The 57671-nt window shown below is 35.5% G+C and carries 49 protein-coding genes (1 of these 49 cut by a window edge); 28 read left to right on the forward strand and 21 right to left on the reverse strand.

What is annotated here, in order from left to right:
* Positions 1-45 precede the first annotated feature (45 nt).
* The 3 genes from ACQUQZ_RS22840 to ACQUQZ_RS22850 form a co-directional block, all read right to left on the reverse strand.
* A complete protein-coding gene (locus ACQUQZ_RS22840) occupies positions 46-405 on the reverse strand; it encodes a hypothetical protein (RefSeq protein WP_435357418.1) in 360 nt (119 codons plus the stop codon).
* 163 nt (positions 406-568) lie between these two features.
* Positions 569-1150 (reverse strand): hypothetical protein, encoded by a 582-nt coding sequence (locus tag ACQUQZ_RS22845; protein WP_435357420.1) that lies wholly within the window; start codon positions 1148-1150, stop codon positions 569-571.
* 134 nt (positions 1151-1284) lie between these two features.
* Positions 1285-2562: a Glu/Leu/Phe/Val family dehydrogenase gene (locus tag ACQUQZ_RS22850; RefSeq protein ID WP_435357422.1), complete on the reverse strand. Its 1278-nt coding sequence runs from the start codon at positions 2560-2562 to the stop codon at positions 1285-1287.
* 305 nt (positions 2563-2867) lie between these two features.
* On the opposite strand from ACQUQZ_RS22850, the gene ACQUQZ_RS22855 reads away from it, so the two are divergent.
* The 3 genes from ACQUQZ_RS22855 to ACQUQZ_RS22865 all read left to right on the forward strand — a co-directional run bounded on the left by ACQUQZ_RS22855 (position 2868) and on the right by ACQUQZ_RS22865 (position 6507).
* Complete coding sequence (locus ACQUQZ_RS22855) at positions 2868-3257, forward strand: TraR/DksA family transcriptional regulator (RefSeq protein ID WP_435357424.1); 390 nt, start codon at positions 2868-2870, stop codon at positions 3255-3257.
* 164 nt (positions 3258-3421) lie between these two features.
* Complete coding sequence (locus tag ACQUQZ_RS22860; protein ID WP_435357426.1) at positions 3422-5971, forward strand: M14 family zinc carboxypeptidase; 2550 nt, start codon at positions 3422-3424, stop codon at positions 5969-5971.
* 164 nt (positions 5972-6135) lie between these two features.
* Positions 6136-6507: a phage holin family protein gene (locus ACQUQZ_RS22865; RefSeq protein ID WP_435357428.1), complete on the forward strand. Its 372-nt coding sequence runs from the start codon at positions 6136-6138 to the stop codon at positions 6505-6507.
* 88 nt (positions 6508-6595) lie between these two features.
* Here the strand turns inward: ACQUQZ_RS22865 and ACQUQZ_RS22870 are convergent, their stop codons facing one another.
* The 6 genes from ACQUQZ_RS22870 to ACQUQZ_RS22895 form a co-directional block, all read right to left on the reverse strand.
* Positions 6596-8089: a mandelate racemase/muconate lactonizing enzyme family protein gene (locus ACQUQZ_RS22870; protein WP_435357429.1), complete on the reverse strand. Its 1494-nt coding sequence runs from the start codon at positions 8087-8089 to the stop codon at positions 6596-6598.
* Between the two features lie 47 nt (positions 8090-8136).
* Positions 8137-9066 carry an RraA family protein gene (locus ACQUQZ_RS22875; protein ID WP_435357430.1) on the reverse strand — a complete coding sequence of 310 codons (930 nt, stop codon included), beginning with the start codon at positions 9064-9066 and terminating at the stop codon, positions 8137-8139.
* 30 nt (positions 9067-9096) lie between these two features.
* The gene (locus tag ACQUQZ_RS22880) at positions 9097-10500 is read right to left on the reverse strand and encodes a gluconokinase (protein WP_435357432.1); all 1404 of its coding nucleotides are present in this window, start codon (positions 10498-10500) and stop codon (positions 9097-9099) included.
* A gap of 137 nt (positions 10501-10637) precedes the next feature.
* Positions 10638-11540, reverse strand: coding sequence for a phosphogluconate dehydrogenase (NAD(+)-dependent, decarboxylating) (gnd, locus tag ACQUQZ_RS22885; RefSeq protein WP_435357433.1), 903 nt, complete (start codon positions 11538-11540; stop codon positions 10638-10640).
* A 164-nt stretch (positions 11541-11704) separates the two neighbouring features.
* Positions 11705-13225: a SusD/RagB family nutrient-binding outer membrane lipoprotein gene (locus tag ACQUQZ_RS22890; protein ID WP_435357434.1), complete on the reverse strand. Its 1521-nt coding sequence runs from the start codon at positions 13223-13225 to the stop codon at positions 11705-11707.
* Between the two features lie 63 nt (positions 13226-13288).
* Positions 13289-16441 carry a SusC/RagA family TonB-linked outer membrane protein gene (locus tag ACQUQZ_RS22895; protein ID WP_435357435.1) on the reverse strand — a complete coding sequence of 1051 codons (3153 nt, stop codon included), beginning with the start codon at positions 16439-16441 and terminating at the stop codon, positions 13289-13291.
* A 317-nt stretch (positions 16442-16758) separates the two neighbouring features.
* Here ACQUQZ_RS22895 and ACQUQZ_RS22900 point away from each other — a divergent pair, with 317 nt between their 5' ends.
* From ACQUQZ_RS22900 to prfB, 4 genes are all read left to right on the forward strand, one after another.
* Entirely contained in the window at positions 16759-17637 is an 879-nt protein-coding gene (locus tag ACQUQZ_RS22900; protein WP_435357437.1) for a helix-turn-helix domain-containing protein, read from the forward strand.
* Positions 17638-17731: 94 nt separating this feature from the next.
* On the forward strand, positions 17732-19258 hold the full coding sequence (locus tag ACQUQZ_RS22905; RefSeq protein WP_435357439.1) for a gluconokinase: 1527 nt from the start codon (positions 17732-17734) through the stop codon (positions 19256-19258).
* A 113-nt stretch (positions 19259-19371) separates the two neighbouring features.
* Positions 19372-20643 carry an acyltransferase family protein gene (locus ACQUQZ_RS22910; RefSeq protein ID WP_435357440.1) on the forward strand — a complete coding sequence of 424 codons (1272 nt, stop codon included), beginning with the start codon at positions 19372-19374 and terminating at the stop codon, positions 20641-20643.
* 198 nt (positions 20644-20841) lie between these two features.
* Positions 20842-21916 (forward strand): peptide chain release factor 2 gene (gene prfB, locus ACQUQZ_RS22915; RefSeq protein WP_435357442.1). Its coding sequence is split into 2 segments (ribosomal slippage): positions 20842-20901 and positions 20903-21916, totalling 1074 coding nucleotides; the frame shifts between segments, so codons are not numbered across the junction.
* 39 nt (positions 21917-21955) lie between these two features.
* On the opposite strand, the gene ACQUQZ_RS22920 is transcribed toward prfB, so the two are convergent.
* Positions 21956-22774 (reverse strand): SdiA-regulated domain-containing protein, encoded by an 819-nt coding sequence (locus tag ACQUQZ_RS22920; protein ID WP_435357443.1) that lies wholly within the window; start codon positions 22772-22774, stop codon positions 21956-21958.
* A 185-nt stretch (positions 22775-22959) separates the two neighbouring features.
* Entirely contained in the window at positions 22960-23181 is a 222-nt protein-coding gene (locus ACQUQZ_RS22925; protein WP_015028821.1) for a DUF2795 domain-containing protein, read from the reverse strand.
* Positions 23182-23516: 335 nt separating this feature from the next.
* On the opposite strand from ACQUQZ_RS22925, the gene ACQUQZ_RS22930 reads away from it, so the two are divergent.
* The 5 genes from ACQUQZ_RS22930 (at position 23517) to ACQUQZ_RS22950 (ending at position 27894) form a co-directional block, all read left to right on the forward strand.
* Positions 23517-23849 (forward strand): L-rhamnose mutarotase, encoded by a 333-nt coding sequence (locus ACQUQZ_RS22930; protein ID WP_435357444.1) that lies wholly within the window; start codon positions 23517-23519, stop codon positions 23847-23849.
* 163 nt (positions 23850-24012) lie between these two features.
* The gene (locus tag ACQUQZ_RS22935; RefSeq protein ID WP_435357445.1) at positions 24013-24432 is read left to right on the forward strand and encodes a nucleoside-diphosphate kinase; all 420 of its coding nucleotides are present in this window, start codon (positions 24013-24015) and stop codon (positions 24430-24432) included.
* A 150-nt stretch (positions 24433-24582) separates the two neighbouring features.
* Complete coding sequence (gene murQ, locus ACQUQZ_RS22940; protein ID WP_435357447.1) at positions 24583-25404, forward strand: N-acetylmuramic acid 6-phosphate etherase; 822 nt, start codon at positions 24583-24585, stop codon at positions 25402-25404.
* 86 nt (positions 25405-25490) lie between these two features.
* Positions 25491-26480: a vWA domain-containing protein gene (locus ACQUQZ_RS22945; RefSeq protein WP_435357449.1), complete on the forward strand. Its 990-nt coding sequence runs from the start codon at positions 25491-25493 to the stop codon at positions 26478-26480.
* A gap of 91 nt (positions 26481-26571) precedes the next feature.
* Complete coding sequence (locus ACQUQZ_RS22950; RefSeq protein WP_435357451.1) at positions 26572-27894, forward strand: serine hydrolase domain-containing protein; 1323 nt, start codon at positions 26572-26574, stop codon at positions 27892-27894.
* A 67-nt stretch (positions 27895-27961) separates the two neighbouring features.
* Here ACQUQZ_RS22950 and ACQUQZ_RS22955 read toward each other — a convergent pair whose 3' ends face one another.
* Complete coding sequence (locus ACQUQZ_RS22955) at positions 27962-30517, reverse strand: phosphoenolpyruvate carboxylase (RefSeq protein ID WP_435357453.1); 2556 nt, start codon at positions 30515-30517, stop codon at positions 27962-27964.
* A 260-nt stretch (positions 30518-30777) separates the two neighbouring features.
* Between ACQUQZ_RS22955 and ACQUQZ_RS22960 the strand changes: the two genes are divergently transcribed.
* The 3 genes from ACQUQZ_RS22960 (at position 30778) to ACQUQZ_RS22970 (ending at position 33870) form a co-directional block, all read left to right on the forward strand.
* Entirely contained in the window at positions 30778-31911 is a 1134-nt protein-coding gene (locus ACQUQZ_RS22960) for a cysteine desulfurase family protein (RefSeq protein ID WP_435357454.1), read from the forward strand.
* Positions 31912-31914: 3 nt separating this feature from the next.
* Positions 31915-33048, forward strand: a complete 1134-nt coding sequence (locus ACQUQZ_RS22965; RefSeq protein WP_435357455.1) for an XdhC family protein — start codon at positions 31915-31917, stop codon at positions 33046-33048.
* 72 nt (positions 33049-33120) lie between these two features.
* A complete protein-coding gene (locus ACQUQZ_RS22970; RefSeq protein ID WP_435357456.1) occupies positions 33121-33870 on the forward strand; it encodes a hypothetical protein in 750 nt (249 codons plus the stop codon).
* Positions 33871-33873: 3 nt separating this feature from the next.
* Here the strand turns inward: ACQUQZ_RS22970 and ACQUQZ_RS22975 are convergent, their stop codons facing one another.
* Positions 33874-36606, reverse strand: coding sequence for a formylglycine-generating enzyme family protein (locus ACQUQZ_RS22975; RefSeq protein ID WP_435357457.1), 2733 nt, complete (start codon positions 36604-36606; stop codon positions 33874-33876).
* A gap of 97 nt (positions 36607-36703) precedes the next feature.
* Between ACQUQZ_RS22975 and ACQUQZ_RS22980 the strand changes: the two genes are divergently transcribed.
* Positions 36704-37903: a molybdopterin molybdotransferase MoeA gene (locus tag ACQUQZ_RS22980; protein WP_435357458.1), complete on the forward strand. Its 1200-nt coding sequence runs from the start codon at positions 36704-36706 to the stop codon at positions 37901-37903.
* 51 nt (positions 37904-37954) lie between these two features.
* On the opposite strand, the gene ACQUQZ_RS22985 is transcribed toward ACQUQZ_RS22980, so the two are convergent.
* The gene (locus ACQUQZ_RS22985) at positions 37955-39184 is read right to left on the reverse strand and encodes an exo-beta-N-acetylmuramidase NamZ family protein (RefSeq protein ID WP_435357459.1); all 1230 of its coding nucleotides are present in this window, start codon (positions 39182-39184) and stop codon (positions 37955-37957) included.
* A 189-nt stretch (positions 39185-39373) separates the two neighbouring features.
* Here ACQUQZ_RS22985 and ACQUQZ_RS22990 point away from each other — a divergent pair, with 189 nt between their 5' ends.
* The 5 genes from ACQUQZ_RS22990 (at position 39374) to aat (ending at position 42784) form a co-directional block, all read left to right on the forward strand.
* Positions 39374-39787 (forward strand): hypothetical protein, encoded by a 414-nt coding sequence (locus tag ACQUQZ_RS22990; protein ID WP_435357460.1) that lies wholly within the window; start codon positions 39374-39376, stop codon positions 39785-39787.
* Positions 39768-40526 (forward strand): geranylgeranylglyceryl/heptaprenylglyceryl phosphate synthase, encoded by a 759-nt coding sequence (locus ACQUQZ_RS22995; protein ID WP_435357461.1) that lies wholly within the window; start codon positions 39768-39770, stop codon positions 40524-40526. Before ACQUQZ_RS22990 ends, ACQUQZ_RS22995 begins: the two co-directional genes overlap by 20 nt.
* Positions 40527-41018: a 2-amino-4-hydroxy-6-hydroxymethyldihydropteridine diphosphokinase gene (gene folK / locus ACQUQZ_RS23000; protein WP_435357462.1), complete on the forward strand. Its 492-nt coding sequence runs from the start codon at positions 40527-40529 to the stop codon at positions 41016-41018.
* Positions 41019-41109: 91 nt separating this feature from the next.
* Complete coding sequence (locus ACQUQZ_RS23005; protein WP_435357463.1) at positions 41110-42093, forward strand: toxin-antitoxin system YwqK family antitoxin; 984 nt, start codon at positions 41110-41112, stop codon at positions 42091-42093.
* A gap of 76 nt (positions 42094-42169) precedes the next feature.
* Positions 42170-42784: a leucyl/phenylalanyl-tRNA--protein transferase gene (aat, locus tag ACQUQZ_RS23010; protein ID WP_435357464.1), complete on the forward strand. Its 615-nt coding sequence runs from the start codon at positions 42170-42172 to the stop codon at positions 42782-42784.
* A 6-nt stretch (positions 42785-42790) separates the two neighbouring features.
* Here aat and ACQUQZ_RS23015 read toward each other — a convergent pair whose 3' ends face one another.
* From ACQUQZ_RS23015 to lhgO, 6 genes are all read right to left on the reverse strand, one after another.
* Positions 42791-44164, reverse strand: a complete 1374-nt coding sequence (locus tag ACQUQZ_RS23015) for a protein-disulfide reductase DsbD family protein (RefSeq protein WP_435357465.1) — start codon at positions 44162-44164, stop codon at positions 42791-42793.
* Between the two features lie 96 nt (positions 44165-44260).
* Positions 44261-44704: a peptidylprolyl isomerase gene (locus ACQUQZ_RS23020; RefSeq protein WP_435357466.1), complete on the reverse strand. Its 444-nt coding sequence runs from the start codon at positions 44702-44704 to the stop codon at positions 44261-44263.
* Between the two features lie 108 nt (positions 44705-44812).
* A complete protein-coding gene (locus ACQUQZ_RS23025; protein WP_435357467.1) occupies positions 44813-44971 on the reverse strand; it encodes a hypothetical protein in 159 nt (52 codons plus the stop codon).
* A complete protein-coding gene (locus tag ACQUQZ_RS23030) occupies positions 44968-45471 on the reverse strand; it encodes a hypothetical protein (RefSeq protein ID WP_435357468.1) in 504 nt (167 codons plus the stop codon). The genes ACQUQZ_RS23025 and ACQUQZ_RS23030 overlap by 4 nt, the downstream gene beginning before the upstream one ends.
* A 51-nt stretch (positions 45472-45522) precedes the next feature.
* Complete coding sequence (gene moaA, locus ACQUQZ_RS23035) at positions 45523-46509, reverse strand: GTP 3',8-cyclase MoaA (RefSeq protein ID WP_435357469.1); 987 nt, start codon at positions 46507-46509, stop codon at positions 45523-45525.
* 130 nt (positions 46510-46639) lie between these two features.
* Complete coding sequence (gene lhgO / locus ACQUQZ_RS23040) at positions 46640-47836, reverse strand: L-2-hydroxyglutarate oxidase (RefSeq protein WP_435357681.1); 1197 nt, start codon at positions 47834-47836, stop codon at positions 46640-46642.
* Between the two features lie 242 nt (positions 47837-48078).
* Between lhgO and ACQUQZ_RS23045 the strand changes: the two genes are divergently transcribed.
* From ACQUQZ_RS23045 to ACQUQZ_RS23070, 6 genes are all read left to right on the forward strand, one after another.
* Positions 48079-48312, forward strand: coding sequence for a hypothetical protein (locus ACQUQZ_RS23045; protein WP_435357470.1), 234 nt, complete (start codon positions 48079-48081; stop codon positions 48310-48312).
* Between the two features lie 129 nt (positions 48313-48441).
* Positions 48442-49503, forward strand: coding sequence for an NAD-dependent epimerase/dehydratase family protein (locus ACQUQZ_RS23050; protein ID WP_435357471.1), 1062 nt, complete (start codon positions 48442-48444; stop codon positions 49501-49503).
* Positions 49504-49696: 193 nt separating this feature from the next.
* On the forward strand, positions 49697-50431 hold the full coding sequence (locus ACQUQZ_RS23055; protein WP_435357472.1) for a glycosyltransferase family 2 protein: 735 nt from the start codon (positions 49697-49699) through the stop codon (positions 50429-50431).
* A gap of 25 nt (positions 50432-50456) precedes the next feature.
* Positions 50457-52103 (forward strand): hypothetical protein, encoded by a 1647-nt coding sequence (locus ACQUQZ_RS23060; protein ID WP_435357473.1) that lies wholly within the window; start codon positions 50457-50459, stop codon positions 52101-52103.
* Positions 52103-54016, forward strand: coding sequence for a hypothetical protein (locus ACQUQZ_RS23065; RefSeq protein ID WP_435357474.1), 1914 nt, complete (start codon positions 52103-52105; stop codon positions 54014-54016). The genes ACQUQZ_RS23060 and ACQUQZ_RS23065 overlap by 1 nt, the downstream gene beginning before the upstream one ends.
* 9 nt (positions 54017-54025) lie before the next feature.
* Complete coding sequence (locus ACQUQZ_RS23070; protein ID WP_435357475.1) at positions 54026-56374, forward strand: beta-galactosidase; 2349 nt, start codon at positions 54026-54028, stop codon at positions 56372-56374.
* Here ACQUQZ_RS23070 and ACQUQZ_RS23075 read toward each other — a convergent pair.
* Positions 56371-56811 (reverse strand): small multi-drug export protein, encoded by a 441-nt coding sequence (locus tag ACQUQZ_RS23075; RefSeq protein WP_435357476.1) that lies wholly within the window; start codon positions 56809-56811, stop codon positions 56371-56373. The genes ACQUQZ_RS23070 and ACQUQZ_RS23075 overlap by 4 nt on opposite strands.
* 168 nt (positions 56812-56979) lie before the next feature.
* On the opposite strand from ACQUQZ_RS23075, the gene ACQUQZ_RS23080 reads away from it, so the two are divergent.
* Positions 56980-57671, forward strand: partial view of a DUF481 domain-containing protein gene (locus tag ACQUQZ_RS23080; RefSeq protein ID WP_435357477.1) — the 5' portion only. The gene runs 169 nt beyond the window's last position; only the first 692 of its 861 coding nucleotides appear in the window; it begins with the start codon at positions 56980-56982; the stop codon falls past the right edge of the window.

The raw sequence follows: 57671 nt of genomic DNA on the forward strand, positions 1-57671 counted from the left end.
ATAAAAAGGAAAGAAAAAGTTATATTCTTTCGAGAAGAAAGAGATTTATGGGGCATTGGGAGCGATAAAATGCTCGTAAAGATTTTCGAAGTATGAAAGACGGAAAAGCGGTTTTGTATAAACTTTTTCCGAAGATTCGATGATTAGATAAATAACTTGCGGAGTAGGTAGAATGAAGGGGTTATCTCCGAAGTCGAACGCATGGCTGGGTACAACCACCTCCAACGACAACTCGCTAACAAAGCTTTGGTTGGTTGGCTGTTGTTTTTTAGTTGATTTCTCTTGCTTTGATTTGGTAGGCTCATGGTGTTTTTGTGGTAGCTGCTTGCCGAAAACGCTCGTCAGCATCACCATCGTGAACATCAAAAGTCCAAAAGCACGTGATATGTAAGAGATTCTTTTCATTTTAGGATCGCAAAGCTACAAGAATTTCTTTGAATAAGTCAAATCTTATGCCAAAAAACTTCGAGTCCACGGTCAGTAGTCCACAGTCAACAGTTTTTAACTAACTAAAATGACCATAAACTTACTTATTCTTACTATGGACTATGGACTAGTGGCCGTGGACTTACTTTCCTTTCAATTTCTTTACATCAATAGACTTTACCACCTCTGATTTTCTCATTACAATACTCCAAATAGCAAAACCAGAATCATCGCTAAAGCATAATTTCCCCACACCTTTATTGGCAGGAATGGGCGAAGTATATACAAATAGAGAATCTCCAATTTTCTGAATATTATCACTCATCGAAAGTTTTTTTGAAGCATTGTCGGCATAAGCTTCCAAAACTTCTTTCTCTTTTACATACAAAGTATTGTTACTTCCAATATCTGGTTGACCTAAAAGGCGTATCTTTAACCCATAAGTCTTTGATAATGAATCAATCAAAGTCATATCTTTCAACCGACATATTTCTTCGCCGCGGGCTTTTGAGATACCTTTCATTTGTTTTTCAAAATCTTTTGTCAAAGCCTGAGAGATTTCGCTGCCTAATGTTTCTACTTGATAGGTTATTTGTGTAGGAGAAACACGCTTGATTTTGTAACCCTCCATTTCGTCTTTTATTTGGGAAGTATCCAAACGCTCCATATTTGAGCAAGACATATTAAAAAAGAATAGCAGAATTATTATTGAAATATTTTTCATCTGAATTTTAAATTTTGCACAAAGCTACGTAGAGACTGAGTTTAAAAATTCAAAAGATAGAAAAAATATCTTTTATTTCACTGTATTTAAAACCTGTAAGGTCTTCTTTTCAGACCTTACAGGTTTTAAATATATCAACCATAGCCACCTCTAAACTTATAGGTGCTTGCTACTTTATCAATCGCTACAATGTAAGCTGCCAAACGTAATGAAACACCATGTTTTTGCGAAGTTTCAAATACGTGGTCGAAAGCATCTTTCATCATGCGGTCTGAACGGCGATTGATTCTGTCAAGCGTCCATTTGTAACCAATACGATTTTGTACCCATTCAAAGTATGAAACTGTTACACCACCCGCATTTGCCAAAATATCAGGCACAACCATGATTCCTTTGCTATTGATAATGTCGTCTGCACTTGCCGAAGTCGGGCCATTTGCACCCTCAACTATTAATTTTGCTTGAATATTTCCAGCATTTTCATGTGTGATTACATCTTCTTTTGCTGCTGGCACTAAAACATCTACATTAAGTGCCAATAATTCTTCATTTGTAATCAAATCTGCTTCTTTGTAGCCATCCAATGTGCCATTATTGGCATTTCGGTAAGCCATTGCTTTTTCAATATCAATACCTCGTGCATTATAGTATGCTCCTGAAATATCGCTCAATCCGCAAATTGTTACACCTTTTTCTTGTAAGAGTTTAGCTGCAAATGAGCCTACATTTCCAAAACCTTGTACCGCCGCCGTAGCTCGATAGGGGTTTAGTCGAAGTTTTTCCATGCCAGCCAAAGCTGAAACCATTACTCCCCTACCCGTTGCTTCTGTACGCCCCAATGAGCCTCCCAAAACCAATGGTTTACCGGTTACAACTGCATTGACGGTCATTCCTTTAGCTTTTGAGTATTCGTCCATCAACCACGCCATTTCACGTGGACCAGTACCCATGTCGGGAGCAGGAATGTCTTTATCAGGACCAAAAATATCTAACATAGAAATGGTATAAGCACGCATCAAACGTTCCATTTCACCAGCCGACATTTCTCTTGGGTTACAGGCGATTCCGCCTTTTGCTCCACCATAAGGAATATCGACTACGGCACATTTCCATGTCATCCAAGCAGCTAAGGCACGAACTTCATCAATATTTACAGCAGGGTCGAAGCGAATACCGCCTTTACTTGGCCCTAAAATTGTAGAATGGATAACTCGATAGCCTTCAAAAACTTTTATTTGGCCATTATCCATGGTCACAGGTAAGCCAACAGTTACTTGACGGGCAGGAACTTTCAAGATATAATACATTTCTTCACTAATTCCCAGAATCTTTACTGCTGCATCAAACCTTTGCATCATTGACTCCAAAGGATTCTCTTTATCCTTGATTGGAGCAGGTTCTATATATGTCATAAACAGAATAATATTTTGTTCGTGAATGTTGTTTCACAGTGCAAACTTAGAAAAAAGAAATTAATTCTTAAAATCGTTAAATTTTGCGTAGAAATTTTAGTATTTAATTTGGTTGATATACCCAATGCTGTGTTTGGTTTTCTGAACTTAACCAAATAATTTACTGAATTTATGAAATTACCTTTAAATAAATTTTTTTTCAACATTATCAAGATTTTGTATTACGGTATTGTTTCAGCCTATCAAAATAGTATATTTGTGGGATTTTTCAAAAATGCCCAAAAACACTATTACTGCTTATACTTATGGCCGCAGTTGAAGAAAAGACCCGATATTCAGAAACAGAATTAAGGGAATTTGAGGAGATTATTACTCAAAAATTAGATGCAACTCGTAATGAGTTGAATTTTATTAGAGAAACCCTAAGTCGCAAAAACGATAATGGGACTGATTTTACTGCTAACAGCACGAAATTAATGGAAGATGGTGCTGATGTGAGTGAAAAAGAGCAGTTAAGCCAGTCGGCAGGACGTTTACAGAAATTTGCACAACAATTGGAAGCAGCCTTGATTCGTATCAAAAATGGTACTTATGGCGTTTGTCGTGATACTGGGAAACTCATTCCGAAAGAGCGTTTGAGAGCAGTACCGCATACACAGCAAACAATTGAAGCAAAGCTGAAGGCATCGAATTAAGTCTTAGGAAAAGAACCACTATAAAATTCCTCCTTGAAAAGCCTGTGAGAGCGGTCTTTTGCCAAGGTAGTTGGAATTTTTGTCTATAAAAAAAGCCTCATTGTCGGAGGCTTTTTTGTTTTACAGGTTTTTCTACATTTATTTGTTAAAAAAAACTTCTCGACATGAAAAAAACCTCTATTTTTTACTTATTTCTCCTACAAATTGTTGCCAGTCAGGCTTTTAGCCAAGTGGCCGACAGCTATTATTTACCTCAAAATATTACTTACGATGCCAAGATTCCAACGCCACAGAAATTTCTGGGCTATCAGGTTGGCGAGCAACACGTAACTCCTTATGAGACAATTACTTACATGAAAGAATTGGCTCGACTTTCAGACCGTTTTAAAGTTGAAACTTATGCAAAAACTTATGAAAATCGTGAATTACTGCTTGTAACTGTCACTTCTCCACAAAATCATGCTCGAATAGACCAAATAAAAGCTGAACACCAAAAACTCGTAAATCCTTCACAATCAGGTAGCTTGGATTTACAAAAAATGCCAATTGTTGTTTGGATGGGTTATTCTGTTCATGGAAACGAAGCCAGTGGTACAAACTCAAATTTGATGTCGGCCTACTATTTAGCTGCGGCACAAGGGGCTGGTATTGATTCACTTTTGAATGAAACAATTATTTTAATTGACCCTGTTATCAATGCCGATGGAGGCAATCGTTTTGCTACTTGGGTAAATATAAATCGTAGTAATAATTTGGTAAGCGATATTAATAGTCGAGAATTTAGTGAAACTTGGCCAGGGGGTCGCTCAAATCATTATTGGTTTGATATGAACCGTGACTGGCTTTACCAACAAATGCCCGAAAGTAAAGGTCGTTTGACGAAGTTTTATGACTGGAGACCCAATATTTTGACCGACCACCATGAAATGGGCAGTAATTCAAGCTTTTTCTTTCAACCAGGTATTCCGCAACGTACCCATCCACTTACACCTAAAAGAAATATTGATTTGACAATCAAATTTGGCAAGTATCAAGCGGCTGGACTTGATAAAATTGGTTCGGCCTATTATACACAAGAAAACTACGACGATTTTTATTATGGAAAAGGCTCAACGCTACCAGATGTAAATGGTTCAATAGGCATTTTGTTTGAACAAGCCTCTTCTCGTGGACATTTACAAGAAACGAATAATGGTCTTTTAAGCTTTCCGTTCACTGTGAAAAACCAATTTACAGCTACTTTATCAACGTTGCGTGCGGGTCGTGAAATGCGTGTAGAATTGCTCGAACACATGAGAAGTTTTTATAAAGAAACATCGACCGATGCGGTAAAAGGATATGTTTTTGGTGGCGGAAATGATGCCGTGAAAACTTGGGAAATGGTGAATATGTTGAAAAGAAACCAAATTGATGTTTATCATTTGTCAAAAGATGAAACGCAAGATGGCACTTCATTTAGCAAAGAATCTTCTTTTGTTGTGCCTATGAATCAACCACAACATCGCCTTATCAAGTCAATGTTTGAGAAGCGTACTAAATTTGAAGATAGTTTGTTTTATGATATTTCAGCTTGGTCACTCCAATATTGTATGAATGTGCCAACAATTGAAGCAAAAACGGCTATTTCTTTGGGCGAAAAAGTAGAGAAAAATGATTTCCCAAAAGGAAAAGTTTATGGTAAAAGCCCATATGCTTATTTCTTTGAATGGAATAGTTATTATGCTCCTCGTGCTGCTTATGAATTGTTGAAAAAAGGCTATACTTTGAAAGCTGCTTTTGAGCCATTTACAGCCATTGTGGAAGGTAAAGAAAAAACTTTCGATTATGGTACGATTCAGATTTTTAGCAATGGTAGCACCGCTGACCCATCGGCTTTGTTGCAAACACTTGCTGAAAGAGATGGTATAGATTTTTATGCAACACAAACAGGGCTAACACCAAACGGTATTGATTTAGGTAGTGAAAAGTTCAGAAAAATACGTTTACCAAAAGTATTAATGTTGGGCGGAGCAGGTGTACAATCAACCGATGCGGGCGAAATTTGGCATTTGCTTGATACAAGAATCAATATTCCTTTGACCATTGCCGACATTGAAACTGCGAATCGTACAAGTTTAGAAAAATACACCCACATTGTAATGGCTGGAGGAAATTATAATAATCTTTCGGACGAAAAAATCAAACGTTTTGTGCAAGGTGGTGGCGTTTTAGTGGCCATGACAGATGCAGTTGAGTGGGTTTCAGCTAAAAAAATAGCCAATATTACCATCAAAGAAAAACCAAATAATGATGGCAATGGAGAAAAACGACCTTATAATTTACAAGAAAGATATACTGGAGCATTGGAAACGGCAGGAACAATTTTTGAAGCAAAAATCGACCCTTCGCACCCACTTTGCTTTGGTTATAAGCAAGACAAATTAGCTTTATTTAAGGACAACAATATCTTCATGGAAGATACCAAGAATCCTTATAATACGCCAATGGTGTTTACTGCAAATCCATTGTTAGCAGGTTATGTCCATCCAAAAAATGAAAAATTGATTAAAAATTCACCTGCGGCTATTACTTTAAATGTAGGGGCTGGCAGAGTGATTGCATTATCAGAAAATCCAAATTTTAGAGCATTTTGGTATGGTACAAACAAACTTTTCTTAAATACCCTTTTCTTTGGAAATTTGATTGGTGGTGGTAGATTTGGTGGGGAAGAGTAGTATTGGTAGATTAGTTATTGTGAAATTGGTTACTGGTTTATTATCTCAACCTTGCCCAAATATCCAGTAACTAATCACCGCTACGGCGGACCGTTAATTTCCCAATAACCAATTTTGTCGCTTGCCAAGTTTTTTCTACCTTGCGTTAAGTATAAAAGTATTGTATGAATCTAAAAGACGATATGTCTGATTTCTTAAAAATAGGTGAGTTGCGAGAGAATATCGTCAAACTCATAGAAGCAAAATTTGAACTGGCTAAACTGGGTGTTCAAGACAAAATCGAAAGCATTGCAGTGAAAGCTGTTCATGCCCTCGTTACTTTTATTTTAGGTATTGTTGTGCTAATATTTTTGAGTATTCTAATTGCCGTTGGACTCAATATTTTACTCAAAAGCTTGTGGGCTGGATTTTTAATTATATTTGCCGTTTATCTGATTATACTCGCTGTTTTTATTTTTGCCAAAGATGCAGTTATTTCAAGTATTAAGAAAAAAGTAGAAGAAATAGTGGATGAACACATCAATGAAGGCCAATAGCTTAAAACACTAATAGTCAACAAATTAATAGCCTCAAACTACACTTAAAATGTAATTTGAGGCTATTTTTATAAGCAGAAGTTATCAACTAACTCCACTCTCTATCCCACGAATCAATTTTATTCCATTCTTCGGTTGGAGCAAAATAAAGTTCGCCTGATTTAAGGTGTGCTTTTACAACTGCTTCATTTAATTCAACACCTAAACCTGGCTTGTCTGGTACTTTTACAAAACCTTTATCAAAAATTGGTTTTTCGCCTGTAACCAAATCTTCCCACCAAGGCACATCCATGCCATGATGCTCTAATGCTACAAAGTTTTCTGTTGCTGCGGCACAATGTACATTTGCCATAAATGAAACGGGTGTTCCTGCAAAGTGCATCGCCATTGCGATTCCGTGTTCTTCGGCATAATCACCAATTTTTTTGGTTTCTAACAAACCACCCGAACTTGCCAAATCTGGGTGAATCATATCCACCGCACGAGCATTAATCAACTTAATAAACTCTTCTTTTAGATAAATGTCTTCACCTGTAAGTGTTGGTGTATCAATGGCATCTGAAATCTGTTTCCATTGGTCGGTAAATTGCCACGGAATTAAGTCTTCAAGCCAAGCCATTTGGTATTTTTCTACGGCTCGTCCTATTCTAATGGCTGTATTGACATCAAAATGCCCAAAATGATCGGCAGCTAAAGGTACATCATAACCAATCACATCACGCACTTTGCCTACATAATCTGCCATAATTGCTAAGCCTTTGTCGGTAACTTGTACACGAGTAAAAGGGTGTTTGGTCATTCCATAACTTTGAGCATTTCCTTTTTTCAAATCTGAATTTCCCCACTGGCGTTTCACATCCCAAGCATTTGCTCCAATTAATGCTCCAGGAATATCTGCCAAAACTTGAATTCCTAAGTCCATTTTCAAGAAAGTAAGACCTGTATCTAATCTTTCTTTCATTTTCTTAGCAAATTCAACTGGGTCTTTTACTTCTGGCGTATCACCATAAATACGAATATGATCACGGAATTTCCCACCCAACATTTGATAAGCAGGCACACCATAAGCCTTTCCTGCCAAATCCCAAAGAGCCATTTCTACGCCACAAACGCCCCCTGCTGCACGTCCTTGTCCGCCAAATTGCTTGATTGATTTAAATATTTTTTCTACATCACATGGATTTTTACCTAAAAGTCGGCTTTTCAGAAACAAACCATATTTAGCACTCGCTCCGTCACGAACTTCTCCATAGCCAGAAATACCTTGATTAGTGTCAATTCTTAAAATCGGGCAAGTCATTGGAGCTCCAGTAACAACGGCCACTCTTACATCAGTAATTTTCAAATCAGATGGTTTTCCTGCCCGTTTTACTTTTTGGGTGATGAATTCCATCTCTTGTTCTGGTTTTCCATCAAATAAAAGCCCCAAACTTAAACCACCTAATGAAGCCTTTTTGATAAAATCTCTTCGGTTATCGGTTTGCTTTTCTTCTATATTTAGTTGATTATCAAGACTTTCTACTGCTTTAGGACCAGTAGGAACTTCTCCTTTGAATTTGAATCGGTCGAGGTTTAGTTTCATAGTTTTGAAATATTTTAGAGAGTATTTACTTTATTTATGAAGCTTTTTTACCAATTTCGTTCTTTCATATAGGCATCTAATTCTGCTTTCGACATTGGTACTTTACTTGGATTATCTTTTATCCATTGCAAAAAATCTTTTTTGATTTCTTCCGTCCATGCTTGGTCAATCTGACCTGGTGTATATTTTCCTTCACGCAAGCGTTGGTGTCCAAAGCCATCTTTTAGAGCTACAAATTCTGATGTAATGATTACTTTTTCGGCCAAATATGCAGGAATAAAAATAACACCCTCTTTTTTCCCTAAAACCAAATCTCCTGGCATCACGGTCGCTCTACCAATGCGAATGGGGGCATTGATGCTCGTCAGCATCACATCTTTTATGTAAGAAGGGTCATATCCACGTACAAAACCTACAAAACCATCAATTTCTTCTAAACCTTCTAAATCACGCACGCCCGCATCGAAAACCACGCCTGTTTTTGATTTGGCATAAATTGAATTTCCCAAATTGTCGCCGATGAGTGTTCCATCAATGATTTTTCCGTAGCCGTCAGCTACATAAACATCTCCATTTTGGAGCAAGTCGATTGGCCAAGAATTGGGAGAACCCAAACGCCCTTCGGCTTTACCTTTTTCACGAATGGGCTTGTCAATATCTGGTCGAGTGGGCATATATTGTGCCGTAACGACACGTCCAGCTAATGGTTTTTCAGGATGAATAATTTGCCAACCCGCCTCAAATTGATTGTTATAGCCCTCATTTCTTAAAACTCCCCATGCTTCTTCGAGTGAAATATTGGCTAATCTTTTTACTAAATCATCAGAAACTCGTGGTCGCCCGTCGGGAAAACGTTCGCCTTTCCATTGTGAAGTGAAAAGTAGAATTTGCTCTTTTGGCCACTGAATTTGTTGAGAAAAAGCATTTTCAGACAAACATAAAAACCCAAATGCAGTAGTTAGAAGGAATTTTTTCATAGTTTATTGAGGAGGTTTAAAGATTTTAGGCTAAAACTCATCTTTTAATTTTTCGTACACACGCTCAAATTTTGCATGCAAAACCGTGTAGGTTTGTCCGTTTTTCTGATTTGGAAAAAACGCTTTCTCATTATTTTCAATGGTGTGTTTCGGTTCGATATTTAAGGCTTTCATTGCAATCAGTACCGCTCCCCAAGCCGAACCTTCGACATTATCTAAAACAACTACTTTTTTTTGGAAAATATCGGCAACTAATTGCAACCAAAAATCACTTTTGGCAAAACCTCCGCTCGCACAGATTTCATCCACAGGAAATTTTTCCATCAACACCTTTCCAACAGAATAGAGATTCAAAATCAAGCCTTCCATCACCGCACGAGTAAGGTGTGCTTGTGTGTGATTAATGCTGAGTCCGAAAAAAACACCTTTGGCATCGGCATTCCAAACTGGGGCTCTTTCTCCTAAAATATAAGGCAAAAACAATAGATTTTCAGCTCCAGCTGGAGTTTTTTCAGCATTTTCAATTAATTCTTCTGTCGAAGTAAGTGTTTGTAATATTTGTTCTTTTAACCATTGAATTACAACTGCTCCATTGTTTGTGGCACCACCAATTACATGCTGATTATCAGAAAGCAGATAGTTGAATGTTCGCATCTGTGGGTCAGTATAATACTCATCGACACAAATCCTAACCGCCCCGCTCGTTCCCATAGTGAATGCCAACTTACTTTTGCCCATTGCACCTGTGCCTAAATTGGCTAATGGGCCATCGGCCGCACCTATAAAATAGTTGAGCGAATTGATTGTTCTCGAAAATGTTGTCGGAACAATTTTTGGCAATTTTTCTTCCGTTATTCCAACTAATGTTAAGGCTTTTTTGTCCCAGCACAAACCTTTAATATTCATCATGCCTGTTGCCGAGGCAAGCGAGGTATCTATTTCATAATGTCCAAAGAGTTTGTACCAAACATATTCTTTTATACCGATAAACTTATGGGTTTTTTCAAAGATTTCTGGTTGGTTTGTCTTCAACCAAAGTATTTTACACAAAAAAGAAAATGGATGAATGGGTGTGCCTGTATTTTGGTAAATCTCTTGCCCTAGTTCACTTTTTTTAAGTGTATTTCCTATTTCGATTGCTCGATTATCTGCCCAAACGATGAGATTTGTTAAAGGGTTTCCATCAATATCAACCGCCATAATGCTGTGCATTGCTGATGAAAAACTAAGTGTTTCAAGCAAAGAGCGTTTATCTAAAAATGCCAAACATTCTGTTACAGCAGTATAAATTTCATCGGGATTTTGTTCGCTCCAATTGGGTTTTGGGTGAAACATCTCATAAGCTACACTTTTTTGAGCCAAAACCTTACCTGAAATATCAAAAACTACACCTTTGGTGCTTGTTGTGCCAATATCAATGCCTGTGAAATACAAGTTTCTAAAATTTAGTAAATGAGTGATTTAGCGAATGTGTGATTTCTTTGTTAGTGAATGAGTGATTTGTGAATATGTAATTAATTGCTCTTTGAAAAATCACTCATTCACTAAATCGCAAATCTCTCAATAAATAATCACTCATTTTTTTCTACTGCATGTCCTCCAAATTCGTTTCTCAAAGCAGCTACTACTTTTCCTGAAAAAGTATCGGTTTGTTGTGAGCGATAACGCATCATCAATGAAAGTGCGATAACTGGCGTTGCAACACCCATATCAAGAGCTGTTTCGAGCGTCCATTTTCCTTCACCCGAAGAGTGCATGATTCCTTTGATGGCATCCAGTTTTGCATCTTTTTTGAAAGCATTTTCTGTTAATTCCATCAACCATCCTCTCACTACTGAGCCGTGATTGAAAAGTTTGGCAACAGCTTCAAAATCAAGGTCATAATTTGACTTTTCAAAAACCTCAAATCCTTCGGCAATGGCTTGCATCATGCCATATTCGATGCCATTATGTACCATTTTTACGAAATGTCCACTACCCGCTTCGCCTGTATATAAATAACCATTTTCAAGCGAAATATCTTTGAAAACTTTTTCCACATACTCAAATGTTGATTTGTCGCCACCAATCATGGTGCAAGCACCATTCAAAGCTCCGCTCGTTCCACCACTTGTGCCACAGTCTAAAAATGCGATTTGCTTAGTCTTTAGGTAATTATATCGTCTAACTGAATCTTTAAAATTGGAATTTCCGCCATCAATGATAATATCGTTTGGCTTGAGTGAATCAACTAATTCTTCTATTACTTCATCTACAATTTCGCCAGAAGGTACCATTAGCCAAATTACTTTTCTACCTTTTAGCTTACTACAAAGACTTTCTAAAGAATATGCTCCCAAGATTCCACCCTCTTCGCCTATTTTATCAACTGATTGCGTACTGACATCGTATGCTACAACTTCATAATGATTATTTCTTAAATTTAGAGCTAAATTATAGCCCATTTTACCAAGTCCTACGATTCCAATTTGCATAGTTCAATTTATTTTATGTATTCTCGATTTAAATCGTAAAAATACAAAACCCCGTCAACAATTTTATATGATTAAAGTGATTTTCAAGATTTACTTGATTATGTACTAATTTATCTTAAAATCTCATTTTAATTATGCTACTATTGACGGGATTTTCAAATTTTTTATTTATCCCACCAAACTTTGGTATCTAAATCATCAGCACCCATTCTTGCGATGGCTTCTTTTACATTCGTACTATTGATTGATATTTCTGAATTTGGATATGTCAATCTTTTAATAAAATCACCTTTAATTGATTTTCCAGGAAAAGGATTCGGTGTTAACTTCGGAAAACCACTTCTTCTAAAATTAGCAAATGTTTCAGGGCCATTTAAGAAAGATGCTACCCAATATTGTGTATTAATCTGCTCCAAAGCTGAAGCACTAACAAAAGGATTTGCCACAAGATAAGCATCAATTGCAGCAGCAGGCACGGCACTGTTTGCATCATAAGAAGCGAGTTGTTCCATGTGAGCTCTTACTCCATTATTGTAATATGTTTCAACCGAACCTGTTGTCCAACCTCTTTGAGCTGCTTCGGCTAAAAGCAGTTGTGTTTGAGCATAAGTGACAATAAACATCGGGCTTTGGGTTTTTACCATGCGTGTTCTATCAACTTGTGTAAAATCATAGAAACTTTTTAAGTTTGCTGCTTTTACTGGCCCACTGATAGAGTTGTTATCATATCCAAAAGGCATCCCTATTTGAATAGAAGGGTCAGTAGAAGCTCTTGCTGCTGTTTGTTCAGGTCCAGAGCTTGCTCCAACATAACGCACGGCAATAGATTTTAGGCGAGGATCATTCGTTGTCTTCAAATAATCAACAAAAGGTGCAGACATATAAAAATTAGCCGCTTCAGTTGAGTTCAACATTTGTCCAAGTCCATTGGTATAATTAGCATCGTGTCTAATAACAGCGTTATCAGCATTTGAGACTATCAAGCCACCAGCTATTGCTTTTGTTACTACTTGTTGAGCTTGGGCAGCATCAACCTTGCTTAATCGCATACCAGCTCTTAATAACAAAGAGTTGCCAAATTTTTTCCATTTTGCGACATCCCCTCCATACAATACATCGGCCGTTTCAATCGTTTTGGTTGCATCCAATGCAGCAGTTGCTTCTGTAAGTTCTTTAATAATTCCTGCATAAACTGTTTGTTGTGTATCATATTTAGGCAGGATTATTTGCGAGATATATCCTACTCCCGCTTCTGTATAAGGTATATCGCCATAAGTATCAGTCAATACCATGAAAGCGTGTGCTTGCCAAATACGAGCCATATTGTATAAATTGCTTCGAGCTGGAGTTGCTTTTGTTGCATTAATCACATCAGCAGTATTACGAACAACCGAACGATAAAATCTTTGCCAAACCTGTGAAGTACCATCACGGTTATCTTGGTTAAAATTAGCTCCTGTTAAAACACCCGAATTGGGTGAAACCATTTGCTGTACAACACCAATTTCATATTGAACTGTCCCACTCGGAAATGAGGCGTTAATAAGGGCATTATTTAAAGTAAAAACTGGGTTAATTGCCGTGGCTGCGGTTTTATTAACATTAAGTTCGTCGAAGCCTTTGTCGCAACTTGTCAATCCCAAAACTGGGAGTGCAAGCAACATTATTTTAAATATATTTTTCATATAAAATCTTTTAAAAATTTATCGTTATACCTTTTTAATACCTCTCTCTCCAGAGAAAAGGTTTTAGAATTTAACATTCAAATTGAAACCCATGCTACGAGTCGTTGGAAGGCCTGTTGACTCCATTCCTACGAGGTTATCAGATGTATAACCAAATGATTCTGGATCAATATTTGGAACCCATTTTTTCAAGAGCAAAACATTGTTGGCCACAAAACTCAACTTCATAGATTTCACTGGGAAGTTTCTTGGTAAAAATTTAGTTATATCATATCCAGCAGTAATTTGACGTAGTTTCCAGAAACCACCATTATAAATAACTGGTTCAACCAAAGCCAAAGATCTTACCACCGACCAATAATCTTGCACTGGAGCTTTTACTGTGTTTGTCTCACCTTTATCATTTACCCCAACACCTAAAACACCACCTTCTCTTCCGACCAAAGTTTCTTTGCTAAGACCATGACGAAAAGCATTGAAGTTTGTTCCTGAAAGCATCATATTACCCAATTTGAAGTCAACTAAGAATGAAAGGTTGATACCTTTATAATTGAAAGCATTATTGATACCACCTACCCATTTTGGTAATGCACTACCAAAAGGAATCAAATCTGCTGTGCGAAGCGGAATACCATTGCCTCCAAAAACCATTTGACCTTGAGCATCTCTTTTGTAGCCAAAACCATAGATTTGACCCATTTCCTTGCCAACAACTTGTCGCAATTCGCCATTAAAAACGTGCGTTCCTACGGTAATTCTTTCACCAGGGGTATCAGTCAATAAACTTAAAACTTTGGTGATATTGTACGAACCATTGAAAGTCAAATCCCATTGTAAATCTTTATTTTTGATTGGAACGAGATTTAACAAAAATTCAATCCCATTATTTTGTCCCTTTCCACTATTAATCAAAGTCGTTTGAAAACCCGAAGCATCAGATACTTGAGCTGCCACGATTTGGTCAGTTGTTATTTTTTGATAAACTGCCATATCCAAACCTACCCTGTTATTAAATAACTTGAGTTCTAAACCAACTTCTTTTTCTGAAGTTCGCATTGGGCGAAGGTTGGCATTCGGTAATGTTGACCCCGAAGAGCCACCAACTGGCTGTAAGGCTCCTGCTGGATTAGCAAATAAGTTTCCATTAATTCCATAAAATAAATTATTAGAATAAGGAGAAACGTCTGTATCACTACCCACTTCAGCATAAGCAACTCTCACTTTTCCAAAGCTCAACCAACTTGGTGCAGACTTGAATGCTTGTGAGAAAACAAAACTTCCCGAAACCGAAGGATAAAGAATACTTCTATTAGCTGGCGAAAGTGTTGAAAACCAGTCATTTCTAAGTGTAGTATTCAGGTACAAAAAGTTTTTATATGAAAATTCTCCCGAACCATAAACCGAGTTTACTGCTCTTTCTGATAAACCATATTGTGGATCTTTTACTCTACCATTTTGGACTGTGTAAAGGCCTCTCACCACAAAGTCTGTCACTTGAACACTGTTCAAATCTGAACGACGATACATTTGGTTACCGCCCACATTCAAATCAACACCGAAATCACCAAATTTTTTGCTTGCAGCCACCAAAATGTCAGCATTGGTTTCTCTAAATCTACGTGACTCTTGGGTATATACGCCATTGACAAAACCCGCTGGTGCTGCAGCCAAAGATGCTTGTCCAGTTGGGAAGTTATTGTAATCTTGGTCACGTGACCAGTAATCTTGTCCTACCCTTCCTTGTACATATAGCCAAGATAAAATATTGTATTTCACAGCAATATTTCCAAAAATTCTATCACGTCTAATATTTTGAAATTGCTCAGACAATGTAAAATAAGGATTGGTACGATTCTGAAATCTTGAATAAATATACTCATTGCCAGCAGCATTGAATTTCTTCGCTTCTAATAGATCGAAAGGCATTGAGTTTGCCATATTAGATATTGCTGTAGGAATTGAGTTATCTTGATTGGCTATATTTGGTGGATTTCTATTATACTCATTTGAATAATTAACATTTCCTGAAAAACTCAATTTTTTTGATAAGTCATAAGCAAAACCCATGTTAATGGTTTTTCTATTAAAGGTATTATTGGGTACTACACCTTTATTATCCATGTTGGCAAATGATAAATTAAAGCCTCCTTTTTCACTATTTGAAGACAATGAAATAGTATTCGTAAAGTTCGAGCCATTTCTATAAAACTTTCTAATTCTATTATAAACAGGCACATACGGCACAGAAACGCCATCAAAAAGCACCTGTGTCATGCCAGGTTGAAATTTTTCACCAAACGACCACTGTCCCGAAGTTGGGTTAGGTGCTGTTGGACGAACACCGTTTTCTCCTTGACCATATTCATATTGATAATCGGTAAAATCTAAAGGTGTTTCGTTGGTATAATTTGAATTGAAACTCACACCAATTCCTCTTCCATCTCCTCTTGATTTGGTTGTAATCATAATCACACCATCTTTTGCACGTGAGCCATAAAGAGCAGCAGCCGTTGCTCCTTTTAAAACTGTCATACTCTCAATATCATCAGGGTTAATACTCGAAAGCCCATCACCTCCATCTGAAGTATTTCCTCCACCTCTTACACCAATTGAGTTATCTGAAGCAGCATTTCCTGGGTTTGTACCGAAATTTGTATTATCAATTGGCACTCCATTAATTACAATTAAAGGGGTATTTTGCCCCGAAAATGATGACTGACCACGAATACGAATTTTTGAACTACCCGCTGGGCCTGTTCCCATAGCTGAGATATTCACACCAGCGATTTTTCCTTGTAAGGCATTCACAAAGTTTGGTGAACGATTGACCGTAATTTGTTCGGCATTTACTGTCGTAGTTGCATAACCCAATTTTTTGGATTCTTTCTTGATACCTAAGGCAGTAACCACCACTTCTTCCAAACTTTGGGCATCTTCATCAAGCGAAACATTGATAATAGATTGATTACCCACTTTAATCTCTTGATTCTTAAATCCAATAAAACTAAAGACCAATGTTGCATCAGAAGAGGCATTTACGATAAAAGTACCATCAGCATTGGTATTTGTACCAGTATTAGTACCCTTCACCTGCACTGATACTCCAGGAAGTACGGCACCATCTTTGGCTGCTGACACTTTTCCTGAAATTTTCTGAGCGTAAGTTGCTACTGAAAATAACAGCAATAGCATAAAAAGTAGAATTTGTTTTTTCATGAGTAGATAGATTAGTTTTATTTCTGGGTAGCAAATTTCTTAAACAAATGTTGCGAAAACTTCCAAATGCTTACAGTGGTGAATTTTATAATGATTGCATGAAAAAATTGTAATATTTTTACAAAGCTTTTGGCCGTTAGCATTTTGCTATTAGCTTGTCAATAAATTTTTATCATTCTAAAATAGAAAAAGCTAAAAACCAAATCGCTAATAAATACTTGAAAAGAACATTTAGTTATTAGCTAAAATCAGTTTAATGTTTTTTTACATTCTAAATAAAAGCTAAACGCTAATAGCCTAATCGCTAACAGCTAACAATGACCATTTTTTCTTTACATAAAGGCAAATCGCCTGAAATACAGGCCTTCCCTCATTTGATTGAATTTTTTCGCAAAAAAATTCAACAAGTGCAACCAAACTCTATGCCTTTGAAAGAATGTCATGGTTTAAAAATCATGTTTGTCTTAGAAGGCAAATTTGAGTGGAGTGTCGATAATCAAGCGGTTACACTTTACCCTAACGATGCGATTTTGATTTTTCCAAAGCAAGTTTTTGGTGGTTTGAAAGAAATGTGGGATGTAGGAGTTGTTGCTTCTATTACTATTAGTCCTCGCTTTTTTTCAGAAGATGGGGAATTAATTTTAGGTGAATGGAGTAGTATTTTAGAAGCCGAGCAGCGATTGATTGGCAAACTTTTTTCTTTGAGTAAAAAACCATTACTCCAAAATTTTAAGCAATTGGGAGAGGTTTTACAAAAGATTGAAAATGAGTTATTGACAAATGAATTAGGTTTCAAAACTCGAATCAATCATTTACTTGATGAATTAATAATTATAACAGCTCGACAGTTAACTAAGCAAGACAACCAACGACGAGATTTTCCTCAGACTTTTCAGAAACTCGACCAGATTTTACGTGCCAACCTTGCTCATCCTTGGACAGTTGAAGAAATGGCAGTCATTATGGGACTTGGTACAACGGCTTTCACTGAAAAAGTAAAATCCTATTCGGGGTTTTCACCACTCAACTATTTGATAAATTTAAGGATTTCGGAAGCCATTCGCCTCCTAAAATCATCCAACCTCAGTCTAACTGATATTGCTTTAGACACGGGTTTCTATTCCTCACAACACTTTTCAACAACATTTAAAAAATTAACAGGTTATACACCTGGGCATTTTAGAAAAACACCTTAAAAATAATTATGAATACGTGAGTGATAGGATGAGTGAATAATAAAAATAATCCACTCTCTCACTCATTCTATCATTCACTTACTCATTGAGACTTATGGAAACTATCATTACAATCGACATCGAAACAACTGCGGTAAGAGTTATTGCTTTCGATCTAAAAGGTCGGCAAGTTGCTGCACGAAAAGGAACATATCCAACCTTTCATGCCAAGCCAGACATTAGTGAACAAGACCCTGAACAGGTTTTCATTACAGTACTCTTTGTCTTAAAAGGCTTGCTCAATGACCCTGTTTTTATGAAAAAAAATAAGGTTTTGTCTATTGCTTTTAGTTCATCCATGCACAGCGTTTTACCAATTGATAAAAATGGTGTGCCATTAGGGAATGCCATAATATGGGCCGATAATCGGGCAAGTAAAGAAGCTACTGAGTTGAAAAAATCTGCTTTAGGCATTGAAATTTATCAAGCTACTGGTACACCAATTCACCCGATGTCGCCTTTGGCAAAAATTACTTGGATTAAGAATCATGACCCCGAACGATTTGCTAAAACCAGCAAATTTATTGCGTTGAAAGAGTATATTTTGCATCAATTTACGGGTGATTATTTAATTGATTATAGCTCGGCTTCGGCAACAGGACTATTTAATATCCATGAATTGAGATGGGAACAAAAATCTTTGAATTTTGCAGGAATTACGAGTGATCATCTTTCAGAACCAACTTCAATCTTTAATTCTGACTTAAGACTGCGACCTGCTTTAGCAAAATCATTGCGACTTTCTGACAAAACTAAAATAATTATCGGTAGCAGTGATGGCTGTTTGGCAACACTCGGCTCAGGCGTTGTTGGAGAAGGGCAAGCAACCATTTCTATCACTTCAAGTGGTGCTGTGCGGGTAGCAGGGAATGAAGTTTTACAAGATGAAAAACAACGTTTTTTTAATTATATCCTTGACAAAGGTCGCTACATTTCTGGGGGTCCCACCAATAATGGCGGGGTTGCTTTTGAGTGGTTTGCTCGTCAATTTGGCAATTTCAATAATGGACTTGACTTTGAAGATAGTATCTATGATTTATTTAAAGATGCAGCACAGGTATCGGCAGGTGCTGATGGCTTACTTTTTCTGCCTTATTTATTGGGAGAAAGAGCTCCTCTTTGGAATGCCAATGCTCGTGGCGTTTATTTTGGTATAAATATTACGCACGAACAACAACATTTTGTGCGAGCAACCATCGAAGGAATATTATATGAGATATATAGCATCGGTAAACTACTTCAAAATTACCGAAAAATCGATAATTTATATGTCAATGGTACTTTTGCAACACTTCCGCTTTGGTCACAAATCATTTCGGATATGTTTGGAAAACAGGTAAATGTCAATGACAACCATGATAGCTCTAATGTTGGAGCTGCGATGCTGGCTTTGACAGAAATGGGCATTTTCAGCTCATTGGACGAAGCAGCCAAAACAATACAATCTTCAATAACCTATCAACCCAATCAAGCAAACCATCAAAAATATCAAAAATTCTATGCTATTTTTGAGACATTGAGTCATAAACTTGCCGATGAATTTGATTTGATTGCTGAATTACAACAAAACCAAGTAGATTGATTCTTTTGCTTTTTACGATTAGTCCTTAGCTTTTAGAAAAAAAATATTTACTTTGTTGCTAATTACCTTCTAATAAACTTTTTTAAAGGCTAATCGCTAAATGCTAACCTACTATGAAAGAACGCCTTACCTCTCTTGATGTTTTTAGAGGCATGACAATCATGTTCATGACCATCGTAAATAACCCAGGAGATTGGGGAAATATATACGCCCCACTCGAACATGCCGAATGGCACGGTTGCACGCCTACCGACTTAGTTTTCCCTTTCTTTCTATTTATTGTTGGTATTTCGACTGTACTTTCGATGCCAGTAAAAAGGTTTGACCAATCTATTTTAGAAAAAATATTGACTCGTGCTTTACGAATTTTCTTGTTAGGTTTATCACTTAATTTCTTTTCAAAAATACATATCGGCTCGCTTGAAGGTATTCCATTGATGCTCATTCGTTTGGTATTTACAGCTATCATAACTGTCTTATTATTAGGAGAATACGAGCGTAAAAAGCAATTATATGCAGCCATTGGATTATTTATTTTGATGATGGTTTTATGCTTTGGTGGATTTGAAGAATTCAGTTCAGTACGAATTCCTGGGGTTTTGCAAAGAATTGCGGTTGTGTATCTAATCGTTTCGATTATTTATGCCACAACTAATACTACTGTACAAATCATTATTGGTTTAGTTTGCTTATTGGGGTATTGGGCATTGATGACGCTCGTTCCCGTACCGAATGTTGGAGCGGCCAATTTTGAAAAAGGCACTAATCTTGCCGCTTGGCTTGATAACTATTTATTACCTGGACATCTTTGGGTAACATCCAAAACTTGGGATCCAGAAGGTATTCTTAGCACACTTCCTGCTATCGGAACGGGTTTGGCAGGTGTTTTTACAGGAAAACTATTAACCAATAAATCTCCGAAAAACAAAAAAGCGATTTATTTACTCTCAGCAGGTGTATTGGGAGTAATGATTGGTTTACTCTGGAACGATGTTTTTCCAATCAATAAAGCACTCTGGACGAGTTCTTATGTGTTTTATGCAGAAGGTCTTGCACTTTTGGTACTTGGAGTACTTTATTTTATTGTTGATGTACTTGGTTTTGATGTTTGGACAAGACCTTTTGTGATTTTTGGTGTAAATCCAATGTTGGTTTTTTTCTTTTCGGGAATTATACCACGTGCTTTGAATATGATAAAAATTGCCCAACCCGAAAACCTTGAAAATCCAGAAGCAGGCTTGATTTCTTGGCTTTATACGCATTGGATTGTCCCATTTTTTAGCGAACCTAAAAATGCTTCTTTGGCAGGAGCATTGGCGTATCTATTGATTTGGTTTGTAATTTTAGTTTGGTTTGATAAAAAGAAAATGATCTTTAAGGTTTGATTTTCTTCATTTGAAAGAACAATGCCATTTATTAAAAATGACGAAACATTAGCTTTCTGATTAACTTGATATTGGATGTTGAACGATAATTTTAATTGTACTTAAGTTCTCCATTCTTTATTTCATTTCAACTACTCTTGCTGTTTTCTAAGAAAATATGCCTAATTTTGCACTTTAATCATTCATTTCACAAATAATATGACTACCGAACAATTGAAGGAGTTAAAGGCCAGATTAGCGGCTTTGAGGGGGTATCTTTGACTACGATAGCAAAAAAGAACAACTCGAAGATTTAGAAAATCAAACTGCACAACCAGAGTTTTGGACTGATGCCGTAAAAGCCGAAACGGTAATGAAGCAAGTTCGTGCCTTGAAAGGTTGGACTGTTGGTTACGAAAATGCCGCCGCCGTCATAGGTGACCTCGAAACACTTTATGAATTTTATGAAGCGGGCGATGTTAGCGAAGAGGAAGTGGATGAAGAAGGCAAAAAAGTAGAACTTGTATTGGAAGATTTGGAGTTGAAGCGAATGCTTTCTAACGAAGAAGACCAATTTAGTGCAATACTCGAAATAAATGCTGGTGCTGGTGGTACAGAAAGCCAAGACTGGACAAGTATGCTGATGCGGATGTACTTGATGTGGGCAAATAAAAAAGGTTATAAAGTTTCAGAACTTGACTTCCAAGATGGTGATACTGCTGGCGTAAAATCAGTTTCTTTGCAAATCGAAGGGCCTATGGCTTATGGTTTCTTGAAATCTGAAAATGGTGTACATCGCTTGGTGAGAGTCTCGCCTTTTGACTCAAATGCACGCCGCCATACTTCATTTGCATCGGTGTTTGTAACACCTTTAGTCGATGAAACGATTACTATTGAAATCAATCCTGCCGATATTGAAATACAAACATCTCGTTCGGGCGGTGCTGGCGGACAAAATGTCAATAAAGTAGAAACAAAAGTACAATTGACGCACAAACCTACGGGCATTGTGATTGTTTGTCAAGTTGACCGTAGCCAGCTTGGCAACCGTGAGCGTGCTATGCAAATGTTGCGTTCAAAACTCTATCAATTGGAAGTTGACAAACGCAATGCCGCAAGAGCAGAAACCGAAGCAGGAAAAATGAAAATTGAATGGGGTTCACAAATCAGAAGTTATGTATTAGACGACCGACGTGTAAAAGATCACCGAACAAATATTCAAACATCAAATACAGAAGCTGTTTTGAATGGTGAAATTGATGATTTCATCAAAGGTTATTTGATGGAAAATTAAAAGTAGTCAACATTAATTCTTTATATTAAGGAGATGGTTTTATTTGGATGCAAATTTCAAAATATACCCATCTCCTTTTGCTCCTTCTGATGAAATATACAAATCGCCTTCTGGTGTAAAACAAATTCCTTCTGGTTGACGAAATAGCTTTTCATCTAATTCAACTAAAGCCAGTTTCTCTCCTGCTGGCGACAAAATCAATAGTTTTTTTCCTTGTGAAGAAATAATATACAGTTCGTCTGTGAGTGGATGTACTGCAATTCCTGAAGGAGCAAACGTTTTTTTGCCATCGCTACCTTTTATCATGTCCTCTGAAATTGAAATATACTTTACAAGGGTTTCTTTTGCTAAATCGTAAGCATAAATTACTTTTTTGTCGTTTTTATCTTTTATTCGCTCTTTCGTTACCAATAAGAGGCTTTTAGTCGAAGGATTATAACTCAACCCTTCATATTCAACCACATCAGGATGCGAACAATCTATTTTTCTTTCTTCTTCTGTTCCAATTTTAAAGCCTTTAATTTTACCATTGCTTTTCATTATAAAAATCTCATCATCTACTACTTCAATACCTTCATAATCACCTTTTTTCCCAATTTCTATTTTTTCTACAATTTCTCCCTGCTGTAAATCATAAATAAAAACATTCCCTTTTTCGTCATTTACACAAGCCAATTGATTGTTTTTATAAAATGATAACCCAGAAATTTCTTTCATGTTTTCAGGAAGAATCATACTTTTTGTGGGATTTTGTAAATCATACGCAACTATATAGTTGCTTTTTTTCTTTTTGGGAAAACAAGCAACTACGACTATTGTAATAACTATGATTACAAAAACAATTGAGAGAATATTCATAAAAATGTAATTTTGGAGTATAAAAACAACAAAGCAACAATTAGAAAAATCTAACTGTTGCTTTGTATCGTAATGAAAAGTATAAAGTAGTAGGATAAAATTGTTTTATAAATAAATAAGTATAAATATCTGATTATCAGCCATATCCACTCATTCTATTATTCACTTTTCTATCATTACCTTACTTAATATTCATCTTCATTAAAGAAAAAGTCATCCTTGGTCGGATAATCAGGCCAAATCTCTTCGATGCTCTCATACGGCTGTCCGTCGTCTTCAAGTTCTTGTAGGTTTTCGATTACTTCAATGGGAGCCCCCGAACGAATCGAAAAATCTATCAACTCATCTTTTGTAGCGGGCCACGGAGCGTCTTCCAAATACGACGCAAGTTCAAGTGTCCAATACATAGTCTTTAATACTTATTTAGTGTTACAAAAAATTTAGGCTGCAAAAGTATAACAATTTTTAATTTGTTAAATGAAATAACGAAAAAATCTATTTAATTTCAAACGTTTTTTAAGGAAATTATTGTAAAACAAGTGAAAATAAATTATTTTATTTCTTAAAAAGCCTGATAATCAACTAATTATGAAGGGAAAATTCTTAGAATTTAGCAACCAATAATTAGTCAAAAATATCAGAAATTTTGCCTTTTTATTATTTTTCAAGATAAATTTTTCATTTCTCCATAGCTAAGCCGTGCAACACACCGCACTTTGCTATAAGCTAAAACCTTTTCCAAATGAAACGATATACATTTGCCCTCGACCTTGTTGATGACCCAAAAATGATTGCTGAATATGAAAAATATCACGAGAAAATAAGCGACGAAATAGCTAAAAGTATCACGGATTCGGGTATTACTCAGATGGAAATTTTCCGAATCGGCAATCGTTTATTTATGATTATGGAAACAGAAGACGATTTTTCATTTGAAAAAAAGGCAGAAATGGATACCAATAATCCAAAAGTTCAGGAATGGGAAAACCTTATGTGGAAATATCAGCAAGCTCTACCAATGGCAAAAGAGGGCGAAAAATGGTTATTGATGAAACAAATTTTTAAACTGGTGTAGAAAAAACTGCCCTCGTTCATTATAAATACTTTCGAAAAAATAGTCATTCGCACCTTTATATTCGTCATTTAATCAGTCATTGGTTTCAAGACAAAACACTAAAAACGTCTTATTTTTCATAGAAATTCAGTAGTTTTGCAAAAAAAATAAAAACAAACGCAAAATGGCAACCAATAGAACATTTACGATGATTAAGCCACACGCTGTGGCAGATAACCATATCGGCGGTATTACGGCAATGATTGAAGCAGCTGGTTTCAGAATCGTAGCAATGAAAAAAACACAATTATCGGCAGCTCAAGCTGGCAAATTCTACGAAGTGCATATAGAAAGAGGCTTTTATGGCGAATTATGCGAAATGATGTCATCAGGACCAATCGTACCGATGATTTTAGAAAAAGAAAATGCTGTGGCTGATTTCCGTACTTTGATTGGAGCAACCAATCCAGCGAATGCAGAAGATGGAACAATTCGTAAAAAATATGCAAAATCAATGGGCGAAAACGCCATTCATGGTTCAGATTCTGATGAAAATGCCGCTATCGAAGGATCATTTTTCTTTGGTACAACGGAGCAATATTGATTTAATCTTAATCATTGTATAATGAAGAATAACGAGTTACGAATGGCGATTAAGGATTGATAAAGTATTAATAATCAAGCACTTATTACTATTAAATTATAATTTCTGAGAAATCATTCGTAATTCGTAATTCGTAATTCGTAAATTACTATGTCTCTTGGCTTAGAAAAATTAGCAACAGAGTCTGCTTCTCACTACGATAATCTCGAAAAAATGTCTGTAAGAGATTTGCTCGAAGGTATCAATAATGAAGATAAAACTGTACCTTATGCTGTAGAAAAGTGCATACCTCAAATCGAGGCTTTGGTTAATCAAATCGTACTACGCATGAAAAACGGTGGACGAATTTTCTATATTGGTGCGGGAACAAGTGGTCGCTTGGGTGTTGTCGATGCTTCTGAATGTCCACCAACTTTTGGTGTACCGTTTGGAATGGTTGTAGGCATCATGGCTGGTGGCGACAAAGCCATCAGAAAAGCTGTTGAAAATGCCGAAGATGATATTCAACAAGCATGGAAGGATTTAGAAGAATATGACATCAACCAGAATGATACACTTATTGGCATCGCCGCTTCAGGTCGCACACCTTATGTAATCGGTGGTTTGCGAACAGCTCGTGAAAATGGCATTCTGACAGGTTGTGTCGTATGCAATGCAGGAAGTGCTGTTGCAGCAGAAGCCGAATTCCCAGTAGAAGCTGTTGTAGGGCCCGAATTTATTACAGGAAGTACTCGCATGAAATCAGGAACTGCTCAAAAGTTGGTTTTGAACATGATTTCAACAAGCGTAATGATTCAATTAGGTCGAGTAAAAGGCAATAAAATGGTCGATATGCAACTTACTAATCTCAAATTAGTAGAAAGAGGCATAAGAATGGTGATGAATGAACTCAATATTTCACACGAAAAAGCAAGCGAACTTTTACATAAATACGGTAGCGTGAGAAACGCAGTTACTAATTATGAGTTATGAATTATGAGCGGTCCGCCGCCGCGGCTATGAGTTTTTTGTAAAAAATATCTCATATCTCATATCTCATATCTCATATCTCAAAAAAGATGTGGGACTGGTTTTCAATAGAATGGCTTAGTTGGCAAACCTTACGGTCATTCGTTTGGGCAGAAAGACTATACCTTTATGGTATCGCTGGCGTTCCTCTTTTATTTGTACTTCGTTGGCTTTTTTATAATCGTGGTCAACAAAAATTAGGGCTTTCGCTCTCCAAACCTCAACTCAAAACAAGCTGGATAAGCTATTTACGCTTTATTCCTCCCCTTTTATTTTCTCTCGGTATTGTATTTGTATGCCTTTCTCTTGCTCGTCCTCAGCGAGTACGTGAAAGCAAAGAGCAATTTTCAGAAGGAATTGATATTATGCTTGCAATGGACATTTCTGAGTCAATGTTGGCAACGGATTTGAGTCCTAATCGCTTAGATGCAGCCAAAAATGTTGCCCGTGAATTTGTTAAAGGTCGCCTTCAAGACCGCATCGGATTAGTAGTTTTTGCAGGAGAATCATTCTCCATCTGTCCCCTAACAACCGATTATGAAATGTTGAATCAATACCTCAATGAAATCAATAGTAATCTTATAAAAACTACTGGTACTGCCATTGGAAGTGCATTAGCAACCTGTATTAACCGCTTGCGTGAAGTGCCAAGCAAGAGTAAAGTTGCCATTTTATTGAGTGATGGAGATAATACCGCAGGTACGCTCGATCCACTTACAGCAACAGATTTAGCAAAATCTTTCGGAATCAAAGTTTATACAATTGCAGTTGGAAGTAATAGTCAAAGTGAAAAAATTGATGAAAATACCTTACGAGAAATAGCAAAAGAAGGCAATGGCCAGTTTTTTCGAGCCACTGATAATCAAACACTCAAAAACATTTTTGAACAAATCAATCGTTTAGAAAAGGTAAAAATCAAAGATAATGTTTACCGTGATGTAGAGGATTTTTACTATATTTATCTCAACTGGGCTGTGGTATTTTTATTGGCGGCGTTCTTTTTCAAAAACACCTTTATTGGTAATATTTTAGAGGATTAATATATTATTTTCTCATGAATTGCTTACAAATAAAGTAATTATTAGTTTTAAAAAACTGATTTTCTTCTATTAATCAATAACCGTTTGTTTCATGTCAAATAAGAAAAAAATCATTTACAGTTTATTATTGATTGCCGTTTTAGGTATCGTTTATGCTGGAAACTATGCTATTCAATATGCCTACATTGGTTCTTCGTATGATGCCAAAACAGTTTGTTCTTGTATGTTTGTTTCTGGTCGAGAGCTTGATAATATCAAGTCAGAAGACTTATATGCCGTGCCTTTTGCCAATATTATTGTTGATAAAGAAAAACAAACTGTAACAGCCAATATTTATGGTTTGGCCGAAACAAAAGCCATTTATCGCAAAGGTTTAGGCTGTACACTTGTTAATGAGCTTTCAGAAGAAGAAATTCGCCAACAACCAAGTGTTCCTTCCGCCGATACTTTGACTGAAAAACTATCATTGACCACTTCTAATGAAATTGATAAAGTAGCTTTAGATAAAATTATAAATGCTGCTTTTGAAGAAAAAGACCCTCAGCATATTGTTCGTTCGAGAGCAATTGTAGTCTTGCACGACGGTAAGCTAATTGCCGAGAAATATGCTCAGAATATTACGCCACAAACTCCATTATTAGGCTGGTCGATGACCAAAAGTGTAACAAATGCCATGATTGGCTTATTAGTAAAGGATGGTAAAATCGACATCAAAAAGTCTGCCCCAATAGATGAATGGAAAAACGATGAACGTAAAAAAATCACGGTTGACCATTTACTCCGCATGAGTAGCGGACTTGATTTTGTTGAAGATTATGCTTCGCCAAGCGATGCAACCCAAATGTTATTTAGAAAAAAAGGTACTGGAGCTTTTGCTTTGCTGAGTAAAGCTGCCACCGAACCCGATAAAGTTTGGTATTATTCGAGTGGTACAACCAATATTTTGCAGGAAATCATAAGACGACAGTTTACAAATCATGTTGATTATTTGGCGTTTCCTCATTTAAGGTTATTCCATAAAATAGGTATGAAAAGTGCAGTGCTTGAACCTGATGCTTCTGGCACTTATGTTGGTTCGTCGTTTATGTATGCTACTGGGCGTGATTGGGCAAAATTTGGGCAACTTTACCTCCAAGATGGTGTTTGGAATGGCGAAAGGTTATTACCCGAAGGTTGGGTAAAATATTCTTCAACCGAAACACCACATTCTGATGGACAGTATGCCGCTCAATTTTGGATTGACCACAAAGACAAAGATTTCCCGCAAGATGCTTTTATGTGCGTTGGATTTGAAAGTCAGGTTGTTGCGGTTGTTCCTTCTAAAAAATTAGTGATTGTGCGTCTTGGCTGCACACCTAAAGACGACTTTAATCATCATCAATTGGTGAAAGATATTGTGGCGATAACAAAATAGTTTTCTAAAAACAGAAAAGTGTGGCACATTTTTAAAATGTGCCACACTTGTATCTTGTATAAAAACCTTACGCCGAATTTCGACTGGCATTGATGTTTCCAAATAACGAACGAGTAACCATTTTTTCGTAAGCTAATCTTAGTTTTTCGTCTTCAGTTTCTTCAATTTTTTGCAAAGCATATTGCTGAATCGTAAGCAAAGGCAAAACGATGTGTTCACGATAATTGATTGACAATTTACCTAACTCTTCTGATTCCATTAACTCTTTTTGCCCAGAAACAAGAAGCATATTTTTTACAGTCAAAAGATACTCTTGATATAAGATTTTCCAAAAATCTCCATATTCAGGGTCATTTTTCATGTAATATGTCAACGGAAAATATGTTTTAGTCAAAGCCATCATACTATTTTCCATCAAAGTTTTGAAATATAATGAGCTTCCATAAAGCGATTTCAAATCTTCAATTCTTCCCTCTTCAATTACTTTTTGAAGGGCAGTACCAAAACCAAAATAACCTGGCACATTTTGCTTCAACTGACTCCAAGAACCCACAAATGGAATAGCTCTTAAATCTGATAACATCAATTTCTTACCCGAACTTCTTTTGCTTGGGCGACTACCGATGTTGGTCAAACCATAGTATTTCAAAGGGCTTTTGTTTTCAAGATAAGACACAAAAAGCGGGTGTTCTTTCAGCTCAAAATATTTTCTTACACCTTCTTCTGCCAATTCATCAATCAAGTTTCGCTCTTTTTTATCAATGATTGACCTATCATCATGGAAAACATCATTGATAATTCCTGCCGAAATCAATTGTTCAAAATTGAACATCGCTTGTGAGCGAGAACCATACATTGATGTAATCGTTTGTCCTTGAATCGTAATCTGAATCTCATTATTGGCAATCGTTGGGCCTTGTGACGCATAAAATTGATGCGTTTTTCCGCCTCCACGAGCTGGCGGGCCTCCGCGTCCATCGAAGAACATGACTTCTACTTGGTTTTTCTTTGAAATACGTGACAATTTCTCCTTCGCTTGATAAATTTCCCAGTTGGCTTTTACATAACCGCCATCTTTTGTTCCATCAGAGAAACCAAGCATGATCGTTTGTTGATTTTTGCGAAGAGACAAATGCCTTTTATAAAAAGGTAATTGGTAAAGAGCCGACATCGTAGCTTGTGCCGAATCAAGTCCCTCGATAGTTTCAAACAAAGGCATCACATCCACATTCACTTCTGAATCTTTATAACCGCAGAATCTGAATAAAGCCAAAACTTCTAAAACAGAAAATATTGAAGTAGAATTACTGATAATATAGCGATGACAAGCTTTTTCACCATTCATTGCTTGAATCTCTTGAATGGCTTTAACAGTTTTGAAAGTATCCTTTGTTAAAGCATCTTCAAAATCATCCTCATTGACTTGTAGTTCATGTTCAGTCAAGAAATGGAGTTTTTCAGCATTGCTCCAATCTGCATAGTTTTTAGTAGAAATACTATATTTTTGATTGATTTGCTCCATCACATTTTCGTGGATACTGCTATCTTGACGAATATCTAAGCTGGCAAAATGCAAACCAAACAATCTTACTTGCTGAATAAATTTATCTAAAACATCTAAAAAGACGCCATTATGTTTTGTAATAAGCAGTTGTCTTACTTCATCCAGAGAAGCAAGAAGTTCATCAAGTGTCAAATCATTTTTCAACCCGTTCATATTAGCATGAATGCGATTACTGATTTTCGTCAATAATGGCATAATGCCTTTAAAAGTCAAACGACGACAAACTTCTTTGAAATCATTATAATAACATTTCAAAATGCTACTCCTAAGTTCAATCGAAACTTTTTTAGAGATTTCGGCTGTCACAAATGGATTTCCGTCACGGTCGCCACCTGGCCAAAAACCTAATTCTAAAACTGGGTCAAAACCTTTTTCCTCATCCTGAAAATAACTATTCAATTTTTCATGGATTTCGCCAATTACTTGATAATAAACATGTCGAAGATAAAATATGATACTTTGAGCTTCTTCAAGAGGCGTCGGTTTTTGATCATTAATAAAAGGAGTCTTGCCTAATTGTTGCAACAAGGAGTCAATACCATTGATGTCATTTTTAGGAATCAATTCTTCCAAGTCTTGAATGATTCGAAGTACGCTATTTGGATAAAACTGCGTAGGGTGTGCTGTAAAAACAATACGAACCTTGAAGTTTTTAAGTTTTTCTTTTACTTCGGCCAGTTTATTTTGTTGTTGAGCCAAATCAAGTGTACTTTGCAAAGTTCCTTTACCATTGAGAGGTGTTAGTTTTTCAAAAGCAGAATCTTCGATGCTATCAAACAAAACCACCTGACGCTCAATATAGGTAATAAAACGAAACAATAAATCTATTCTTTCTTTTTCTTCCTTGATAGAAGTATATTGATTGAAAAAAATATCAATAATTTCTTTCGGTTCTTTTCCTTGCTCAAAGCCTGATTCCGACAAGTCATGCAAAAAAGGCATCAACTGACCAATCTTGGTCATTTTATCATAAGGAAGCCTTGAAAATAAGGTGTTAAATACAAGGTATTTGTTATGAACCTCTTGTGTAAAAAGCGAATCAATTGAATTTTTTGACATTTTTTTGCAAGTATTATGGTTTTGAGTAAGCAAAATACGCAAAAACATACTGTATTTTGTTTATTTTACCGAATAAAGTTTGGATTTTCTTGGAAAAATTAAAATTTTTCAAAACAAAAAACAAAATTGTAGTCTTTTTGTAATTATTCAAACCATAATATTCACACAGACGTTTACTTTATAGGCTATTGGCAAAATTTAAATGTTAATTTTGTGCTTAGAAATACCTACAAAAATATCATTATTTGTTTTTAAAATTAATGAAATACCCCATCTACATGGACTATAATGCTACCACACCCCTCGATAAAAAGGTGTTGGAAGTAATGTTGCCCTATTTGACAGAACACTTTGGTAATGCTGCCAGTCGTTCTCATGCCTATGGTTGGAAAGCAGCAGAGGCCATTGAAACGGCACGTCAGCAAGTGGCGAATTTATTGGGGGCTAATGAAAAAGAAATTATTTTTACCAGTGGAGCTACCGAGTCTGTCAATTTAGCAATTAAAGGTACTTTTGAAGCTCTTCGACATAAAGGAAGTCATATAATCACCGTCAAAACCGAGCATAAAGCTGTTTTAGACACTTGCCAGCATTTAGAAAAATTGGGTGCGAGCATCACTTATTTAGATGTTGATACCGAAGGCAATCTTTCTTTAGAAAACTTAGAAAAAGCCATTCGCAAAGAAACAATTATGATTTCTGTCATGGCAGCGAATAATGAAAATGGTGTTATTTACCCTTTCCAAGAAATTGCAAAAATTGCTCATCAAAACCATATTTTATTTCATACAGATGCTACACAGGCTATTGGCAAAATACCAATCAATGTACTTGAAGATGATATTGATTTGTTAAGCCTTTCTGGACATAAAATATATGGACCCAAAGGCGTTGGGGCTTTATTTGTACGAAAAAAAATTAATATCATTGCCCAACAAGATGGCGGAAAACATGAGCGAGGAATGAGGTCTGGCACACTCAATGTAGCAGGAATTGTGGGTTTAGGCGAAGCTGCTGAAATTTGTCAAAACACAATGGATAATGAAGGCATCCGTTTAGAAAACTTGCGTAATAAATTGGAAAAAAATATTTTGGCAAATGTAACAAATACAGCCATTAATGGCGGTTTGGCAAAGCGTTTACCCAATACCAGTAATATTAGTTTTGGAAAAATTGATGGTGAACAACTACTTCTTAGTCTTAACGAAATAGCTGTTTCTAATGGTTCGGCTTGTAATTCTGCGTCAACTGAACCAAGTTACGTGCTGAAAGCGATGGGCTTGGCTGATGAGTTGGCTTATAGTTCGATAAGGTTTAGTTTAGGAAGAATGACACAAGAAGAAGATATAGATATAGCTATCAATCATATATCGGAAGTATTAAAAAAGTTTTAAAAAATGCCTTTTTACAGAATATACATGAAAGAAATTAAGCAAATAACCGAAGCCTATCAAAAAATAGATTTTAGTCAAACTCGTGCTGCTTTAGCCACCGTTGTTCGAGTAGAAGGTTCTTCCTATCGTCGTACTGGAGCAAGGATGTTAGTCTTAGAATCAGGCGAATGGATTGGTGGTATCAGCGGAGGTTGTTTGGAAGGAGATGCCTTGAAAAAAGCACGGTTAGCCATGTCACAGAATAAAGCAACGCTTATTACTTATGATACTACCGAAGATGACCCTTATCAAATAGGTGTTGGACTGGGCTGCAATGGCATTATTGATGTTTTGATTACGCCACTTGACCCTCAAAACCCCAACAATGCTGTTCGTCTGCTTCAAAATTGTATTGACCAACGAACGCCAAATTTGGTCGTTACCGTAACAAATTTAAGTAAAAAACAAGCAAATATTAGCTTAGGTGATGTTTTTCGTTTTGATAATGAAACTCATTTTAATCAAACTTTTCCTTTGAATGAAATACGAGATAACATATTAATCGAAGTTCAAGATGCACTAAAAAATACCAAATCTGTTTCTAAAGAGTATATTTTAGAAGATGGTGCAAAGCTAATTTTGTTTTTAGAAGTAATTCCACCTGCGATTCAATTGTTGGTTTTTGGTAGTAATTATGATGTTTATCCAATGGTTCGTGCGGCAAAAGAATTGGGCTGGCGAGTCATTTGTATTTGTAACCCCATCAAAATGCACCCTACGCTTTTTGAACTTGCGGATGAAGTTGTACCCAAAGATTTTATTCCATCAATTGATACCTTCACAGCAGCTATTTCAATGTGCCACGACTACGAAAGTGACTATCGAAATTTGCAAATGTTATTAAAAACCACCATTTCTTACATTGGTCTTTTAGGGCCTAAAAAACGTACCAATAAAATGTATGTACGAATGAATGAAGAAGGTATTTTGTTGACGGATGAACAAGAAAAGCGAATTTATAGCCCTGTTGGCTTAGATATCGGAGCTGCTACACCTGAAGAGATAGCTTTATCGGTTTGTGCCGAAATCAGAGCAACTTTTTCAGGAAGAGATGGAAATCGTTTAAAGCTACGCCAAAGACCAATCTATGAAAATTAATAAATCTTTTTTTTCTACTAAAGAAGAGTTTATTTTTGCAGATACCGCCTTTCCAACTATAAATTAATAAAAATGACCACTAATTTTGTTACTTTTTATCTGATTATTGTTTTAATTACAGGGCCTTTTTTTCAATTTCTTCCAATGCCTCCCGAAAGCCTTTTGTGGGATGAAATTCTTTTGGCTAAAATTTTAAATCAAGCACCAACCATTTTTCTGCTTGGCTATTTACTTTTTCAAGTAAAAAAAGTAAAGCAATATGGTATTTTTATGTTGTTAATGGCTTTTTTAACATCATGTATCATATCTGAAATATACTATTATTTCGTAAGTCCAGAAACGCTTCTATATTTCAGTGTTGGTCATAATCTTTTGACTTATCTTATTTTAATTCTTCTACTTTTGAAGGTTATATCATTCAAAGAAACTAAGGATGCTGTCATTTTACCCGCTACAATAGTTAGCATATTCATAGCTTTGGGTTTTAGTTTTTCTGCTTTTTCTATTTACCAAGAGTATTTTTTTTCTCAACCAATCATTTTTTTGATGTTAATATCATTTATCATCAGTGCTACTTTGATTGTTTTTCTTAGTTTCTTTACCGAAAAACCCTTCCAAAGAAATTGGTATGAAATAGTCATTGGTCTCTTTTTACTTGTCTTAGTAGATATTTATACTTACTCATGTTTTTTTGTCTTTAACGCCCCCCCTACTTTGCTTTATACAATTGGTAAAATACTATTTTCAGCAGGAATTTTATTGTTGGTTGACGGCATTTTAAGAAAAAAAATTAAGGAAAATAGTTTATTGCACGCTCTATAAAATTCAATCTTTTACGCAACGAAAACCGACTGTTGCATTTCGTTCAAAACCTTCCGAAACTCGTAATAAATGTTGGCGATGTGTAAGTTTTTGTGGGCCACCTTGCACATACCACCAACTTGAGGCTGGTTTAAAATAGGAGCCGCCTTTCAATATGATATACTTATATGAACCATTTTGATAAACATCATTAGTCAATTGCCAAACACTACCCACTAAATCATTGATTTTCAAGGCACTTGCCCCATTTGGGTACTTCCCAACCATTTTGATTTTTCCATCACCTATATTTGTTTGAGTCGAATCAAACTCTTTACCCCAAGGATAATCTCTTACGTCTGGATATTGGGCAGCATATTGCCATTCTTGTTCATTGGGTAAACGTTTGCCATGCCACGCACAATAATTTTGAGCATCTTCATAACTTACATACACAACGGGAAAATTTGCCAACGTATCTAGCATTTTTGGGGTTTGCCAATGCTTCAAAAAATTTAAGTTATCAGTTGGTTTGTATGTAGATTGACGCAAAAAGGTTTGAAAATTAGTATTTGTGACTAAGTTTTGGTCTATAAAAAAGCTTTTCATGTTTTTTTCAACACCATTTTGCCCATCAGGATAAAACACAAAGTCATCGCCACGAGTGACGTTAAACTTAAATTTTCCTGCAGGAATTTGTACCATATTTTTGGTGTTTGAAATGCCTTTTTTACTCCTTTTTATCTTACTTATCAATCGGGGAGTACCTGTTTTTATTTCAAAAACTTTTTCATCTATTAACCGTTGATTATCAAATAATTGTACCACAAATTTCCCTTCATACTGCTCAAAATAATCCATTATTTTTATCGTGAAATTTTGTTTGTTTTTGAAAGATTTATACTCTTTTCCATAGCTTGGCGAACCAGCCCAAACCCTGATTTCACTACCTTCTTTTGCTTCGATTTTTAGCGAATCTTCATAAAGATTCAAGTTGATATTTAGCAAATTTGGAAATTTTCTAATACAATCTACTTCACCTTCATTATTGGTACCAAGCCAAGATTGGTTGAAAGCATTCGTTTCAACTTCCATATAAAATTGACCATCATTTTGCTTGACAGGGTTCAATTCTTTATGATGCCAAAGGTCAACATAATGATAGTCTTTCGTAGAATCTACCGCAAACAATGCTCCTTTAAAACCTTCTGGGATTAAACTAAAAACCGTATAAATAGCCTCTTTTCCTGTCTCAAATCTCCATTCATTGACATAAATTTTATCTTTCAAAGTTGTAATGAGCGGCACATAGTTTTTTGAATGAAAATATGCCGAATTTTCTCGCAAAATTCTCGAAGTTTTACCCAAATAACGATATTGTTCATCGAGCCATTCGAGAGGCTTACCATTTCTAAAAATGTTTAATTCGGTACCATAACCATTAAAAAATGCCGTTGCAAACTCTCTTTTAATTGGTTCGAGATATAATTCAGCCACCCTGAAAATGGAGAAGTCGGGGCGAATAAATTTATTCAAATTTAACATCGGTGGATAATACAAAGCATTATGTACACGCCCCGAAATAATACCAGACATATTTTTTGGCACCGCCATTCCTTCCGAATACATGATTACGCCCTTTCGAACACTATCAGCAGCAGCTTGCAAATCTCGACTTGATTCTCCCTTTGTATCAAGCACCACACCATCGGCCGAAATCGCTTTTACCAACTCTGCCATACCATCGAGATGCCCTTTTTCTCCTTCTTTTGCTGAAGTTTTATAGCTTGTGCTTTCGTCCCAAGGATTGTAGCAAATAAAAAACTTGGTATCTTGTTTACGAGAATATTCAGCTAATTCTTTCAGTTTAGGTAATCCTCCTGGTAAATCTTTGAATAAATCCCATTGATTTCGTTGGTCAAGTCCGAGTGTTGGCCATGTTGGCCAAATACCTACCACATCGTTTCCACCGTAAAGCTTTTCACCATTTTTTAAAAAGTTTTTGTATGCCTCATACCCTTCTTTGGCTGTATAAAACCATTTATCCCAAGCCATGATCAAGTGCATTACATAAGTATCTTGAATCCATTTCAGATCTTTACGTTGATAAAGCGACTCATCGAATTTTTCAATATCATACAAATAATTTTCTTGGAAAACTTTTCGTACACCATCTTGCCAAGCTCCTTCATAAAAATCGGCATAAAACTCATAAACAACAGTTCCTTGGGGGGCAATGATTGTCTCAAAACGCTTGCGAGTGGCTTTTTCCCAACTTTTTCGGCGAGTAATGGCACAGACTTTTTTGCCATTTTCGAGTTCAATTCCTGCATAACCCAACTCCCAGGCATTATCTGGAACAATTACATTTACGGGTGCTTTATTCGGTATAAAAATATGCGTGCGAGAAAGCCAATGGTCGCCCAAGCCTGTCATATAAACGTGTTTTTCGGAAATACCAAAAGGAACAACATTTCTTAGATTTAAAGTGTCTTTTGAGATATTTTTGAAGATAATTTTAGCCTTGAAGGCATTTCTGAAATAACCTTCTTCAGTATATATAATTTCAAATTTTGACGCCCAACTCTTATCTAAAGTGGATGTGGCTTGTTTATTAATTTCGAAGGACAGCAGAGGCAAATGGTAGGTAGGCTTATTTCCCGAAATACTTGTTATAGTATAATTTTCCTGCTGCAATTTGAGTTGTTGTGCTTGCAAAGCCAAAGTAAAGAAGCACAGAAGTAAGATTTTTTTCATTGTTTGAAGATTAGTACACGAATGAAGCGAATTTTGAGAATTTTTACCAAATAATTCATGAAAAATCTGGTAATTTGTCATTCAGAATAAATATTTTATGATAACAGTCGAAGAAGCCGAGCGATTAATTTTAGAAAATAAAATTGATATTTCCACCGAAAAAGTGCCTATTGAACTTGCTTTAGGCCGAATATTAGCCGAAGATTTTTGTGCTGATCGAGAGTTCCCACCCTTCAATCGAGTAATGATGGATGGCATTGCGATTCAATTTGCTCAGTTAAAAGAAGGAAAAACCACTTTTGAAATTGAAGCAACTGCCGCCGCAGGAAGCCCACAAAAAATACTTCAAAATAATCAGAACTGTATAGAAGTAATGACGGGAGCCATGCTGCCGATCAATACAGACATGGTTATTCGTTATGAAGATTTGTCAATTTCTGGAAAAACTGTACAAATAGCAGCTAACATTTCAGGGTTTTCGGAAAGACAAAATATTCATCCACAGGGTTCAGACCGAAAAACAGGTGATATAATTGTACCCAAAGGTCGAAAAATTTCACCTGCTGAAATTGGTGTTGCGGCTACAATTGGAAAAAGCCAAATTTTGGTTCAAAGAAAACTCCGTGCGGTGGTTATCTCAACAGGCGAAGAAATTGTGCGTATTACTGAAAATCCTCTACCCCATCAAATACGAACCTCGAATGGTTTTGCTTTACAGGCTTCACTCAAAAACTGGGGTCTTGAAACAGAAAATGTGCTTTTACCCGATGATCAAGAAGTTATCGAGTCAAAAATTGCAGAATTTACCCAAACTTTCGATGTATTGATTTTAAGTGGTGGAGTTTCAGCTGGCAAGTTTGACTTTGTACCACAAGCTCTTGAAAATCAAGGGGTTAAAAAGCTTTTTCATAAGGTTTCGCAACGCCCAGGCAAGCCCTTTTGGTTTGGAAGAGCTCGTAATGGAACACTTGTTTTTGCCTTACCTGGCAATCCTGTATCTACTTTTATGTGCTTGAATCGCTATTTTAAAAAATGGTTGGATACTTCGCAAGGAATTGAAAGTCAGCAGTTAATGGCCGAATTGACTGAAGATTTTAAGTTCAAACCTGAGCTTACATTCTTCTTGCAAGTCAAACTCACATACTCTTCTACGGGAAAAATATTGGCAACGCCAGTAGAAGGCCACGGCTCTGGTGATTTAGCCAATTTAGTAGAAGCTGATGCTTTTCTCGAATTACCTTTAGAGAGAAATTTATTTATGAAAGGAGAGGCTTTTAAGGCTTTTATATACCGTTAGCTAAGATATTTGTGCCACACCTTCGAGGTGTGGCACAAATGCTCTGAGAAATTAAGGATAAATCAAATACTTCTTTCTTAAAGTCTTAAAGTTAGTCAAACCTGGCTCCCAACTTTTACGAATTTCTACTTCTGAAATACCGTCAATGATTTGTTGTTTGAACTTTTCCGTTCCTGCCAGTTTATTAATATCTCCCATTTGTTTACTTTGGGTTTTGTCAAAGAATTTATCTTTTAAAGGATACGCTTTGTAAAGTTCCATCATCCATGAAAGATTGATTTGTCGGCTTTTTCTGAGAATGTTCGTATCATATTTTCTCAAATCAAGTCCAAAACAATCCTCATTTTGGTGGAGAGGTGTTTCGCTCATGCCTTGAATACTTACTGGTTTAAAACTAAAATCATATTTACCTTTTAATGCTGGAGCTCCCAAAACTGTAAACGGAATGTATGTTCCACGGCCTTGACTCAAAATTGTACCTTCAAACAAACAAGTGCTTGGATAAAGTAAAATAGATTGTTGAGAATTAAGATTGGGCGATGGAAAAACTGGCAAGTCATACGACATATCGTGGTTATAATTGGCAATCTTAATCACACGAATCTTACATTGTAGATTATTCGGTAGCCAACCTTCGCCGTTTATCATTTGAGCAAATTCACCAATTGTTAGGCCATGAGCAATCGGAATCGGGAACATGCCAATGCCAGAATATAGTTCTTTTTGCAAAATTGGGCCATCTACCAAATAGCCATTAGGGTTTGGTCTATCTAAAATGATTAATTCCTTGTTAAATTCCGCACAAGATTCCATTACATGAGCCAGTGTGTTGATATAGGTATAAAACCTCGCACCCACATCTTGAATATCGAAAATCATAATATCAACATCTGCTAAATGCTCTTGGGTAGGTCTTTTAAATTTCCCATATAATGAAATAATCGGAATGCCTGTTTTTTGGTCAACTTCATTATTCACTTTTGCTCCAGCACTGGCATTGCCACGAAAGCCATGCTCAGGTCCAAAAACTTTTACGATATTTACACCTAAACTCAACAAACTATCAACGCTTGTTTTTTTTCCAATTATTGATGTTTGATTAACCAACATTCCAACCCTTTTTCCTTTCAAAAGAGGCAAATACGCTGATATTTGGTCGGCTCCTGTAATAGTAATTTTATTCGTAGAAACAGTATGTTTATTTGCAACATGTTTTTGATTACAGGCAAATAACATGATAATACTTATTGAAATAAACAAGGTCAAAAGAGGATTTTTCATAATTTTAAAATTCGTTCTAGATAAAGTGATTGTGTATTTTATTAAAATCTAATTAAAGAAAATAGTAAGCCAAAATTACTATATCTATGTAATATTATGTTATTTTAATGGAATAAACTCATAATTTGGTCATGCGACTTTCATTCTTTACCTTTTTTCAATACTTTTGAGTAAAATTCTGTGATAAAAGTGAAAACAATAAAAGAACGAACCACGAGAATACCTGTTGTGCCGCCAAAAGGCAGTCGTGATGAACGCAAAGAGCTTTTGCAAGAATCAGTTAATAAGTATTTGGAAGCTATTGAAACGCAAATTGGTGACTTAAAAAAAGTTGGTAAAAATACACTTGTCATTGGTGGAGTCATTGTGGCTGCTTATGCTTTGACCGAACTTTTATTGCCTGCTGCGAATAAACAATCGAGCAAAACATTGTCCAATAATGCTTTGCCAGTTGTTGTTGAGGACGAAAATGACGAAGAAGATTCGATGATTTGGTCGGCCTTAAAAGGTGCTGCAATGTCGCTTTTGCTGACTATTGCGAAAGATAAATTATTAGGACTAATGGAAAACATGAACACCAATAATGCCGAATCTAATTCTTGATAAAATACACACCAATACACAATTACAAAGAAAATCTTTAGCTGTTTTACTTGATCCTGATAAAGTAGAGATTGAAAGTTTTGATGACTTCCTATTTACTTGTGTCGAAAATCAAGTTGATTTTTTCTTTGTTGGTGGAAGTCTCATTTCAAAAAATATCATTGGTGAAATAGTTGAAAAAATTCATTCTAAAACCAATATTCCCGCCATTATTTTTCCTGGGAATAGCCTCCATATTGAGTCATCGGCTGATGCGATTTTATTACTTTCACTTATTTCTGGAAGAAATCCTGATTTTTTGATCGGTCAACATGTAGTTGCTGCACCTCTACTTAAACAAAGTAACTTAGAAATATTACCAACTGGTTATATGATAGTTGATAGTGGCCGACCAACTACCGTTTCATATATTAGTAATACAACACCTATCCCACATGATAAAGCTGATGTAGCTGTCTGTACAGCGATGGCTGGCGAAATGTTGGGTTTAAAACTCATTTATTTGGATGGTGGAAGTGGGGCAATGCATCCCGTCTCACCAAAAATGATTCGTAGTGTTCGAGAAAATGTAAGCATTCCTGTGATTGTGGGTGGTGGAATTAATTCTATTGAAAAAGCCCAAGCTGCTCTCGAAGCAGGTGCAGATGTGATTGTCATTGGAAATGCTTTCGAGAAAAATCCTTCTTTGCTTCCTACTATTTCGGAAGTTGTTCATTCTTTCAACTTAACAATTGTTTAAGTGAAACGCAAAAAAGTCTATCTCGGCTTGGGTTCTAACATGGGGAATCGAGAAGAAAACTTACAAATCGCTCAAGGCTTTATTGAAGAAAAATTTGACACAATCACCTCATTATCAAACATTTATGAAACAGCCGCTTGGGGACTTACAGAACAAAATGCTTTTTTAAATCAAGTCATTTGTATCGAAACAACCTTTCCTCCAACTGAAGTTTTGCAGATTGTTTTAGAAATAGAAAAGTCGATGGGGCGAATACGTGAGCAAAAATGGGGAGCAAGAATCATAGACATTGATATTTTATATTATTCCAACAAGATCATTACACTACCACATTTAAGTATTCCTCACCCATTTATCCAAGAACGTCGTTTTGTTTTAGTTCCTCTTTGCGAAATTGCAGGGGAGTTTATTCACCCAAAACTCCAACAAACAAATCTTGAACTATTAGAAAAATGTCAAGATTCAGGAGAAATCAAGGTGTTTCATGAATAGTTTTTGTCCAATTTTTAGGTAAAAAATCCAATTTTTTTTGAAATTTGTCGTTTTAAAGAAAGTGTAAAAATTGCTATCATTTATTACAAAGATGAAACTTCATAAAAAAACATATATTTATTCGTTAATCTGTTTTTATACATTGTTGCTTGTTTTTGAAACAACAGCACAAGTACCGCAGGCAAAGAGAAAAGGCGATAAAGATTATAAAAAGGAAACAATTCAAGAGAAGTTAGACAAGCTACCCGTAGGTGTGACCACGCCAAAAGCATCAGCTTCTTTGCCAGGAGGTAACAATATTTCGAGCCTTGATGATGCCAAAAAATTTGCCACTGAAACCCTTCCAGATTTAGGTTTAAAAATTTCAAAAACCTTCAAAGATGTAAAAAAAGAGCTAAAATCTCTTAAAAAAGAGTTTAATGGAAGAGACTACGAAGGTTTGAAGGTTCAAAAGCAATTGATTCGGCAAGGAAGTGGTAATAGTTTGACTTTCTTTGAGTTTTATACCTTAAAAGAATTTACGCAACCAAACCCTTATAATCGACACCTTTTTTGGTTCGACCATAAAGCCAACCGCATAGTAGAAGGTACGGGTAGAGACCGAGAAACCAATGATTTGATGCACGGCCCTTATAAAAAATATCTTGGGGATTTAGTTGTTGAAGAAGGTTGGTATTATCTTGGTACAAAGGATGGCCGTTGGGAAACCTATGATAAAAATTATAATTTGCTGAATAAAGAATATTATAATAGAGGATTTTATGAAGATTCTGAAATAAGCTATTATGATGAAAAACAATCAAAAATTAAGGAAGTAAAGCCCAAACTTTATGGAAAAGTTACGGGGGAATATTTTCTCTTCAACGAAAGTGGAACACTTGCCGAGCAAGGTTTTATGGACGATAGTGTAAAAGTAAACAAGTGGATTGAATATTATCCAACAGGTAATCGTCGTAAAAAAGAAATACAATTTGGAAAAGATTGCTATGATACTTCATTTGAATCGTACGTTTTATATGAATACGATGAAAGAGGAAAAATAACTTTTGAATCGCCTAAAATCAGAAAGAATTAAAATTGTAAGAAAATCTTGTTTTACTTTTTTTTTCTGTTTTTTTCATTAATTTTGTTTTGCTACTTCGACAATATTAATGACAACACTCAGTCCTGACGATTTAATTTACGGTTATATAAATGGCATCTTTCCGATGGCTGATTCGGATGGAACACTATATTGGTACTCACCCGACCCACGTGCGGTTATCCCAATAGAGACCTATAAACCACCAAAGTCGCTTCGCCCAATATTGAATAAACAGCTTTTCGAAGTACGAATTAACCATAATTTTGAAGGTGTGATGCGTGGTTGTGCTGTTGCTCGGCATGATTCAGAAGACACGTGGATTTCCGAAGAAATCATTGATGCTTACACTGGTTTAAGCAAAATGGGATTTGCTCATAGTGTAGAAGCATACTTAAATGATAAACTTGTTGGTGGTCTGTATGGTGTTTCGATAGGTGCTGCTTTTTTTGGCGAATCTATGTTTTATACAGAACCTAATGCCTCGAAAGTTGCATTTCACCATCTCATACAAATACTAAAACATCAGGGATTCCAACTGCTTGATACACAATTCATCAATGATAATGTAAGGCGTTTCGGTGCAATTGAAATCCCAAAGTTTCAATATTTAAATCTTCTCAAAAAAGCTACCACCAAAAAAGCTCGTTTTACTGAATTAGAAGTTGAACACCTATTTAATTAAGGGCTATTACTTATAATTTTTCAAGCCTTCGTCTAAAAACTTAATAAAATCTTCTTTTGAAGAGTAGCCAATTGGTTGTTTTACAATAGATTTTCCCGTAGCATCTTCAATAATATAATAAGGCTGAGCATTGTTATTATACTTAGTAATTTCAATATCCATATTTTTATCTCCAACTGTCGTTTTCAATTCATCATCATATTTGGATGTATATTGCTTTTCTTTAGGCAGATCTTTTTTGTCATCGACATACAAAGAAGCTATCACAAAATCATTTTTTAATTTTTCTAAAACATCTGGTTTTGACCAAACATTTTCTTCCATCTTACGGCAATTGGCACAAGCATAACCTGTAAAATCAATAAAAAGTGGTTTTCCTACTTCTTTTGAGTAAGCCAAAGCATCATCATAATCATAAAAACCTTGAAGGTCATGTGGTAAAGCTCTTAGTTTTGACCCATCGGCAACCACAGCACTTAAAGTCTTAGGAGGTAAAATTCCTGACAGCAAGCTCAATTCTTTTCCTTGAACAATTCCTGGAATCATGTAGGCAGCAAGAGCAAAAAATACTGCTGAAAACCCGATTCGTTGAAAATTATATTTTTTCACTTTCGTGTCTTTTGGTAAACGAATAATTCCAAGAATATAAAGGCCGATTGCTGCAAAAATGATTATCCAAATACCCAAGAAAAGGTTGCGAGAAATATAATTAAAGTGATAAGTCAGGTCAATATTACTCAAAAATTTGAGGGCCAAAGCAAATTCTAAAATTCCAAAAACTGCTTTCATTTCATTCATCCAACCACCTGATTTGGGCAAACTTTTTAACCATTGCGGAAACAAAGCAAGCGAAGTAAAAACAATGCCAAAAGGTAATCCAAATGCCAACATACCCCAAAGTGGCCGCCAAACTTCGCCTTTTGCTGCTATAATTAGCAAAGAGCCAACAAAAGGGGCAGTACAAGAAAATGAAACAACAACAAGCGTAAGTGCCATAAAGAAAATACCAACAAGTCCTCCTCGCTCCGACATTCTATCAATATTATTAACCACATTATGTGGCAACACTATCTCGAAAGCTCCCAAAAGTGAAATACCAAAGATGATAAAAATGACAAAAAATATCAGATTAGGAATCCAGTGAGTACTAATAAAATTAAGAAATGGAGCCCCAAAAACGGTGGCAACCAAGCCAATCAAGCCAAAAACTAACATGATTGATAATCCATAAAAAGTTGCCTTACTTGTGCCTTGCGATTGTTTCGTAAAAAAGCTTACCGTCATAGGCATAATCGGATAGATACAAGGCATAAAAATAGAAGCAAAACCCGCCAAAAAAGCGGTTAAAAGAAAACCGAGAAGAGAGGTACTTTCTTGCATAAAACTGTGTTTCTGGTTAAGTGTACTTTTAATGAACAAAAAACTGCTTGAAAATATTTCATTTCAAGCAGTTTTTTACAAAAGTTTTGCCAAATATTAAGCTACTTCTTCAATTACGTTTATTTTATGGATTTTATCTCCTTGACGAATCTCATCAACTACATCTAGTCCTTCAACTACTTTACCAAAGCAAGTATGATTACGGTCTAAATGTTGTGTATTGGAACGATTATGGCAAATGAAAAACTGTGAACCACCAGTATTGCGTCCACGATGAGCCATTGAAAGAACGCCCTTATCATGGTATTGATTATTTCCCGTCAATTCACATGGAATAGTATAGCCTGGGCCTCCAGCACCCGTACCAGTTGGGTCACCACCTTGAATCATGAAATTAGGAATCACACGATGAAAAATCAAACCATCGTAAAAACCTTTTTTAGCTAATGTAATAAAATTGTTGACTGCAATAGGAGCATCTTGCTCATAAAATTCGATAAGCATTGTGCCCTTATCGGTAATCATTTCTGCCTTTAACATATTGTTTTATTTGAAATTTGGTAATATTATTATTTTGTTTAAAATTTCTTTTTTGCAAGAGAAACCTTCCTGATCTTTCATTAAATAAGTTGAAAATATTGTATTTCACTAAGCAAAAACCAATTCTTTTTGCTTAGAAACATTTAATTTTTTACTTTCTTTTTTTTCATTTTTAATTATTTCGGAAAGTTGCGATTTTTCAGTTTCGTTTAGCCCCTGACCTGTTACAGTAAATACGACACCTTTGGGTTCTTTTACAATTTTCATATCTCAAAATTTTTAAAATAGCGATTTACTAAAATAGTTGCTTCTCTTGTATCAATATACATCAATTGAGAATTGATAGATTTTGCTCCTAACGATTTCATATAATGTTGAACGAGTTCTGTTTTGGCATGGAATGAAATATAGCCTTCGTATCCTTTCTCAAAAGCAACTTTACAAGCAAAAGCGAACAAATTACCAGCTACACCTTCATAAACTTTATTTGTACCGATGTTATAAGGTGCATTTTCTACCAATGAAATATAAATATTATCTTTTTGGTCAATTAAACTAATCAAACCTTGTACAATATTTGGATTTCCTTCAATTACTAATTTATGTACTTTCCCTTTTGAAGATTCTTTTTCCCAATCAAAATGCCACCCTTTTTTGGTTGTTTTAATATCTTGTAAATTAGCTGCGAGTACTTCTGTATCAAAAATATCCCCCGTTATGGCATTTATGATTGAGTTTGTTAGCTTATCTATTTCGATGTTTAACATAACCAAATTTAGTCATTTTTTAATAAATTTTAACTCTCTTCACTTATTAATTTATCCTCCAATCGTCGTCATTGACTCCGTTACTAAACTTGTTCGGCGACTTTCTGCTTCAAAACCATCCTTTGCTCGGTTTTGTAAAGCCTTATAAATCAAGTCTTTAATCTCTTCATTAGAAAGTTTCTGACGCATGAAATCTCGAACGTTGAAAACGCCATCGTCGTATAAGCAAGTTTTGAAAACGCCCGTAGGGGTAACTCTAATACGATTACAAGTACCACAAAAAGTTCTACTAAAAGCAGCAATAACGCCTATCGAACCTTTAAAGTTCGGAATTTGGTAATTGTAAGAAGTAGAATTTGCTTCATCTTGCAATTTATATAGGTCGGGATAAACAGAGCGTATCAAATCTATGATTCGGTGATAGCTCCAAAACTCTAATTGTTCGGGACGTAAACCTGCACCATTAAAAGGCATTTCTTCAATAAATCTGACCGAAACATTTTGATTGCGAGCCAACTCAACCATCGACAAAATATCCTCGTCATTTTTTCCAGTCACTACTACCGTATTAATTTTTACTGGAATATCATGTGCCAACAAAGCTTCTAAAGTTTCCCAAACTTTCGGAAATTCATCACGACGAGTAATTTCAAAAAAACGTTGGCGGTCGAGTGAATCCAAACTTAAATTAACTGAACTTACCCCAATTTTCTTTAACTCTGGTACTAAGGGGGCAGTTAATACACCATTAGTAGTAATGTTTATTTTATTTATTCCTTCGATTTCTGATAATTTCCATAAAAAAGGAATAATATCTCTTCTTACAAATGGCTCTCCACCAGTAATCCTGACTTTAGAAATACCCATTTCTGCCAAAATACTGACCAAACGAATCATTTCTTCGTAGCTCAATAAATGTGGCTTGGGTAAATACTGAATTCCTTCTTCGGGCATACAGTAAAAACAACGCAAATTACAGCGATCGGTTACTGCCAATCGTAAATAATTAATGGGTCTGCCGTGATTATCTATAAGCATTGTGAGAATTCTTTTTTAAGGTAACAAAGAAAGCGAAAAATAAGTTAATGAATAATGTAAAATGAATCATTGATAATGCTAAAAAACTGATTATCAACACTTTTCTTAAATTACAATTTTAAAAAAATCATTAAAAACGTTTCAAAACCAATTCACTGACAGTTTGCCCAATCGAAAGTGATGAAGTGGCTGCTGGTGACGGTGCGTTACAAACATTAATCGCTTGTTGGTTTTCAAAAATAGCAAAATCATCTAAAAGCCCGCCCTCACGGTCGCAGGCCTGAGCTCTTACGCCTGCTGCACCAGCCACAAGGTCATCTGACTGAATTTCAGGAATTAACTCTTGTAAGGCTTTTGTAAAAGCTGCTTTTGAAAATGACCGATACATTTCACCTAAACCTGTTTGCCAATATTTGGCAGCCACTTTTCTAAATCCTGGCCAAGCAAGTGTTTCAAATAATTCACCAAAATGAATGTCTAGTTTTTTGTATCCCTCTCTTCTAAACGCTAAAACTGCATTTGGCCCAGCTTCTATCCCACCATGAATCATACGAGTAAAATGCACACCCAAGAATGGGAAATTTGGGTCTGGAACTGGATAAATCAAGTTTTTAACAAGATATTGTTTTTCTGGCTTTATTTCAAAATATTCGCCTCTGAATGGTGTAATTCTAAGGTTATTTGCCCTTGTATCTGTCATTTGACCCACTTTATCAGAATAGAGTCCAGCACAGTTGACCACTAATTTTGTTTCGTAAGTATGCTTAGAAGTTTGAATGATGGAAATATCATTTTTTGAACTAATACCTACTACTCTTTCCCCAAAAGCAATTTCACCACCTAATTTTTGTGTATTGGCTAAATATTTTTTGCAAACATCAGTATAGTCAATGATTCCAGTTTGTGGTACAAAAAAGCCTTTCAAACCTTTTACGTGTGGTTCGTATTCTTTGATTTGTTCGGCATTCAACATTTTGAAGCCATCTAAACCATTTTGTTTGCCTCGCTCGAAAAGCCCATCCAAAATTGGAATTTGCTCAGGTTGTGTTGCCACCACAATTTTTCCACAGAGGTCATACTTGATTTCTTCTTTTTTGCAAAAATCAAGCAACATATCATAGCCTTTGATACAATTGGTGGCTTTCAAACTACCTGGCTTATAATAAAGACCAGAGTGAATAACACCACTGTTATGGCCAGTTTGATGTTTAGCAACTACATCTTCCTTTTCAATAATAAGTAATTTCAAATTTGGGTTTTGTTCCTTAATGCGTAAGGCCGTTGCCAAGCCAACAATTCCACCACCAATGACAGTTACATCGTAAATCATATTTTCATTTTTTTGCTATTGGCTGATAGCGGTTAGCTTTTAGCGGCGTTCCGTTTAGCCAAAATGGTTTTTATACTAAACACAATTTTCAGAAAAAGTTAACATTTTTAATAAAAAGCTAATTGCTAATTGCTAATTGCCATCTGCTAGAAGCCATATTCATTTAAAAAGTACAATTTTTCTTGGCATTTTGAATTACCAAACTTAAATTTGTGCAAATTTAACGACAACATTCGGACATGAAAAAGTTTAGTGTTTTATTATTTGCAGTAGCAGCGGTTTCGTTGGCTTCGTGCGACTACCAAAAAAATAATGTTATTGAGCAAAAAGACGTTCGCAAAGGCGATGAGTGGGTTTATGGTGTAAGCCCAGATTCAGCTGCACGTCAATTAAAAAATAAATATACGGCAAATCCTGACCTAGAAAATCGCACGAATGCTATTCGTGAAAAACTATCAGGAAAAGGAGCTTAATTGCAAAAGTTCAAAGTAGGCAGCTTACAGTTCACCATGGCAGTCAAATGTCTCGTTTACTGTAATTTGCCTATTTTTTATTTTTAATAAGCTTTTATAAAACAAAACCATAAATTGTAAATCTATCACATGAATATAGCATTAGTAACAGGATCTGCGGGTTTGATTGGAAGTGAATCAGTGGCTTTTTTTGCCGAAAAATTCGATTTAGTTATAGGCATCGACAATAATCTTCGTTCTTATTTTTTTGGTGCAGAAGCTTCTACTGATTGGAATCGTAAAGGTTTAGAAGAAAAATTTAGTAATTATAAGCACTATAAAGCAGATATTCGTTCGGAAGTTGAAATCGGGAAAATCTTCGCTGAATACGGTACAGATATTAAAATGGTAGTGCATACTGCCGCTCAACCAAGCCATGACTGGGCTGCACGTGAGCCATTCACTGATTTTACAGTAAATGCAAACGGCACACTCGTAATGCTCGAAATGACTCGTCAGTATTGCCCTGAAGCTGTTTTTATTTTTACTTCTACCAATAAAGTTTACGGCGATACGCCAAACTATTTACCTTTAGTAGAATTAGAAACTCGTTGGGAGATTGACCCAAATCATGCGTACTACGAGCATGGGATTGATGAATTGATGTCGATTGACCACTCAAAACACTCTGTTTTTGGAGCATCAAAAGTAGCTGCCGATGTAATGGTACAAGAATACGGCAGATATTTTGGCATGAAAACAGCCGTTTTCCGTGGTGGATGTTTAACTGGCCCTAATCATTCGGGAGCTCAATTACATGGTTTCTTGGCATACTTAATGAAATGTGCGATTACTGGCAACCACTATACAATTTTTGGTTACAAAGGAAAACAAGTACGTGACAATATCCATAGCTGGGATTTAGTAAATATGTTCTGGCATTTTTATCAAAATCCTCGCCCAGGTGAGGTTTATAATGCTGGTGGTGGACGTTTTTCTAACTGCTCTATGCAAGAAGGAATTGCGATTTGTGAAGAAATTACTGGAAATAAGATGAGTTTCAGCTACGCCGAAGATAACCGTAGTGGCGACCATATTTGGTATATTTCTGACCTTTCTAAATTTAAAGGCCATTATCCTGATTGGACTTGGAAATATGATTTAAAGACAACACTTACTCAAATGTATGATAATATCAGCAAAAGAGTTTAAGTAAATACCTAAGTTTAAAGCTAAATTTTACCCCTTTAATGGCTCAAAAAGTTGCCGTTGAAGGGGTAAAGTATTTATAAATATAGCCTAATTTCCAATAAAACCTCACATTACACATAGCTACTCAGAGATTTTATGTATTTTTGTGTTTTTATTATCATCTTGGTTTATTAATTTTTGAAAATATCAATCAATGAAATTAAGTGTTGTTATTCCTGCCTATAATGAGGAAGAAAGTATTTCTGAAACCCTTAGAAGTTTATATAGTACTTTAAAAAAATACGATATTCCACACGAAATATGGGTAACAAACGATAACTCAAAAGACAACACTTTGGGTGTTTTACAAGAATTACAAAAAGAAATCCCAAGCTTAGTTTTTGAAACAAATAAGGGGCCAAATGGCTTTGGATATGCTGTTCGTTATGGTTTAGAGCGTTTTTCTGGCGATTGCGTAGCTGTATTTATGGCAGATATGTCTGATGACCCCGAAGATTTGGTAAAATATTACAAAACAATGCTTGCTGAAAACGTGGATGCTGTTTTTGGAAGTCGTTGGGTAAAAGGTGGAAAAGTTATTGATTATCCTGCTGTAAAAAAATTCATTAATAGAGTCGCCAACTTTATAATCAAGTTAGTCATTGGAATCAAATATGATGATACCACCAATGCTTTCAAACTTTACAAACGTGAAACGATGGAAGGTTTAAAACCATTTCTTTCACCTCATTTCAACTTGACGGTTGAACTTCCTCTTAAAACTATTGTCCGTGGCTATTCTTATACCGTTGTACCAAATAGCTGGACAAATCGAAAGTATGGCGAGTCAAAACTAAAAATCAAAGAAATGGGTAGTCGTTATTTCTTTATCCTAATGTATTGTTTTGTTGAAAAATCCTTCTCACGAGGAGATTATATGAAGAAATAAAGCAAATCTATTATCAAAAAATACTATGATTTACAAATCCAAAACTTGGTTCCTGATTGCTTTATTTTCATTACCGCTTGTTATATTCTTTGTCTTTTTCTTTCGATTCGCTTTAAATATTCCCTTTGAAGATGATTTGGGTATTGTTCATACTTTAGCTGTTGACTTACCTAAAGCTCTAACATTTCGAGAAAAGTTTTCTACTTTTATTATGGCTCATAATGAGCATCCTATTACCGTTTTTAGGTTTTTTTTATGGGCGTATCATGCTATTTTTCAAGATTATAATTTCAAAATCATTGCCTTGATTGGAAATCTCATCTTATTATCGAGTATTTTTTATTTCTTTCGCCAGCTACGCATTGTCAAACTTTCTTGGATTTGGCTTATACCCATTCCATATATCATATTTTCACTTTATATTCATGAAAATGCTCTTTGGGCATTGTGTGCCTTTCAGCATAATGCCATTATGGGTTTATACTTTTGGGGCTTGTATGGCTGTATTCTACACAAAAACTCCTCGCCTCGATTCTTCGGCGGTATATTTTTAATCATCTGCACAAGTGTTTGCAGCGGAAATGGGCTTTTGGGCTTCATTATCGTGATCGCTATTTTATTATTTGAAAAAAGATGGAAAGATGGACTTATTGTAAGTGCAACATTTATCTTGGTCAAATTAATATTGCTCAATAATCATTATTATCAAGAGCCAAGTCCACTACCACAAATCATCAAAGGATTCTTTCTTTTATGTGGCTCAATTATCAAAGTTTCGTCTAAAGATTTGATGATTATGTTATTGGGTATGAGTATAACAATTTGCATAATCATTGCAGGTTTACGCATATTATTTGGAAAGTTGAATGAAAAAGAACGCACTTACTATTTACTTACATTAGGCATAAGTCTTTTCTGCTTAGGTACTTTTGTAGGCATTGCGGTTTATAGAGATGTGGTATCCTCTGCTTTTTCAGACCGTTATCGTATTTATACACAAATGTTATGGATAAGTATTTATCTTTTCAGCATACCTCTTATTATTAAATTCAATTTTCAAAGAATTGTATATCCTGCCATTCTTAGCTTATCAATTGGGTATTTTTGTTATTCATATTATGTTGAATACCCAAATTTTGTTTACTCTTACCAACAACGTTGGCTGATTCCTGTCAATTATCGTTTTGGTGGTACAAATTTGAGTGGTTGCTATTATCGAGTTTATTTTGATGAAACACTAAAAACTTTAGAAAAAGAGCAATCTTACCAAATCCCTAAGCCAAATTTCGACCCTAGTCAAATTGAAAAAACTAAGCAAATTTTCAATTTAAAGGCTGAAAAACTAAACGATGAAATAGTTCATTTATATGCCGATGAAGGTTCTATTGAAGGAAATCCTGATGATAATTCTTTGTTTATCACTTTAGAAAATGGCAAAGGCACACAACTATTTCTACCTGTTTTTCATAAAAGAAATACTATTGGTGGTTTTTTACAAACAAAAAAACTATTAAAAGAAGGTTTTGAAATGACCATTACTAAGGGCTGTCTGCCTGATGATTTTTATAAAGTAATGCTTGTCAAACAAAATAATCGAAAAGCTCAATTGTATGCTACAAATCTTGTGCTTGACTCACAAAAGTTCACGATTATAGAAACGGCTAAATTTTAATGAAAAAAATACTGTGTTGGCAAATCAATAGCTTTTGGCTTAAACTTGCCTATCTTTTATTTCTGATAGTTTTATTATTTCCTTTTTATCGAATTTCCGAACCACCAAGTCCTGGAATTGATAATTCTTGGCGTATTGCTTTAGAAATGGCCTACCAAAAAGGCTTGGTTTTTGGAAAAGATATTATCTATACTTATGGTCCACTTGGCCGACTTACGCAGCGAATTGCCATTGAAACAAGTAATTTTGAACTGTTTCTATTTGATATTTTTTGTTTTACAAATGTTGGCTTTTTGCTCCACCATTTTTTCCCAAAACCGCTTAAATTTTATCATTTACTTATACATTTTGGCCTTTTTCTACTTATTTCTTCCATTTATGGAGAATGGTTGAGTTTTATATTATTCTTTATCAGTATTTTCTCTGGGCTTTTGTTTCTTAAAAAACAAAATCAATGGCTTCTTTTCCATGCGATTATCATGGGAGTTATTAATTTTTATATCAAAGCCAATTATGGTGTGATTGCCTTGGGATTCGTTTTTATGCTTTTGTTTTATGCTTTTTTCTCTAAACGCTTATCACGTCTCAATCTTTCATTATATCTTTTAGGAAGCATATTTCTGTTGGTTTCTTTAGCATTTTTATTAAAAACTGACCTGTTGGCTTATTTTTATTCGAGTGTAGAGATTATCAAAGGTTATAATGAATCACAATCGCTTTTTCCGACTGACCGACTAAGGGCTGTTGCTTCTTCTTATGTTGTTTTTGTTTTATTCTTGGTTCTTTTGATAGGTTTTATTGTTCAAAAACTTAAAAATAAAGACTTTTCTTTACCAACACTTGATTCTTTTTTTGTGTTGGGGTGTGCGGGCGTTTGTTCATTTGTTTTACTAAAATATGCGTTTGTAAGAGCCGATGACGCTCATTTGATGTCATTTGTGCGAAGTGCTTGTTTTCCTTTTTTATTGATAGCTACTTTTGGTAACGAAAAATGGCTCAAGCAAAGCGGTTGGATTTTGGTTTCGCTTAATTTATTAAGTTATATTATATTTTATCAGCCTATTTATGGAAAAATAACTTTTCCCATTGCTGATAACTTACGAACCAAAAGTTATATTTTACCCGAATACTTTAAGTCTATTTTCAAAAAAACACCTCCGTCTTACAACCCAAGCTACCCAAAAGAGATCTTAGAGTTAATCGGTGATAAAACTATTGATTTAGTACCCAATGAAGTTTCAGAAATTTATCTAAATCATCTTAATTATAATCCACGCCCTGTAGTGCAATCATATCAGGCGTATAACGAATATTTAGATAATAAGAATCAGGAAAAATACCTATCAGATACTGCCCCAGCTTTTGTAATTTATAGTATAGAAAACAACGATGGCAAATACTCCATTGGCGATGAAACACTCACTTTGTTGGCACTTTTACAAAGATATGAACCTGTAAAAATATGGGATAATCATCTGTTATTGAGCAAGAAAAAAGTAACCAAAACTTTGAAATTGATTAAACAAACAAAGCACACTTGGGAACTTGGAAAAACATATCCATTAAATCATTCAGCTCAAACAAAGGATATGTTATGTTTGTTGAAAGTAAAAACAAGCTATAATTGGTTTGGTAAGTTGCTAAACTTGTTTTTTCAACCGCCACATCTCAATATGGAGCTTACTATTACTAACGACAAAAAAACTAATTATCGAACGGTTCCTATTTTGTTGAGCAAGGGTCTTGTGGTTGGTTCAAAAATTGATAATGTGCTAGACGCTAAACAATTCTTTGAGCAAGGTTTCGTTGAGAATAAAGGTATTGAAAGTATTCGTTTCAATGAAATTTTAAGAAAAAAAACAGGTTTTGATAATAAAATTGATATTTTTGAGGAGTGGTATGAACTGAAATAGCGAAGGAAAATGAAAGAGTTAAAAAAATTGATTTGTATAAATATTGTCTTCACACTTTCTGTCATTTTCGCAGATAGCTTACAAGCCCAAAACGCTACTCCTAAGAGGTACGTTTGTCAAGGAATAGGCAACTTAGATTCAGGGGTTAACCATGCTATTCCTGTGATGAATAAAATGGTTGCGGCTGGTTGCAATGCTGCATTTCTCACTGTTTGGTGGGATAGGGTATATCCACAAGTCAATTCAAAGCCAAACTTTGCACAGCTTGATAATCAAATTAATCATGCAATCAATAATTTAGGAATAAAAGTTGCCATACGTATTCATCTTGGTCGAACTTTCTCTCTCACAAAGGGTTTTTGGGAAGAAGAAGAGTCGGTAAAAGATTTTAAAGGAAAACCGCTCACACATTATTACGACAATAATCATTTTAGTTTTGCACACCAACCTTCTATTGAAAAAGCAAAAAGTTTTGTCAAAGAAGTATGCGAACGTTACAAAAATTATCAAAAAGCTGGAAAAATCATTTTTATTACGGTTGTCAATACTCCACAACAGGAGTTAGGATATGCGTTTCAAAACCAACAATGGCCAGAAAGAGAATACCAAGCTGTATTTGATCATTCAAAATGGTCGATGATAAAATGGAAAGATTGGGCAAAAGAAAAATATACGACCATACGCACCCTCAATAGCTACTGGGGAACAAGTTACAAGAATTTTACTGAGGTTGAGCCTTATGTCAATTGGGGAACACCACAAGATTCTTTTAGAGGGCGTAGAGGTAAAGATTGGTATGTTTTTCGGCATTTACTGCTCAAAAACTATTATGACCAAATCATTGAATCTATCAAATCAGTAGAGCCAACTTATAAAGTAGCCTGTGAATTTGGGGGCGTTGCCGACGACTTAACAATTTTAAGAGCGACATTTGGCTTTAAAAACCTTTCTGAAAAAGCTGATATTGTTAAAACTTCAAGTGAGGGTTTTCAAGGAGATATCGCCTTTAGTAATTTAGCACCTAATCAAAAATTTTATACCGAAGTTGCTTTTTTTGACCTCCAAACGGCCGATGATTTAAAAAAATATGTACAACGTACTGTTGAATATGGCTGTGAATTTATCATGCTTGGTGTAGAATCAGACAATCCTGCCGATTTTGAAAAAATTCTTCCCGCCGTTCAAGAAGCTGTCAAGGCAATTGATAAAGTAAGCCCTGCGGTAGTTTTTGCAGATTCAGTAACATATCGACTTTCTCAATTGACCGACAGTAGAGAGCTTGTTATTAATGATTGGAAAACAAAGTCGGATAATGGAAAAAAGCGAATAAAAGTTATTTTGGAGGAAGATTTAATTATAGAAAACAAAAAAATTGAAAATCCATTACCTGATATTGTTGAGACAACACCAACTACACCTACTCCACCACCAACACCGCCGACACCAAGTAACCCAAATTTACCTAATCAACTTCCTAAAGAAAACATTAAGGATTATACTAAAGAATTGGTTGTAAATCAAAGTTTCCAATTTAGAATTCCTGAAAACTTGTATTATGATACTGATGGTTTTATTGCTTTTATCGAAGTTTTGGAATCTCCTTCATGGGTAAATTTTAATCGTTTTGAGCTAAATTTCTATGGAAAAGCACCGTATTTAGGGAAAAACAAAGTAAAATTGCGTGTTTATGACAACAGTGGTGGTAGCATTGAATCAAATATTTATCTCGAAATTGTTCCACCAATCATTGATTTTGAATTGATAAAAGCTGATTATTTCAATGTCCCTATACAAGGCTTAGGACTGATTTATAATAAAAACACTTTATATTTAGACCATTTGCCCGAACAAGTCAATTTTGTGGCTCGATGTAATTTGGACTCTGTAAATTTCATCTTTAATTTAACTGGCCCTTATAAATTCAGCCGAAGTTCTGATAGAATACCTTACAATCTTTTCGGTGAAGGCCGAGGTTTAAAATTTCCAGTTGGAACCTATACACTAAGTGCCAAAGCCTATAAAAATGATTCGGTTATTACCTCAAAAACCATTCAGTTTTTTGTTTCGGCCTCTACCAATCCTGCTGAAAATATTCTGCCTGATTGGCGAATTTATCCCAATCCATTTGAACAAATCTGCAATATCAAATTACCTGATAGTGAAGACCTTACGCTTTTAAATTTTGCTTTATTTACATCGACTGGCCAAAAGCAAGCAATAAAAAAAGACTTTATTACGATTGTAGAAAAAACCGCCTACATTGATTTAGGTCATGTCGATATCCCAGCAGGTAATTATATCTTAGAAGTAAATAAAAATGGGGAGGTTTTGAAAAGAGTGAGGGTATCTAAACTTTAGAAAATCAAGTCTTTCACAAAATAAAAAAACAATGTTTGTATGATCGCCCAAGCTACGGCACTTATAAACATTTGAATAATAATTTCACGTTTTTCATAACGGAAAGCCATTGCTATCGCAGTACCTCCGATGGGAGTAAATAATAAAGGTGTAAGCAATGCAATGCCTATCAAGCCAAATTTTCTGCGTGTTTTTATTGCCAAACGATTCATTTTAGTAAATTTCTTAGCCTGTTCCTTTTTAGGAAAGAATTTCACCCAAATTTTTTGTATAAAATCACTTGAAAATAAAATTAATGAAACTGTTAGCATCATTCCTATTACCGAACAAATAGCTGTTTCAACCCAGCCTAATTGCAAAGCTAAACCTGTCAATGGTCCTCCTGCAAACTTGAGCATACTTATTGCAATGACTGAAATATATTTAGCAAAATTCATGTTGTTGTAGTCTTTTTTTTATTGGTGGATAGTACTGTTTTTTCGAAATGCTTGTTTTATTAACAAAGAAATACAACTTTTGTTGCATTATGCCATAAACCTATTTAAAGTACTCGTTTTCGAGTTTAAATGGCTAATTTATTTTATAAATATAACCTAACCTAAAACATGAAACTAAAATTACTTCTTTTGTTTATTTTTTCATTTTACTTAACTGCTCAAGCACAAGACACACCAGCCGATACTCTTCAACCTGTAAATAACCCAGTGATGCAAGCAGATAGTACTGCTCAGGAGGAAGAAGGCGGAGAAGAGGAAGAAGAAGGTTCAGAGGAAGAAGAAGAGGATAAAGATACCACACCTGCTAAGTTCCGTTACCGTTTCTCTACCGATGGTACTGTTACTTCGGGAAATGTCAGTCGTGCGTTGATTCAATTTGCCACAAGTTTAGACTGGAATTTGCACAAAACATTCAAACTATCAAGTAGCCCTTCTTACGTTTTTGGTAATCAAAATAAAGTTGCGGCCGAACGAGAAACCTTTGCCGACCTCAGAGCAAGTTTTTTATATGAAAAACGCTTCTATTATTTAGCATTTTCTTCTTATGAACAGAGTAATCTGCGAAAGATAAACAATCGCTTTATTGGAGCGGGAGGGATTGGTTATAAATTGGTTCAGAAAAAAACGATTTATCTTTCTGTCACCAATGTTTTGCTCTATGAAAAGACTGATTTTGTTGTCAATGAAAAATTTCCCGACCGAAATCTTTGGCGAAACTCTACCCGTCTTTTTGGCGAATACACCTTCGATAATGGGAAAATGTCGCTCTCGCACACACTTTATGTACAGCCCAGCATCAC

Origin of the sequence: Emticicia sp. SJ17W-69 (genome assembly GCF_051209875.1) — a bacterium.
Lineage (GTDB): Bacteria > Bacteroidota > Bacteroidia > Cytophagales > Spirosomataceae > Emticicia.

Coding starts and splice junctions, on each gene's coding strand:
- ACQUQZ_RS22965 (WP_435357455.1), top strand. CDS start 31,915: ATGCCTTTTTACAGAATATACATGAAAGAAATTAAGCAAATAACCGAA.
- ACQUQZ_RS22995 (WP_435357461.1), top strand. CDS start 39,768: ATGCCGAATCTAATTCTTGATAAAATACACACCAATACACAATTACAA.
- ACQUQZ_RS22985 (WP_435357459.1), bottom strand. CDS start 39,184: ATGAAAAATCCTCTTTTGACCTTGTTTATTTCAATAAGTATTATCATG.
- ACQUQZ_RS23065 (WP_435357474.1), top strand. CDS start 52,103: ATGAAAAAAATACTGTGTTGGCAAATCAATAGCTTTTGGCTTAAACTT.
- ACQUQZ_RS23025 (WP_435357467.1), bottom strand. CDS start 44,971: ATGAAAATTGTAAAAGAACCCAAAGGTGTCGTATTTACTGTAACAGGT.
- ACQUQZ_RS22850 (WP_435357422.1), bottom strand. CDS start 2,562: ATGACATATATAGAACCTGCTCCAATCAAGGATAAAGAGAATCCTTTG.
- ACQUQZ_RS22945 (WP_435357449.1), top strand. CDS start 25,491: ATGTGGGACTGGTTTTCAATAGAATGGCTTAGTTGGCAAACCTTACGG.
- ACQUQZ_RS22960 (WP_435357454.1), top strand. CDS start 30,778: ATGAAATACCCCATCTACATGGACTATAATGCTACCACACCCCTCGAT.
- ACQUQZ_RS22955 (WP_435357453.1), bottom strand. CDS start 30,517: ATGTCAAAAAATTCAATTGATTCGCTTTTTACACAAGAGGTTCATAAC.
- aat (WP_435357464.1), top strand. CDS start 42,170: ATGACAACACTCAGTCCTGACGATTTAATTTACGGTTATATAAATGGC.
- ACQUQZ_RS22950 (WP_435357451.1), top strand. CDS start 26,572: ATGTCAAATAAGAAAAAAATCATTTACAGTTTATTATTGATTGCCGTT.
- murQ (WP_435357447.1), top strand. CDS start 24,583: ATGTCTCTTGGCTTAGAAAAATTAGCAACAGAGTCTGCTTCTCACTAC.
- ACQUQZ_RS22930 (WP_435357444.1), top strand. CDS start 23,517: ATGAAACGATATACATTTGCCCTCGACCTTGTTGATGACCCAAAAATG.
- ACQUQZ_RS23045 (WP_435357470.1), top strand. CDS start 48,079: ATGAAAAAGTTTAGTGTTTTATTATTTGCAGTAGCAGCGGTTTCGTTG.
- ACQUQZ_RS22895 (WP_435357435.1), bottom strand. CDS start 16,441: ATGAAAAAACAAATTCTACTTTTTATGCTATTGCTGTTATTTTCAGTA.
- ACQUQZ_RS22935 (WP_435357445.1), top strand. CDS start 24,013: ATGGCAACCAATAGAACATTTACGATGATTAAGCCACACGCTGTGGCA.
- ACQUQZ_RS22925 (WP_015028821.1), bottom strand. CDS start 23,181: ATGTATTGGACACTTGAACTTGCGTCGTATTTGGAAGACGCTCCGTGG.
- ACQUQZ_RS23075 (WP_435357476.1), bottom strand. CDS start 56,811: ATGAATTTTGCTAAATATATTTCAGTCATTGCAATAAGTATGCTCAAG.
- ACQUQZ_RS22970 (WP_435357456.1), top strand. CDS start 33,121: ATGACCACTAATTTTGTTACTTTTTATCTGATTATTGTTTTAATTACA.
- ACQUQZ_RS22980 (WP_435357458.1), top strand. CDS start 36,704: ATGATAACAGTCGAAGAAGCCGAGCGATTAATTTTAGAAAATAAAATT.
- ACQUQZ_RS23070 (WP_435357475.1), top strand. CDS start 54,026: ATGAAAGAGTTAAAAAAATTGATTTGTATAAATATTGTCTTCACACTT.
- ACQUQZ_RS22910 (WP_435357440.1), top strand. CDS start 19,372: ATGAAAGAACGCCTTACCTCTCTTGATGTTTTTAGAGGCATGACAATC.
- ACQUQZ_RS23015 (WP_435357465.1), bottom strand. CDS start 44,164: ATGCAAGAAAGTACCTCTCTTCTCGGTTTTCTTTTAACCGCTTTTTTG.
- ACQUQZ_RS22855 (WP_435357424.1), top strand. CDS start 2,868: ATGGCCGCAGTTGAAGAAAAGACCCGATATTCAGAAACAGAATTAAGG.
- ACQUQZ_RS22975 (WP_435357457.1), bottom strand. CDS start 36,606: ATGAAAAAAATCTTACTTCTGTGCTTCTTTACTTTGGCTTTGCAAGCA.
- gnd (WP_435357433.1), bottom strand. CDS start 11,540: ATGCAAATTGGAATCGTAGGACTTGGTAAAATGGGCTATAATTTAGCT.
- ACQUQZ_RS23050 (WP_435357471.1), top strand. CDS start 48,442: ATGAATATAGCATTAGTAACAGGATCTGCGGGTTTGATTGGAAGTGAA.
- ACQUQZ_RS22865 (WP_435357428.1), top strand. CDS start 6,136: ATGAATCTAAAAGACGATATGTCTGATTTCTTAAAAATAGGTGAGTTG.
- ACQUQZ_RS22860 (WP_435357426.1), top strand. CDS start 3,422: ATGAAAAAAACCTCTATTTTTTACTTATTTCTCCTACAAATTGTTGCC.
- ACQUQZ_RS22920 (WP_435357443.1), bottom strand. CDS start 22,774: ATGAATATTCTCTCAATTGTTTTTGTAATCATAGTTATTACAATAGTC.
- ACQUQZ_RS22870 (WP_435357429.1), bottom strand. CDS start 8,089: ATGAAACTAAACCTCGACCGATTCAAATTCAAAGGAGAAGTTCCTACT.
- ACQUQZ_RS22900 (WP_435357437.1), top strand. CDS start 16,759: ATGACCATTTTTTCTTTACATAAAGGCAAATCGCCTGAAATACAGGCC.
- ACQUQZ_RS23020 (WP_435357466.1), bottom strand. CDS start 44,704: ATGTTAAAGGCAGAAATGATTACCGATAAGGGCACAATGCTTATCGAA.
- ACQUQZ_RS23055 (WP_435357472.1), top strand. CDS start 49,697: ATGAAATTAAGTGTTGTTATTCCTGCCTATAATGAGGAAGAAAGTATT.
- ACQUQZ_RS22875 (WP_435357430.1), bottom strand. CDS start 9,066: ATGAAAAAATTCCTTCTAACTACTGCATTTGGGTTTTTATGTTTGTCT.
- ACQUQZ_RS22845 (WP_435357420.1), bottom strand. CDS start 1,150: ATGAAAAATATTTCAATAATAATTCTGCTATTCTTTTTTAATATGTCT.
- ACQUQZ_RS22905 (WP_435357439.1), top strand. CDS start 17,732: ATGGAAACTATCATTACAATCGACATCGAAACAACTGCGGTAAGAGTT.
- ACQUQZ_RS23030 (WP_435357468.1), bottom strand. CDS start 45,471: ATGTTAAACATCGAAATAGATAAGCTAACAAACTCAATCATAAATGCC.
- ACQUQZ_RS22840 (WP_435357418.1), bottom strand. CDS start 405: ATGAAAAGAATCTCTTACATATCACGTGCTTTTGGACTTTTGATGTTC.
- moaA (WP_435357469.1), bottom strand. CDS start 46,509: ATGCTTATAGATAATCACGGCAGACCCATTAATTATTTACGATTGGCA.
- ACQUQZ_RS23060 (WP_435357473.1), top strand. CDS start 50,457: ATGATTTACAAATCCAAAACTTGGTTCCTGATTGCTTTATTTTCATTA.
- ACQUQZ_RS23005 (WP_435357463.1), top strand. CDS start 41,110: ATGAAACTTCATAAAAAAACATATATTTATTCGTTAATCTGTTTTTAT.
- ACQUQZ_RS22890 (WP_435357434.1), bottom strand. CDS start 13,225: ATGAAAAATATATTTAAAATAATGTTGCTTGCACTCCCAGTTTTGGGA.